At 42.4% G+C, this 57671-nt stretch carries 50 protein-coding genes and 1 pseudogene (2 of these 51 running past the window's edge); 24 read left to right on the top strand and 27 right to left on the bottom strand.

The window, feature by feature from the left end:
- Positions 1-373, top strand: the final stretch of a protein-coding gene (locus LZG71_RS12090; RefSeq protein WP_233820742.1) for a transglutaminase family protein. Its footprint begins 428 nt before the window's first position; the window shows 373 of its 801 coding nt (coding positions 429-801); its start codon lies beyond the left edge, outside the window; it ends in the stop codon at positions 371-373.
- A gap of 286 nt (positions 374-659) precedes the next feature.
- Here LZG71_RS12090 and kbl read toward each other — a convergent pair whose 3' ends face one another.
- Entirely contained in the window at positions 660-1847 is a 1188-nt protein-coding gene (gene kbl, locus LZG71_RS12085; RefSeq protein ID WP_233820740.1) for a glycine C-acetyltransferase, read from the bottom strand.
- Positions 1848-1894: 47 nt separating this feature from the next.
- Positions 1895-2848, bottom strand: a complete 954-nt coding sequence (locus LZG71_RS12080; protein ID WP_233821081.1) for an NAD-dependent epimerase/dehydratase family protein — start codon at positions 2846-2848, stop codon at positions 1895-1897.
- A 171-nt stretch (positions 2849-3019) separates the two neighbouring features.
- Here LZG71_RS12080 and LZG71_RS12075 point away from each other — a divergent pair, with 171 nt between their 5' ends.
- Entirely contained in the window at positions 3020-3481 is a 462-nt protein-coding gene (locus LZG71_RS12075) for an Lrp/AsnC family transcriptional regulator (protein WP_233820738.1), read from the top strand.
- 130 nt (positions 3482-3611) lie between these two features.
- Here the strand turns inward: LZG71_RS12075 and LZG71_RS12070 are convergent, their stop codons facing one another.
- From LZG71_RS12070 to LZG71_RS12055, 4 genes are read right to left on the bottom strand one after another with little or no spacing between them, the layout of a single operon-like run.
- On the bottom strand, positions 3612-6011 hold the full coding sequence (locus LZG71_RS12070; RefSeq protein WP_233820737.1) for a hypothetical protein: 2400 nt from the start codon (positions 6009-6011) through the stop codon (positions 3612-3614).
- A 10-nt stretch (positions 6012-6021) separates the two neighbouring features.
- Positions 6022-7140, bottom strand: a complete 1119-nt coding sequence (locus LZG71_RS12065) for a DUF4249 domain-containing protein (RefSeq protein WP_233820735.1) — start codon at positions 7138-7140, stop codon at positions 6022-6024.
- Between the two features lie 12 nt (positions 7141-7152).
- Positions 7153-9924 carry a carboxypeptidase-like regulatory domain-containing protein gene (locus tag LZG71_RS12060; protein WP_233820733.1) on the bottom strand — a complete coding sequence of 924 codons (2772 nt, stop codon included), beginning with the start codon at positions 9922-9924 and terminating at the stop codon, positions 7153-7155.
- Positions 9921-10670, bottom strand: a complete 750-nt coding sequence (locus LZG71_RS12055; protein WP_233820731.1) for a hypothetical protein — start codon at positions 10668-10670, stop codon at positions 9921-9923. Before LZG71_RS12055 ends, LZG71_RS12060 begins: the two co-directional genes overlap by 4 nt.
- A gap of 251 nt (positions 10671-10921) precedes the next feature.
- Here LZG71_RS12055 and LZG71_RS12050 point away from each other — a divergent pair, with 251 nt between their 5' ends.
- Both LZG71_RS12050 and LZG71_RS12045 read left to right on the top strand, forming a co-directional pair.
- Positions 10922-11983 carry an NAD-dependent epimerase/dehydratase family protein gene (locus LZG71_RS12050; protein ID WP_233820729.1) on the top strand — a complete coding sequence of 354 codons (1062 nt, stop codon included), beginning with the start codon at positions 10922-10924 and terminating at the stop codon, positions 11981-11983.
- 82 nt (positions 11984-12065) lie between these two features.
- Positions 12066-12911, top strand: coding sequence for a hydroxymethylglutaryl-CoA lyase (locus tag LZG71_RS12045; protein ID WP_233820727.1), 846 nt, complete (start codon positions 12066-12068; stop codon positions 12909-12911).
- Positions 12912-13052: 141 nt separating this feature from the next.
- On the opposite strand, the gene LZG71_RS12040 is transcribed toward LZG71_RS12045, so the two are convergent.
- Together LZG71_RS12040 and LZG71_RS12035 are read right to left on the bottom strand one after the other, a co-directional pair.
- The gene (locus LZG71_RS12040) at positions 13053-13940 is read right to left on the bottom strand and encodes a hypothetical protein (RefSeq protein WP_233820725.1); all 888 of its coding nucleotides are present in this window, start codon (positions 13938-13940) and stop codon (positions 13053-13055) included.
- A gap of 57 nt (positions 13941-13997) precedes the next feature.
- Positions 13998-15119 (bottom strand): hypothetical protein, encoded by a 1122-nt coding sequence (locus tag LZG71_RS12035; protein ID WP_233820723.1) that lies wholly within the window; start codon positions 15117-15119, stop codon positions 13998-14000.
- Positions 15120-15231: 112 nt separating this feature from the next.
- Here LZG71_RS12035 and LZG71_RS12030 point away from each other — a divergent pair, with 112 nt between their 5' ends.
- The gene (locus LZG71_RS12030; RefSeq protein ID WP_233820721.1) at positions 15232-15831 is read left to right on the top strand and encodes a thymidine kinase; all 600 of its coding nucleotides are present in this window, start codon (positions 15232-15234) and stop codon (positions 15829-15831) included.
- Between the two features lie 119 nt (positions 15832-15950).
- Here LZG71_RS12030 and uvrA read toward each other — a convergent pair whose 3' ends face one another.
- A complete protein-coding gene (gene uvrA, locus LZG71_RS12025; RefSeq protein WP_233820719.1) occupies positions 15951-18812 on the bottom strand; it encodes an excinuclease ABC subunit UvrA in 2862 nt (953 codons plus the stop codon).
- A gap of 306 nt (positions 18813-19118) precedes the next feature.
- Here uvrA and LZG71_RS12020 point away from each other — a divergent pair, with 306 nt between their 5' ends.
- Complete coding sequence (locus LZG71_RS12020) at positions 19119-22382, top strand: TonB-dependent receptor (RefSeq protein ID WP_233820717.1); 3264 nt, start codon at positions 19119-19121, stop codon at positions 22380-22382.
- A 33-nt stretch (positions 22383-22415) separates the two neighbouring features.
- The gene (locus LZG71_RS12015) at positions 22416-24179 is read left to right on the top strand and encodes a RagB/SusD family nutrient uptake outer membrane protein (protein ID WP_233820715.1); all 1764 of its coding nucleotides are present in this window, start codon (positions 22416-22418) and stop codon (positions 24177-24179) included.
- 84 nt (positions 24180-24263) lie between these two features.
- Here the strand turns inward: LZG71_RS12015 and LZG71_RS12010 are convergent, their stop codons facing one another.
- From LZG71_RS12010 to LZG71_RS11995, 4 genes are all read right to left on the bottom strand, one after another.
- Positions 24264-24899: a hypothetical protein gene (locus LZG71_RS12010; protein ID WP_233820714.1), complete on the bottom strand. Its 636-nt coding sequence runs from the start codon at positions 24897-24899 to the stop codon at positions 24264-24266.
- 281 nt (positions 24900-25180) lie between these two features.
- Positions 25181-26641: an amidohydrolase gene (locus tag LZG71_RS12005; protein WP_233820713.1), complete on the bottom strand. Its 1461-nt coding sequence runs from the start codon at positions 26639-26641 to the stop codon at positions 25181-25183.
- A 115-nt stretch (positions 26642-26756) separates the two neighbouring features.
- A complete protein-coding gene (locus tag LZG71_RS12000; protein WP_233820712.1) occupies positions 26757-28394 on the bottom strand; it encodes a RagB/SusD family nutrient uptake outer membrane protein in 1638 nt (545 codons plus the stop codon).
- Between the two features lie 26 nt (positions 28395-28420).
- Complete coding sequence (locus tag LZG71_RS11995; RefSeq protein ID WP_233820711.1) at positions 28421-31615, bottom strand: SusC/RagA family TonB-linked outer membrane protein; 3195 nt, start codon at positions 31613-31615, stop codon at positions 28421-28423.
- Between the two features lie 542 nt (positions 31616-32157).
- Here LZG71_RS11995 and LZG71_RS11990 point away from each other — a divergent pair.
- On the top strand, positions 32158-32322 hold the full coding sequence (locus LZG71_RS11990; protein WP_233820710.1) for a hypothetical protein: 165 nt from the start codon (positions 32158-32160) through the stop codon (positions 32320-32322).
- Positions 32323-32344: 22 nt separating this feature from the next.
- Here LZG71_RS11990 and LZG71_RS11985 read toward each other — a convergent pair whose 3' ends face one another.
- The 4 genes from LZG71_RS11985 to LZG71_RS11970 form a co-directional block, all read right to left on the bottom strand.
- Entirely contained in the window at positions 32345-32749 is a 405-nt protein-coding gene (locus tag LZG71_RS11985) for a PIN domain-containing protein (RefSeq protein ID WP_233820709.1), read from the bottom strand.
- Positions 32736-32963, bottom strand: a complete 228-nt coding sequence (locus LZG71_RS11980; RefSeq protein WP_233820708.1) for a hypothetical protein — start codon at positions 32961-32963, stop codon at positions 32736-32738. The genes LZG71_RS11985 and LZG71_RS11980 overlap by 14 nt, the downstream gene beginning before the upstream one ends.
- Before the next feature lie 121 nt (positions 32964-33084).
- Positions 33085-33690, bottom strand: coding sequence for a YigZ family protein (locus LZG71_RS11975; protein WP_233820706.1), 606 nt, complete (start codon positions 33688-33690; stop codon positions 33085-33087).
- Positions 33680-34867, bottom strand: coding sequence for an MFS transporter (locus LZG71_RS11970; RefSeq protein ID WP_233820704.1), 1188 nt, complete (start codon positions 34865-34867; stop codon positions 33680-33682). Before LZG71_RS11970 ends, LZG71_RS11975 begins: the two co-directional genes overlap by 11 nt.
- Before the next feature lie 190 nt (positions 34868-35057).
- Here LZG71_RS11970 and corA point away from each other — a divergent pair, with 190 nt between their 5' ends.
- Positions 35058-36002: a magnesium/cobalt transporter CorA gene (gene corA, locus LZG71_RS11965; protein WP_233820702.1), complete on the top strand. Its 945-nt coding sequence runs from the start codon at positions 35058-35060 to the stop codon at positions 36000-36002.
- 37 nt (positions 36003-36039) lie between these two features.
- Positions 36040-36594, top strand: a complete 555-nt coding sequence (locus LZG71_RS11960; RefSeq protein WP_233820700.1) for a GNAT family N-acetyltransferase — start codon at positions 36040-36042, stop codon at positions 36592-36594.
- A gap of 8 nt (positions 36595-36602) precedes the next feature.
- Here the strand turns inward: LZG71_RS11960 and LZG71_RS11955 are convergent, their stop codons facing one another.
- Together LZG71_RS11955 and LZG71_RS11950 are read right to left on the bottom strand one after the other, a co-directional pair.
- Positions 36603-37487 carry a glycosyltransferase family 2 protein gene (locus LZG71_RS11955; protein ID WP_233820698.1) on the bottom strand — a complete coding sequence of 295 codons (885 nt, stop codon included), beginning with the start codon at positions 37485-37487 and terminating at the stop codon, positions 36603-36605.
- A gap of 61 nt (positions 37488-37548) precedes the next feature.
- Positions 37549-38496, bottom strand: coding sequence for a glycosyltransferase family 2 protein (locus LZG71_RS11950; protein ID WP_233820696.1), 948 nt, complete (start codon positions 38494-38496; stop codon positions 37549-37551).
- Positions 38497-38762: 266 nt separating this feature from the next.
- On the opposite strand from LZG71_RS11950, the gene LZG71_RS11945 reads away from it, so the two are divergent.
- Together LZG71_RS11945 and LZG71_RS11940 are read left to right on the top strand one after the other, a co-directional pair.
- Entirely contained in the window at positions 38763-39773 is a 1011-nt protein-coding gene (locus LZG71_RS11945; RefSeq protein WP_233820694.1) for a ribonucleoside-diphosphate reductase small subunit, read from the top strand.
- 380 nt (positions 39774-40153) lie between these two features.
- Positions 40154-40468, top strand: a complete 315-nt coding sequence (locus LZG71_RS11940; RefSeq protein WP_233820693.1) for a GIY-YIG nuclease family protein — start codon at positions 40154-40156, stop codon at positions 40466-40468.
- Between the two features lie 267 nt (positions 40469-40735).
- On the opposite strand, the gene LZG71_RS11935 is transcribed toward LZG71_RS11940, so the two are convergent.
- Positions 40736-41197, bottom strand: coding sequence for a regulatory protein RecX (locus tag LZG71_RS11935; protein ID WP_233820692.1), 462 nt, complete (start codon positions 41195-41197; stop codon positions 40736-40738).
- A gap of 119 nt (positions 41198-41316) precedes the next feature.
- Here LZG71_RS11935 and LZG71_RS11930 point away from each other — a divergent pair, with 119 nt between their 5' ends.
- Positions 41317-42132 (top strand): metallophosphoesterase, encoded by an 816-nt coding sequence (locus LZG71_RS11930; RefSeq protein WP_233820691.1) that lies wholly within the window; start codon positions 41317-41319, stop codon positions 42130-42132.
- A 12-nt stretch (positions 42133-42144) separates the two neighbouring features.
- Here the strand turns inward: LZG71_RS11930 and LZG71_RS11925 are convergent, their stop codons facing one another.
- Together LZG71_RS11925 and tyrS are read right to left on the bottom strand one after the other, a co-directional pair.
- Positions 42145-42585: a DUF6036 family nucleotidyltransferase gene (locus LZG71_RS11925; RefSeq protein ID WP_233820690.1), complete on the bottom strand. Its 441-nt coding sequence runs from the start codon at positions 42583-42585 to the stop codon at positions 42145-42147.
- A 216-nt stretch (positions 42586-42801) separates the two neighbouring features.
- Entirely contained in the window at positions 42802-44103 is a 1302-nt protein-coding gene (gene tyrS / locus LZG71_RS11920) for a tyrosine--tRNA ligase (protein WP_233820689.1), read from the bottom strand.
- A 211-nt stretch (positions 44104-44314) separates the two neighbouring features.
- Between tyrS and LZG71_RS11915 the strand changes: the two genes are divergently transcribed.
- Entirely contained in the window at positions 44315-46054 is a 1740-nt protein-coding gene (locus tag LZG71_RS11915) for a discoidin domain-containing protein (RefSeq protein ID WP_233821080.1), read from the top strand.
- 176 nt (positions 46055-46230) lie between these two features.
- Positions 46231-46698: a Bro-N domain-containing protein gene (locus LZG71_RS11910; protein ID WP_233820688.1), complete on the top strand. Its 468-nt coding sequence runs from the start codon at positions 46231-46233 to the stop codon at positions 46696-46698.
- Between the two features lie 19 nt (positions 46699-46717).
- Here the strand turns inward: LZG71_RS11910 and LZG71_RS11905 are convergent, their stop codons facing one another.
- Entirely contained in the window at positions 46718-47398 is a 681-nt protein-coding gene (locus LZG71_RS11905; protein ID WP_233820687.1) for a hypothetical protein, read from the bottom strand.
- A gap of 139 nt (positions 47399-47537) precedes the next feature.
- Between LZG71_RS11905 and LZG71_RS11900 the strand changes: the two genes are divergently transcribed.
- Positions 47538-48131, top strand: coding sequence for a hypothetical protein (locus LZG71_RS11900; protein WP_233820686.1), 594 nt, complete (start codon positions 47538-47540; stop codon positions 48129-48131).
- Between the two features lie 30 nt (positions 48132-48161).
- On the opposite strand, the pseudogene LZG71_RS11895 reads toward LZG71_RS11900, so the two are convergent.
- The 3 genes and pseudogenes from LZG71_RS11895 to LZG71_RS11885 all read right to left on the bottom strand — a co-directional run bounded on the left by LZG71_RS11895 (position 48162) and on the right by LZG71_RS11885 (position 50624).
- Positions 48162-48746 (bottom strand): annotated as a pseudogene (locus tag LZG71_RS11895) (Uma2 family endonuclease).
- Positions 48747-48840: 94 nt separating this feature from the next.
- Positions 48841-50076, bottom strand: coding sequence for an S-adenosylmethionine:tRNA ribosyltransferase-isomerase (locus LZG71_RS11890; protein WP_233820684.1), 1236 nt, complete (start codon positions 50074-50076; stop codon positions 48841-48843).
- A 35-nt stretch (positions 50077-50111) separates the two neighbouring features.
- Positions 50112-50624 carry a hypothetical protein gene (locus tag LZG71_RS11885; RefSeq protein WP_233820683.1) on the bottom strand — a complete coding sequence of 171 codons (513 nt, stop codon included), beginning with the start codon at positions 50622-50624 and terminating at the stop codon, positions 50112-50114.
- Positions 50625-50822: 198 nt separating this feature from the next.
- Between LZG71_RS11885 and LZG71_RS11880 the strand changes: the two genes are divergently transcribed.
- The 8 genes from LZG71_RS11880 (at position 50823) to LZG71_RS11845 (ending at position 55671) form a co-directional block, all read left to right on the top strand.
- Positions 50823-51059 (top strand): hypothetical protein, encoded by a 237-nt coding sequence (locus tag LZG71_RS11880; RefSeq protein WP_233820681.1) that lies wholly within the window; start codon positions 50823-50825, stop codon positions 51057-51059.
- Positions 51052-51468, top strand: coding sequence for a putative toxin-antitoxin system toxin component, PIN family (locus LZG71_RS11875; RefSeq protein WP_233820680.1), 417 nt, complete (start codon positions 51052-51054; stop codon positions 51466-51468). The genes LZG71_RS11880 and LZG71_RS11875 overlap by 8 nt, the downstream gene beginning before the upstream one ends.
- Positions 51469-51537: 69 nt before the next feature.
- The gene (locus LZG71_RS11870; RefSeq protein ID WP_233820679.1) at positions 51538-52092 is read left to right on the top strand and encodes a cob(I)yrinic acid a,c-diamide adenosyltransferase; all 555 of its coding nucleotides are present in this window, start codon (positions 51538-51540) and stop codon (positions 52090-52092) included.
- Positions 52093-52200: 108 nt separating this feature from the next.
- Complete coding sequence (locus LZG71_RS11865) at positions 52201-53268, top strand: branched-chain amino acid aminotransferase (RefSeq protein ID WP_233820678.1); 1068 nt, start codon at positions 52201-52203, stop codon at positions 53266-53268.
- 127 nt (positions 53269-53395) lie between these two features.
- Positions 53396-53911, top strand: coding sequence for a phosphoheptose isomerase (locus LZG71_RS11860; protein WP_233820677.1), 516 nt, complete (start codon positions 53396-53398; stop codon positions 53909-53911).
- Positions 53912-54113: 202 nt separating this feature from the next.
- On the top strand, positions 54114-54302 hold the full coding sequence (locus tag LZG71_RS11855) for a hypothetical protein (protein ID WP_233820676.1): 189 nt from the start codon (positions 54114-54116) through the stop codon (positions 54300-54302).
- A complete protein-coding gene (locus LZG71_RS11850; protein ID WP_310587755.1) occupies positions 54283-54708 on the top strand; it encodes a PIN domain-containing protein in 426 nt (141 codons plus the stop codon). Before LZG71_RS11855 ends, LZG71_RS11850 begins: the two co-directional genes overlap by 20 nt.
- A gap of 63 nt (positions 54709-54771) precedes the next feature.
- A complete protein-coding gene (locus LZG71_RS11845) occupies positions 54772-55671 on the top strand; it encodes a DUF72 domain-containing protein (protein WP_233820674.1) in 900 nt (299 codons plus the stop codon).
- Between the two features lie 31 nt (positions 55672-55702).
- Here LZG71_RS11845 and LZG71_RS11840 read toward each other — a convergent pair whose 3' ends face one another.
- Positions 55703-57671: the 3' portion of a two-component regulator propeller domain-containing protein gene (locus LZG71_RS11840; RefSeq protein WP_233820673.1), read on the bottom strand. The gene runs 176 nt beyond the window's last position; 1969 of the gene's 2145 nt are visible here — the last part of the coding sequence; its start codon lies off the right edge, out of view; its stop codon occupies positions 55703-55705.

Genomic DNA, 57671 nt, shown 5'->3' with positions numbered 1-57671 from the left:
CCAGAATGTAAAATACCAATATGGCGTAACGGATTCGAGTACAACAGCGCTCGACCTTGCACGTAATCGTATAGGGGTGTGCCGTGACTTCACGCACCTTGCCATAGCACTTTGCCGGAACCTGTGCATACCAACCAGAATGACAGTAGGTTATCTTGACAAGCTAAAAGACATGGATCTCCATGCCTGGTTCGATGTATATTTGGGTGGAGAATGGTATACCTTCGATGCAGTTCAGGAAAAAACAGAAGGTTACAGAATTGAAATTGCACACGGGCGCGACGCAGCGGATGTGGCAATGGTTACACAATACGGGAATGCTACTTTGCAGTCACTACATGTAGAAGTGCAGTTGCTGGAACCCGAAGCATAAGAAGTACAAAGTACTCAGTTATAAAATCAAAGCCGGACGCAGCTAACGCATCCGGCTTTTGGTTAAGAGAGGAATAGGAGTCTTTCTAATTGTAAATGGTTAATTCGGTCCGCCGATGCGGTTAATGGTCAATTCCCGGGCTATGCAGTCAATTTCCACCATTACTAATTTGCACCCGCCTCCTCAGTTCTTCATTCTCAATTGTCGACGGCGCCCCCAGATTAATTCCTGCAAACACCGTTCAGTCCGCCAAAAAGCGTACAGACCGGAATCTCCTAACTCCTTCCTAAATCACTCCCAGTTCTTTCCCAACTTTTGTAAAGGCTGCAACGGCTTTTTCCAGATGGTCCTGATCGTGTCCTGCTGATATTTGAACCCGGATTCTCGCCTTACCTTGTGGTACAACCGGATAGAAAAACCCGATTACATAAATGCCTTCTTCCAATAACTTTGCAGCAAATTCCTGCGCCAGTTTAGCTTCATAAAGCATGATTGGTACAATCGGATGCTCGCTTGGCAAGATATCAAAACCTGCTTCGGTCATTTCTTTCCGGAAATATGCTGTATTGGCTTCCAGTTTGTCACGCAGTGCAGTGGATGACGACAAAATATCCAACACCTTTATAGATGCACCCACAATAGAAGGAGCGAGTGTATTAGAAAACAGATATGGGCGCGAGCGCTGACGAAGAATCTCTACGATCTCTTTTTTAGCAGCAGTGAAACCACCTGATGCGCCGCCAAGTGCTTTTCCGTATGTTCCGGTAATGATATCAATCCGTCCCATCACGTTTCTGAACTCGTGTGTTCCTCTGCCCGTTTTGCCAATAAAACCGGAAGCGTGACATTCATCAATCATGACCATAGAGCCGTATTGTTCCGCCAGATCGCAAATTTTATCAAGTTGTGCTATTGTGCCATCCATGGAGAAAACCCCATCAGTTACAACTAAAATTCTTCTGCTTCCCTGTGCTGCTTTAAGCTGCGTTTCCAGATCTGCGAGATCGTTATGTTTGTAACGAAAACGCTTCGCTTTACACAAACGGATACCGTCAATAAGTGAAGCGTGATTCAGCTCATCCGAAATAATGGCATCATTTTCGCCCAATAAAGGTTCAAAAACTCCTCCGTTCGCATCGAATGCTGCGGCGTATAAAATGCAATCTTCTGTACCTAAAAACTCAGCCGTTTTACGTTCCAGTTCTTTGTGAATATCCTGTGTTCCGCATATAAACCGAACAGATGACATGCCGAAACCATGTGTCCGGATCGCCTCAATTCCCGCTTCGATCACATCCGGATGAGAAGAAAGTCCGAGGTAATTGTTGGCGCAAAAATTCAGAACTTCCTTACCGTTGTCCGTCGCAATCTTGGCCGATTGCGGCGTGGTGATAACGCGTTCTTTTTTATACAATCCGGCTTCTTTGATCGCTTCAAGTTCTTCCTGAAGTTCCTGCTGAATATTTCCGTACATGATGTGTAAGTTTAAATGTGATTGAGATAAATACCTGATTTTATGGCTCAGGCTTTAACTGTTTTATACTTTTTCTGCAATTCCGAAATCATTTCTTCGGTCATCTTGTCCAGCGTGTAAGCTGGACGCCATCCCCAATCTTTACGGGCAACGGTGTCATCAATATGCTGTGGCCACGATTCGGCTATCGCCTGACGAAAATCCGGCTTGTAACTAATCTCAAAACCATGAATAATTTTGCTGATACTGGCAGCGATTTCTTTTGGCGAAAAACTCATTCCTGCCAAATTATATCCCGTTCGTATACTAATTGAATCAGCCGATGCCTCCATCAAACGAACTGTTGCATCCATTGCATCACTCATGTAGATCATCGGCAAGGTAGTATCTTCTTTCAAAAAACACTCAAAATGCTCGCCTTTCACAGCCTTGTGATAAATGTCAACTGCGTAATCGGTTGTGCCACCACCGGGCATGGACTGGTAACTGATAATCCCCGGATACCGCAACGAGCGAATATCCAGCCCGTATCTTTTAAAGTAATAATTTGACCAGTTTTCACCAGCTGCCTTGCTGATTCCATAAACAGTGGCAGGATCCAGATAGGAGTATTGATCAGCTGTTACATCTACGTGATCACCAAAAACAGCAATTGAACTTGGATAAAATATCTTGCGAACGCCATGCTCCCGGGCCACTTCGAGCACGTTGAAATAGGTCTGCATGTTGATTTGCCAGGTATTCAGAGGATCCTGTTCGCCTCTTGCCGACAGAATTGCAGCCAGGTGATATATCTGCGTGATGCCATGTTTTTTGACAATCGCTGCCAAACCATTTGCATCCGTCGCGTCCAGTTTTTCAAAATAATCCGGCTTATGATCCGGTTCGCGCAAGTCCGACGCTACAACCCCGTTCTCTCCATAAATCCCGCGCAAATATTCCACCAGCACAGAGCCAATCTGACCGTTAGAACCAATTACCAAAATACGTTCTGATTTCATCATATCATGTACTCGTTAAAAGCATAAATCACTTGCAATTTTACCTTTTCAGACATTATTTTCAAGAATCAAGCCAATCCGTAGCAAATGTTCCCGCACTATGTTCCATTTAAAGAAAATATTACTTTTACAGTAACAATTCCAATTCAACTGCAGTAAATATTATTCCACATGGAGCAACTGGATAAGATCGATACCAAAATCCTCAGAATATTACAGAAGGACGCAAAAAAAACGACGAAGGAAATTGCCAACATGCTTAACCTGACCATATCGCCTATTTACGAACGCGTGAGGCGGTTGGAAAGTCTTGGTTTTATTAAACAGTACGTGGCAATTCTGGATAAAAAACTGATCAATCGATCAGTAACCACCATTTGCCAGGTTTCGATGCGCTACCACAATGAAGCATTTATTGAGAAGTTTGAACAGGAAATTCAGAATCTGGAAGAGGTACAGGAATGTTACCACATGGCCGGTCAGGTCGACTTTTTACTAAAAATCAATGTAGGAAGCCTGGATGAATATCACGATTTCGTAAAGTACAAGTTATCGAAGATTGACAACATTGGGGTACTGAACAGCACCTTTGTGCTTAAAGAGATCAAACATACTTCGGAGTATTATATTTGAAGTGGCTCGGGGCAGCTAACCCAGATTTGCAATGGGAGTTTTTGTGGTTAAGCGTTTGCAACGCGACTAAGAAAAGCGTTAAAACGCTCAAACATTTGCGCCCGGATTGCAAATCGGGGCGGGCTATCAACTACAAGCTTCGCTTACCTACGTTGAAACTTGTAGTACTGCTTCCTGCAACGCCATTGTTTGAAATCCCCTGAACAACAACTTTATAATTGCCAATCTGATCCGAAGTAAAGAACTGGATTTGTGCTTTGCCATTTTCATCCGTGGTTACATTCGGAGACCAGTGCATCAGATTTCTAAAATCCGGCATTCTTCCACTCATTGCAGCCTGATTATCATACTTTGGGGCATAAAACTCCCTTTCAGCCTGCACACCATCATAAGGAATAACAAGCACTTTCGGGTCCAGCTCAAAGCCTGCAAGATCATTCTTGTAAGTTGAGAAGCTAACAATTCCTGTAAACTGCAACATTCCTAAATAATAACGTGAGCTCATCAATTCCACTTTTTTGATTTTCAACGGATCAATTTCCATAAACTTATCAATGTTAAAAATCGGAATTCCATCCAGCAGAACCAATGGATCGGTTCTGTAAAAGGTATTGGGGATAACTTTGTCTATCATTCTGAAATGGAAACTTTTGTTTCTTCTCCGCACCATTACGCCCCGCACATATTCACGCAATACCTCTTCCATCGTTGGAAACCGGGTATAGTCGTCCAAAAAATACTTTTCATCGGGTAAGCCAAAAAACGCAAGCGAATCTGTAAGTACAGCCTTTTTTTCTACGAATGCCCTTGGTACAAATGAATTGCCCGTCTGCATATTAATACTCCGGGTGAGCAATTCCTTTTCACGTGTTTTATCAAAAAAGAATGGAGAAACACTTGTTTGTGAGAACTGTTTCGAAAACGGACTGGTCAGTTCGAATTTATAAGTTGAATCAATGAGATGGTTGGTCTGAAGGGTAATTTCCTTCGGACCGATGTAATGCTTTAATTCAAAAAGGATATTGCCGTTGTTATCACTCGAACTGGTATATAACTTAGCCGGAAAATCCAGAGGTGCCAGATACGCCCCAATTCCGGAAGCAGATTTGTTGTCACTCGTGTTTAATACTTTGCCAAAAACCAGATGGCCATCATATTCAGGCAAAAATTCATATTTGGGCACCGAAGCTCCGAACACATTTTCCCACTTAAATCTTCGCCAGCCGTGCGAGATCATCACGTTATCCAGGTCTTGATCGGTTTGGCTGCTCACATTCCTGAAATAGTAGGAAGGATCTTCAACTTGTCCCTGAAGATCGGAGGTAAGTAAAAAATAACTTGCAATGTCCTCCTGTGGAAGTCCCTTTATGCTATCTGATAAAAACACAGAGACTGATAGGTTACTCGCCTGGCCCGCCGACAGATCGAGTGTAACTTTTTCACGGGTTGTAAAATCTGCTTTACCAACTTTGGCATCAAGCGTAAGCATTTTTTCAGGACGCTTGAAATACAGCCTTTCACAAACCGGCTTCAACTTCTCATTCAGGATCGTTAGGTGGGAAATCCCCTCCCCCAGGTCTGCACGATTGATGTTGAACTCAGCTTTGTTCCCTTCAAAAACCAACTTGTCAGATAACGGATTAAGCTGTTTTGTATGAGCCAGGATATATGCATCGCCCGGCTCTTCAAAGCCCGCACGATTCACAGTCACTTTTACCTGTCCGGTGCCTGCGTCCGATACATGCATCACATATCCGCGCTGCATAACCTTTGGAAGTGCATAATTAAATTGCCTGCCACGCGAATCAGTAATTACCACACGAAGAGAATCGGTGCTTTCTGGCTTCAACATGAAATTTCCAATACCAAATCTGGATGGTTGAAAACGCACCAGCGTATCATTGCGCTGATCAATAACCACACCTCTGAAACTGATCCCCTTTCCATCCGGCGCTGTCGCACGAAAAGCCACCTTACTTTCCATATTTTTGACCAGATAACCTCCTTCCGGAAAAAACTGAACGTCATAACTCAATTCCCGCTCGGCATCCGGTGCGGGATCAAACCTAACAAACGGATTTACGATGGATATATCTGTTTCAAAATAGTACTCCGGACCGAAATTTTTCATCCAGCTTGTGTAACCCCTTACCTTGTAATTTCCACTTGCGATAGCCGAAGGTATGGACACAGAACCATTTCCTTTCCCCGCCGACAATGAGAATTTAGTCTGGATCACTGCATTGTTATCCTTATCCAACACTTCGAGATAGGCCACTTTGCTCATATCCAGAAAACGATTATGGGCGCCGTCCAGATTGTAGGCTTTGAACCATATCGTTTCACCGATCAGGTAAAATGATCGGTCAAGATGCACATACATCTTTTCCTGAAGAGCGGTATTGCCATACATATTAAATCGCTCCTTAATAGACCGGGCCATAGGGTCAGCCTGCCCATAAGTCAATATGGAGTTCAGTATGAGGTAAAATCCAAAAAATACAATCGCTGCGTATCTCATTGTTTTCATTACTGATATCTTAAAATTCCCAGAATGATGGTTTCACAGTGGTTCCTCCCTGTGCCCGGCAATCCGCACAACCGTATGATGTCCGGATGAGCGTGTCCTGATTTTTTCCATGATAATGCATCAAATAACCGGCAGGGCTGTTCATGTAATCGCCCACAGATACAGTATCCGGAGGATCGCACCTTGGAAACTGTCCCAGATAAGGTGTCATAAAAATTCGCTTTTTTTCTTCTTTCGACACACTAAAATAGCCGAACACCAATTCTTTCACATCTGCCACATTTTTGATATTCCCTGTCACCTGCGAAGGCTGAGGGTCAAAAAGGCTTCCTGTTCCCTGTGTAGTTTTGGCCAGATTTGTCCAGTATTCAAACTCTTCCTGGCTCAGTCCGTACTGCTTCACAAGTATGCTGTATTTTATGTAAAGTTTATTGGTATTAACCGCCACCACATTTATCGGAAGATCTTTGATGATGTCGGATGTGAGCTTAATGGTCGATCCCAGAATGATGGTATTGGATTTTTTTGTAGCCCAGCACAAATTGATGTCTTCGTTCCTGTAATCGATTTGTTTTGTTTCAGGATTATAAACCAGTGAGGAAATGTAGGCAGAACGATACTGATAGGTCTCCTCAAATTTCCATCGATAAAATTGTGTTTTATTGGTTTGATCATGGGTATTTACCTGTATCACCATGGCATCCCGACCAGCGTCATAGCGGTAGTTGATACTGTCAATTGGCGGAGTAAGGCTTACTTTTACGTATTCTGACAAATATTCCTGACCATTAGTCCTTTTGATGCGAAGGCGGTATTTGTCCGCAGGCGAAATGTTAATGGGTAAAAGCCTGTACCGCCCACTACCGTACTCCGCAAAGGTATATATGGAGCCACCTTCCGATTCCACAGTCAACCGGGCACCGCTTTCAACCGAGTATGTTGCATTGTCGTTGGTATTCTGGCTATGCCTCAATTCTATCCAGCTTGTATCATTACTTGCATTCAGAAAACCGTCGACTACCAAATACCGATCAGGTGAATTTATTTCCGGTGGTGAGAACGGTTCAATACAACTGTTCAGAACGAGCACCAGAATTATAAAACTTAATTTCAATAAATGATCTCTCATAAAAACTGCTGCTTAAAATCTGAAATTATAGGTAATGGTTGGAATCGGCTGCCCAAAAATAGAAAGCTGATAACCATTCACCTGTCCGTCTTTTGTTTGGAAATAAACCGACGAAGGATTTTTTCTACCTAGTAAATTGTAAACTGACAAAGTCCAGGAGCTATGCGCCAGCTTTTTGACCTTATGATTTCCTTCTATATTCATTGCAAAATCGGCACGGTAATAATCCGGTATCCTGAATTGGTTCCTGTCTGCGTAGTAAACTCTTTGAGCACCATCAATGTAGTATTTTCCAATTGGCGGTGTATATGGTCGACCAGTGCTGTAAGTAAAGTTGAGCGACACGCTGAAACGGTGCGATAACCGGTAGTTGGTGATCATCGTAAAATCGTGCGGCTTGTCGTAGTTGCTCGGGTAGTAATTGCCGTCGTTGGGCGCATCCGCAGATTCCCGATCCACAGCTCTTAGCAACGTTCTTGCATAGGTATAGCTGATCCAGCCATTGAGTTTTCCAGTCATTTTCTTCATCATAAACTCAATCCCATAGGCCTTTGCATTGGTATTCAGCACGGCTGCTTCAATGTCATGATTCATAATCAGCGAATCGCCGCCTTTGTAATCCAGGAAGTTTTTGATGTTTTTGTAATAACCTTCCAGCGATACCTCTATTTTATTGCCTCTAAAATTGCGGTAGAGTCCCAGCGATACCTGATCACCAATTTGTGGTTTGACATACCGGTCGCTTAGCTTCCATATGTCTGTAGGCGACACCGACATGGTGTTCGTAAGCAGGTGAATGTACTGTCTGAGGGTATTGTAGCTAACTTTTAACGACAGGTTGTCAAGCACGCTGTATCGCATGGAGGCACGAAACTCAGGTCCTCCGTAGTTCTGTATCTTTTTATTTTTCCCAAAAGTTTCAGTCCCGTCCTGATATGGATAATCAATCGGGAAGCCGGGAACATATTTATTTATGGTTTTTGGCCCTAAATATTGAAAAAATGAGAAACGGATACCGCCTGTGAGGGAAAGCCTTGGGTTCACTTCAAATTTATCTTCTATATAAACCGCACTTTCTAAACCCTGCTCCTTTTCAAGCTCGTCGGGACGAATTAATGACTCAGAACCACGCGGCGTGAAAGTTCCGGGGCTCAACTTATAATAGATTGAACTTAGCCCGAAATCCAGCGTATGTCTCGGATCCAGTACATAACTAAAATCAGCTTTAAAGTTGCTTTGCTGGATATTGAATTTCAAATCAAATGAATTGAGCGGAAGTCCGGAAGCACCCATTGCATACTGGTATTTGCTGTGTGAAACCGTATACTCGCTATAAAATTTGGTATTAAAAGTGTGTTTCCATTTAAGTGCAGCAAGCTGGTTTTGATAGGTATATAGTGTGTCGCCGTATAATCTGAAACGGTCGTCGCTGGTGTACGCTGTCAGAAACAAACTATTTTTCTCGTTGATCTCGTGATTCACATGGAGATTCACATCATAAAACGAAGCAGAACTTTTATTGTATTCCGGATTGTCGAGTGCTCTGATCAGCCAGTTGGAGTATGTCGAACGTCCACCGAGCAGGAATGAGCTCTTGTCTTTCACAAGCGGACCTTCTACGGTCAACCTGCCCGTAAGCAAACCAATACCACCAGAAACCACATACTTTTTCTTGTTACCATCACGACTGTTGATGTCCAGAACCGACGCCAGCCTGCCTCCATACTTGGAAGGAATGGTACTTTTGTACAGCTCCACATCTCTGAGTACATCAGGATTAAATGCTGAGAAGAAACCAAAAAGGTGGGACGGATTGTAAATGACTGCATCGTTATACAGTATCAGGTTTTGATCTGTTGATCCACCCCGAACATTAAGACCGGTGCTGTTTTCACCCACTGACTTAATACCGGGAAGGGTCATGATCGTTCTCAATAGATCCGTTTCTCCAAAAACAGTTGGTACCTGTTTCAGGTTTTTAATATTAAGTTTAACCTGACCCATTTGCGTACTCACCACGTTTTTATCCATACCCGCTTTCACGGATACCTCTTTCAGGGCGATTACGCTTTCGCGCATTTCAATGTCCAGTTTTCCATTGGAATACAGGACGATCTGACGCTGGGTTTCACGCATTCCAAAACTTTTGATACGAACCACTTGCTTGCCTCTGGGTATTGTCAATGAATATAACCCCAGCGCATCCGTGGTAACACCAATTGAGGGAGAATCTATAAAAACAGCGGCTCCAATCACCGGTTCGCCTGTAATCGCATTCCTGACGTATCCCGTCATGGTTGAATTCCCTGGCGTAATCCTGTGTTTTTTTATACCAATGTCATGAACTTTGCTTTCTGCCGACGACAGCAGTTTTTCTTTCATGGCGTCATCCGGACCTTCGTAAGTAATGCCACTGCCATCGATTGCCGCATCGGGATTAAACAGTCCTGGTTGAAGCTGCGTAATAATCCGCTGACCCTGGGTAACAAAAATCCTTTTCTGATCATCAATGGCGTACTCAAACTCTGAGCCACGAAAAACCTGATCGAGCACTTCACGAACCGTAAGATCTGTTACGTTCAAATCGAGTGTGAGGGAATCAAACCTGGTGGCATCGTAGTAAAAATAATAACCGGTTTGCGATTCCACCTGCTTCACAAAGTCGTTGAAACGAGCGGAGTCGAGCCGCATCGTTATCTTTTTATCAGGTACCGTTTGTGCAACGGACTGATCAAAACTTAGTAAGCAACAAGAGAGAAAGGTGAATAGTAAAAGTCTTTTCATGGTTTGGCTAATGCGTCATAAGTTGCAACCATCCGGCCAATCGCTGTTGCCCGATCTGATCTATATAGAATTCCCGATTCCCGTAATGCTCTTCTCAACTCACCTTTTCGCTCGGGAAATAGCTTTAACACTGATTTTTTAGTCCTTACATTAAAATAATGATCGTTTTTCCTGATGTAATAAAAATCCTTCTGAGGAAACATCGTAATTACACTCTTATCTTTAATCTTTTCCTCCCGAAACTTCATCCTTCGTATCAACAGCTGCGAGGGACCGTCGTAAAAAACGTTATAGAAACCGGTACGCATCGAAGGCTCAATGCCTTTACCCGCCTCAAACCATCTGAATGGCTGACGGTTATTTGAAAAATACTGAACGCGTTCGGATGGAAGACTAATTGGCTCTCCGCCCATGTGACGTATCACAATTTCATCTTTCACAATGTCATAAAGCGTTTGCACACTATCGAACCGCTGGCCGTCGAATATGATTGATCCTTTATCCCATTTACGGCTTTCAAAAAACTGGTGTTCTTCCATCCTGCCATCGTATATGTAATAAACACGGCCGTTGAACAAATTCTGGGTATGCTGTGTGGCTTCCTTATACAACGACACAGGATATTGCGTCTCGGTTGGAATCGCAGAAAGCAGTTTATTTTGTGAAGGATACTCCGAACCTATTTGCCCGAAAGACAGGCAGGAATTCAGTATCAAAAAGAATGAAACAGAAGTAAAAATTCGCATGAACAGGCCGTTTGTATAATTGTTACGCTGCAACGTTGATTTTAGCGGCAAATAGTCATTAAAGCTAACAAAGATGTGAATCTAAGTTACTTACTATCAAAACTAAATATTTAATCAGAGATTATCGGTTACAACTTCCGAATCGCTAAATTAAAAAAATAGGTGATATCTGTCCATTCTTATTGAATGATGATAACTTTGACACTCCATTTATCACACATATACTTCCATTTTACCTTATAATTCTCTTTATGAAAATTCTTATTACAGGGGGAGCAGGGTTTGTCGGATCGGCACTGGCCATTTCTCTCAAACTAAATTACCCTGACTATCAGATATATGCGCTAGATAATTTAAAAAGACGGGGTTCAGAACTGAATTTATCCAGACTTAAAGAACATGGAGTAGAATTTGTGCATGGAGACATCCGTAACAAAGAAGATTTCGATAGCATTCCGGCTGTAGACGCGGTGATAGAAGCATCGGCAGAGCCTTCTGTTTTGGCAGGATTGGACGGCACTCCCGACTACCTGATCAATACCAACCTTGTTGGAACGGTAAACTGTCTCAACTATGCCTTGAAGCACAAAGCTGATTTTATCTTCCTGTCAACAAGCCGGGTGTATCCGATCAAAACTATTGAAAATCTGAACTTTGTAGAAGAAGAAACACGCTTTGCACTGTCGGACGACCAGCCGGTTCCGGGTGTATCTTCGAAAGGAATTGCGGAAGATTTCCCACTTACAGGAGCACGCTCGCTCTACGGAACAACCAAACTTGCTTCTGAACTCATCATTCAGGAATACAACGAATTTTACAATTTGCGCACGGTAATCAATCGTTGCGGCGTAATCACCGGGCCATGGCAAATGGGTAAGGTCGATCAGGGTGTGATGGTCCTTTGGATTGCAAAACACTATTTTGAACAGCAACTTGGCTACTTCGGCTACGGTGGCACCGGAAAACAAATACGTGATATGCTGCACGTTGCAGACCTTTACCGTTTGATCGACTGGCAGCTGCACAATCTGGATAAAGTAAATGGTGAAGTTCTTAATGCAGGCGGCGGACTGGAAAGCAGTGCTTCATTGCAGGAACTTACTAAAATTTGCCAGGAAGTGACCGGCAAGACAATTCCAATTAAAGTCGTTCCTGAAAACAGGACTGCCGATATCCGTCTATACGTTACCGATAATTCGAAAGTTACGGCTCTTACAGGCTGGAAACCTCAGATTGGTATCAAGCAGATCGTGGAAGAAATCACGGCCTGGCTTGCGGAAAATGAAAAGGACCTTGCTCCGATTTTGAAGTAGGAGAAATTACCGACTGGCACGAATCACAGCCAGTCGGTGTTTACTCCCTCTGCGGCAGTGCAAATCATCAAACTACCGGATCATGAAAATCATCGAATGTCCCCGCGATGCCTGGCAAGGCCATCATCCTTTTATACCAACAGAAACAAAAGCTGATTATATCAATCAGTTGCTTCGCGTTGGATTTGACACCATCGATTTCGGCAGTTTTGTTTCACCAAAGGCAATGCCGCAGGTGAGCGACACAGCTGCATTGATCAAACAGTTGAAAGTCTCTTCGGGTGGAACCAAACTACTGTCCATCGTCGCCAATGAACGTGGAGCAGAAGAAGCTGCAAACTTTGATGAAACAACCTATCTCGGTTTTCCTTTTTCAATTTCGGAAACATTTCAGTTAAGAAACACCAATGCGACTATTGCCGACTCATTGATAAAGGTGGAGCGAATGGCTGAACTGTGTTCTCAAAAAAGCAAAGAGCTGGTTATCTACATTTCAATGGGATTCGGCAATCCTTATGGCGACGTTTGGAACCCGGAGATTGTGATGCAATGGATTGAAAAACTGAGCCAGTTGGAAATAAAAATATTCTCGTTGTCTGATACAGTCGGCGTTGCCAAAACCGAAGACATCCAATCTCTGTTCTCAACCGTCATTCCACAATGGCCGGATCTTGAATTTGGTGCACACTTTCATACGCTACCACATCTTTGGCACGAAAAAATTGATGCTGCTTACCGCTCAGGCTGCCGCCGGTTTGACGGTGCTTTACTCGGATACGGAGGTTGCCCAATGGCACAGGATGATCTGGTTGGCAATATGCCAACCGAGCAACTGGTAGAATATGGAAAAGAGGTAAAAGAGCTTTCTAATCTGGATTTGCAGGCGTTAGCGGTTGCCAAAGCTATGTTCTCTGAACTTATCACATAAGAAGCTGTCGGCAATTAGCTGTTAGCGACTAGCAATTTAATATATTGTATTTCAGTTAATTACAAAGTGATATTATCCAAAACAATTTGCACAGTTACTTAATATCAAGTCAAAAGCCCCTGTAAACTTTGTACTGTTAACTCAATTTCCCTCACTCCTTCCTTCTTCTTTCCTTTCCCAAAACACATATCCCAACGAAAAATGGTGCGACCAGCCCAGCTGTGAATTGGAATGAACCGCATAGTCGATATAGAATTTCTTTGCTTTAAATCCTGCTCCAAAATGATTGGTTAATGGCCGCGATGCAACTCCGGTCCTTAGATACAGCTTCTTCCAAATTTGGTATTCCAAACCTGCTTTTATTGAAAAGGGTAAATATGTATTTTTCTCTATTTCGGCCGACAAATGAATATTGGTCTGTGGTTTGTACAGAAATCCTGCTCTCAACGCCGTCGGCACTCTGTTGCCATAATCTCCTGAATAAGACGATTGCGTCATGTTAAAAACATGTGCTCCGAAAAAGAGCCGGGAAGAAAACTGAACAATTCCGCCAAATTCGAAGACCAGCGCTTTGCGACTGAAAGCAAGTGATGGTGCATTCACGGCGTTTTGAAGGTAATTTACTTTAACTCCCAAACTTACCCTGCCTATCCGATGACCCGCTCCAATACCAATGGCCGATTCGTTGTAAAGTTTATCTCCAAACCTTTGTACCGTTACACCAGTACCGAGATCGGCAGAAAGAGGTAATATTGCACCAAAAGAATAGGTTCCTATACCGTCAAAACCGTAGTGAGAATCGAAAGAAGAGAAAATTCCACCTTCCCGAATTCCGCCCAACCCGGCAATGTTATTGAAACCTGAAGTTAAGTCGGCTCTGGCTACGGTAGCATTGCCTATGCCCCAGGATCGGGCTCCGACTGGAAATGGAAAAATTTGTGCACAGACTTTCACCGAAGGTGTACACAGGAACAGAAGTAAGAAGATGAAGTTTTTCTGTTGAGATAAATATCCAGATCGCTCTTTCATATTTACAGCAACAGTTAAAAAAACGGCCGTCGATCGACGGCCGCAAAATCATAATTTCTAATTAAACTTTCTTTTTACAATATTTAAAAGGGCGGTTACGGCCTCTCCGTTTACATCCCATGCATATTTGGAAGCATATCGGTGCCAGATCAAATTCTGGGCTTCCTCAAAGCTTTTAACGGTATCCAGTTCATAAATCGCCTTTTCAAAATGCTCGCTATTCTTGCTAAAAAGCTGATTTACAAACATAAAACGCTGCCCTAATGGTATAGAAGTGGCGATACTTTCTACTCTTACCGGAATAGTGCCGTATGATTTATCATCAGAAACCTTTGGGATATCGACCTTAAAACTACTGTTAAGCGACTCTTTCTCGGTGGAATTGGTTTTAGCTACAATTTCCGACAACACAGCTACCCCGGGTTCCAGCCTTGGTGCCACCGCAGCAGGCGTTTCGGGCTTCACAGTTTCAAGATCACCGAACGCAGAATCAAAAAAAGACTTTGCTTCACCAGGCTTTGGCGACACAGGTACACTTTTCTGTTCATCCTTAATGATCAATTCGGAAAGATTTATCGGAAATACTTCTGCAAACTGAGCCAGATAAGGCTCTTTATCGTCCAGCAATTCCTCATCATTTTTAATCTCATACACCCAGCTGATCGCCTGCGTCTGGTATGCTGAATCCGAGCCGCTATCCACCAGTTTCTGGAACAAAGCTTCGCCCATTTTTCTATGGATCTGCGTATATTTCACGAGCTGCTCCGCCTTTGCCTGTGTAAATTCAGAGTCAGGCGTTTCTCTTATTTTTGCTTCCAGATAAACCTCCGGAGAGAAAAGCAATTTCAATGCATCCTTCACAGAATCTAGCAGCATGGGTTCAAGATCCGCACGTTTCACGGCTATGTAGCGCGAAGCAGTGTTCATAAAACCTTCCAAAGCTTGCTTTACTTCCTCATTTTCAAAGTCGAAATAAGGGCTGCGGAAAGATTCAGCATTACTTTTCCATTGTTCAAAAAGACGGTTTAATATACCCAGATTAACCTGGCGTACCGGGGTGAGTTTCAGTATTTCAGAACCTGTAACTATATCTTGGGACCGGTAAACATCATTCAAAACAGTTGTTGAGAACCGGGCCGCATATTGGTTGAGTGCAATTGAATTCAAACTATTCGGCATACGAATAAGATCTTTTTTAACGAAAGTGTTTAATAAAAATGTGTTTGCTTTGTAAAGATATTAAAATTAGCTGTTACGGCAGACCACTGCCTATTCAATTATACCATATTAGATGTTCATCGAACCATTAAACAGGAAAGCAAACCAAACTCCGCGTATCGGCTGGCTGGAAGTGATCTGCGGATCTATGTTCTCCGGAAAAACAGAGGAACTGATCAGAAGACTCAACCGTGCCAAGATCGCGAAGCAGAAAACGCAAATTTTTAAACCTGCTTTGGATCAACGTTACCATCATGAGAACATTGTTTCTCACAACGATAATTATATCCTCTCCACACCGGTAGACCACTCCTCTAAAATCCTTGAACTGGCAGGAGATTGTGAAGTGGTGGGTATAGATGAAGCTCAGTTTTTCGATGAAAATATTGTAGAAGTGATCAATAGTCTGGCCAATTCCGGAAAACGCGTGATTGTTGCCGGACTGGATATGGACTATCTTGGAAAGCCTTTCGCCTGCATGCCAAACCTGATGGCTATGGCGGAATTCGTAACCAAAGTACATGCAATATGTATGGTTTGCGGTGAGGTCGCCTCGCATTCATACCGGCTTGCCGCTTCGAAAGAAAGGGTATTGGTGGGTGAAACCGATTCGTATGAAGCGCGTTGCAGAAGATGTTTTAACCTGGGAGATCAGGTTTCAGCAAGGGAATGAAACTTTATGATGATAAAAGCTACACAGAGTTAGGATCGGTATAAAGAAGAGAGCCGCAGAGGAATTCGTATAGAACATTCCTTTGCGGCTCTCTGATCTTGGTAGCGATGTGCTACCTGTTATCCCTTCAACTCTTCTTTCAGGAAATAACCTGTGAAACTTCCTTTCACTTTTGATACCTTTTCAGGAGTACCTTCAGCGATAATGCGACCGCCGAGCGCACCACCTTCCGGACCGACATCGATGACATGATCTGCCACTTTAATTACATCCAGATTGTGTTCTATAATTAAAACCGTATTCCCTTTTTCTACCAGTTTGTTCAATACATTCAGCAAATGTCTGATGTCCTGAAAGTGAAGTCCCGTTGTTGGTTCATCCAGAATATATAACGTCTTGCCGGTGTCTCTTTTGGAAAGTTCTTCCGAAAGTTTCACCCGTTGCGCCTCACCTCCCGACAATGTGGTTGCGTGCTGTCCAAGGGTAATGTAGCCCAAACCAACATCATTGAGTGTCTGTACTTTTCTTAAAATTCTTGGCAAATGTTCAAAGAATTCCAACGCCGTTTCCACCGTCATATCCAGGATATCAGCAACGGATTTACCCTTAAAACGCACTTCCAGCGTCTCACGGTTAAAGCGTTTCCCTTTGCAGGTTTCGCAGTTCACGTGTACGTCCGGCAAAAAGTCCATTTCAATTTTCTTCATGCCCGCACCTTCGCAATCCTCACATCTTCCGCCTTTGACGTTAAATGAAAAGCGGCCCGGTTTATAACCGCGGATTTTTGCTTCGGGCAACTCGGCAAACAAGGTCCGGATATCCGAAAACAAGTTGGTATATGTTGCTGGATTTGAACGTGGTGTACGCCCAATCGGCGACTGATCCACTTCAATTACTTTATCTATATGCTCCAAACCTTCAATGCTTTTATACGGCAACGGTTCGCGTCTGGATCTATAAAAATGATGATTCAACAGTGGAAAAAGCGTTTCGTGAATGAGCGATGACTTACCGCTTCCACTCACCCCCGTTACGCAAATCATGGTTCCCAACGGAAAAGTCATGTTTACGTTTTTGAGATTATGACCTGTACAGCCTTTCAAAGAAATAGAATTACCATTCCCTTTTCTGCGTTTTTTGGGAACAACAATAGCTTCACGACCGCTCAGATATTCGGCAGTGAGCGATCCGTTTTTGAGAAACTCCTCTGGTGTTCCGGCTCCGACAACGTTACCTCCATGACGCCCGGCACCCGGTCCAATGTCCAGAATATAATCCGAAGCGAGCATCATATCTTTATCATGCTCCACTACCAATACTGTATTTCCCAGATCACGTAAATTTTTAAGGGAATTGATCAGGCGGACGTTGTCTCTTTGGTGCAGCCCGATACTCGGCTCATCCATGATGTAGAGCACGCCTGTCAGCTGTGTTCCGATTTGTGTTGCAAGACGGATACGCTGCGCTTCTCCACCAGAAAGTGTCCTCAGAGCACGGTTGAGCGTCAAATAATCCAGCCCTACGTCAAGCAAGAAACCAACTCTTTTTCTGATCTCTTTCAGCACTTCGTGACCAATAACCTTTTGTCTGTCTTCCAGTCTGTCTTCCAATCCTACCAGCCAGTCGGCCAGTTCACGTATATCCACGTTGGATAATTCGGCAATGTCTTTTTTATCAATTCTAAAATGCAGCGATTCTTTTCTGAGACGCTTTCCTTCGCATTCCGGACAGGTCTGAATCACCATAAAATCCTTCAACCAATCCTGAATTTTGTCGTTGCCTGTTTCCTGCTGGCGTTTCAAAAAATTCACAATTCCGTCAAACTTGGTTTCCCATTCCGTTCCGGGGTATTTCTTGGAAGGAACCGGTATCGCATCTTCGCTTCCGTAGAGAACCATTTTCAGGGCTTCTTCCGGAAACTTTTCAATTGGCGTAGCAAGCGTGACCTTGAATGGTTTGAGCAATACTTCCAATTGTTTGAAAATCCAGGCTTCACGGTACTCTCCCATCGGAGCAATACCGCCCTTGCTGATGCTCAAAGATTTATCAGGAATAATCGATTCCAAAGTGATTTCTTCGACCACACCCAAACCTTGGCAGGTGGGGCACCAGCCATAAGGTGAGTTAAATGAAAAAGCATTCGGAGCAGGATCGTCGTAGCTTATTCCCGATTCAGGATCCATCAGGTTTTGAGAAAAATAATAGGTTTCCCCTTTTTCATCCAAAACCATCAGGGCACCTTTTCCTTGCTTGATAGCCGTTGCAACCGACTGGCTCAGGCGATATCGCGACTGCGGATCCTGGGCTTCCGTTTTAGGAACAACACGGTCAATTACAATTTCAATGTCATGAACTTTGTAACGGTCCAGCTGCATTTTGGGAACAATATCCTGTACCTCACCGTCGATTCGAACCTTCGTATATCCCATACGGGCAATTTGCACAAACAACTCCCGATAATGTCCCTTTCTACCTTTTACAGCAGGAGCCAGCAATATCGTTTTCTGTCCCAAAAACTGCGTCATCAACTGATTAACAATCTGATCCTGCGATTGCTTTACCATACGCCGACCAGTTACATAAGAATATGCTTCACCCGCTCGTGCGTACAACAGACGAAGAAAATCGTATATCTCAGTAACCGTTCCGACCGTTGAGCGGGGATTCCTTGAAGTTGTTTTTTGTTCAATACTGATCACCGGCGATAATCCGCTGATCTTATCCACATCCGGCCGTTCCATTTCGCCAATAAAGCCGCGTGCATAGGCAGAAAAGCTCTCCATATAACGCCGCTGGCCTTCTGCATAAATGGTATCAAAAGCCAGCGAAGACTTCCCGCTACCGCTGATTCCTGTTACCACCACCAGCTTGTTACGCGGAATATTGACATCTATGTTCTTCAAATTATGCTCACGGGCACCTTGTACTTCTATCAGATCCTGCCCTGCGAGTTTAATATCATTCGTTTGTTCCAAATCCATCCAATCGGTTGTTGAACCTCTTTCAATATGAGGTTAATAGAATAACCACAAATGTAATTCTTGAGTTGCAAAAATCTTTGAAGGAATTCTATATCCCAATTGAATTTTAAAACTGGTACAAAAACAAGATAAATGGTATTCATGCAAACGTTTGCTAAGTAGGACATTAACGAGAAATGGTTACTTATGTAACCATTTATATATTTATATTATTTCTTATTATTTTCATATAACATATTATATATCCGAAATTTTGCCATTATTTTGACTTTAAATAACTCAATTTTAACTCTCAACTCCCCTTGTATGAAAGAAAATTTACGAATCTTGTTCTATTCTGCCATGCTTTTACTACTGACAATTACCAGTAGTAACCTGGCTTTTGCACAAAGTAAAAAAGTCAGTGGAAAGGTATCCTCTGCCATTGATGGTGCAGGTATACCCGGCGTAAACGTGCAACTAAAAGGCACCAACACAGGAACTGTAACCGACGCGGATGGTCAGTATTCCATCGAAAGCAGCGGTGCCAATGCAACACTTGTTTATTCTTCAATCGGATATATCAAACAGGAAATTACTGTTGGCAATAAATCTGTGATTGACGTGAGCCTTGCGGATGACGTTAAAGCGCTGACCGAGGTGGTTGTTACCGGATATGCTTCTCAGCGCAAGCAGGACATCACCGGAGCTGTAACGGTAATCAGTGCAAAAGAACTTACCGCAGTTCCTGCGGCCAGTGTTACTCAAATGCTTCAGGGACGTGCCGCCGGTGTAACTGTGGGAAATGATAACTCTCCGGGAGGAGGTACCATGGTACGTGTGAGGGGATTTGGATCTATCAATAACAACAGTCCTTTGTACGTGGTTGACGGTGTGCCTACACAAGGAACACTGAACCAGATCAACCCCGCCGACATTGAATCCATGCAAGTACTAAAAGACGCATCTGCCGCTTCTATTTATGGTGCTCGGGCTGCGAATGGTGTTGTAATCATCACAACCAAAAAAGGGAAACCAGGCGCACCCAGCATTACTTTCGATTTTTACACAGGTACACAACGTCCCGGCAAAATGCTGGATTTACTAAACACAAAAGAGCTAGGAGAATATCTTTATCAATCTGATTTAGGAGCAGGCAAAAATCCATCAGTTACTTCGCCCTCTGCTCAATACAAATTTGATGACAAAGGGAATCAGACCATTGCAGATTACATTTATCCAAACGTGTTTGGAGAACTTCCAGCGAATTACACCTATACCAACGACATCGCAGATCCAAACCTTGGAAAAACAGCTTTTAACACAACAAAAGCAAACAAGGAAGGTACCGACTGGCAGGATGTAATTTTTGACCCGGCGCCCATTTCAAGCTACCAAATAGGTGCTTCCGGAGGATCTAATACCGCGAAATATGCCATTTCTGCCAACTATTTCAAGCAAGATGGTATTTTGAGATACACGAACTACAAGCGTTATTCCATCCGTGCCAACACTGAATTTACCAAAGGAAAAGTAACTGTTGGTGAGAACCTTACATTCTCGTACGATGAGAGACAAGGAATCACAAACAACGATGAGAGTAACCCGATCATGTTTGCTATCCGTGTGCATCCGATCATTCCGGTTTTTGATGTTACTGGTGGTCCTAAAGAACTAGGTGGTGAAAACCTATCTGACTTCAATGGATTTGCAGGAAGTCGAGGAAGTAACCTTGGTAACGCTCCCAATCCATTAGCCAGGCTGTATCGTGAAAAGGATAACATCACAAAAGGAACACACCTTTTTGGTAATGCCTATGTGAACATTGACATCTTACCCGGATTAACAGGACGGTCTAGCTTTGGCTTGGAATACAATCAGACGAACCGTTCAGAGTATTTCCACAGAGACATTGAAGCTGCTGAGGCAAGAAACGCAAACAGCTTGAACGTGATCAATAATCTGGATCGCTCTTTCACATGGTTCAACACTTTAAACTACGCTAAAATCTTTGGAGGAACTCACAATTTCAATTTCCTTATCGGAACAGAAGCTGTTAAAACTTACGAAGCGGCATTTCAGGCAAGCAGAAGTGGTTTTGCATTTGATGATATTGACTATCGTTATCTGGATGCAGGTTCGGCGGCTGGTTTGGCCAACGCTGGTGCAGGAGCAATCAGGACTGCTTTGTTCTCTCAATTTGGTAAAATTAACTACGGTTACAAGGATCTGCTCTTAGCTGACTTCACCCTTCGTCGCGATGGTTCATCTCGTTTCTCTGAAGCAAACCGTTACGGTATTTTCCCTGCATTTTCTGTGGGTATGCGTATCTCTGAACTAAATTTCATGAAACCAACCAAAAGAGTATTGGACGACCTGAAATTACGTTTTGGATGGGGTAAAACAGGAAATCAGCTGATTCCAAACGTATATAACGCCTATACACTTTATGCAGCTGATCCTTTAAATAACGGATACGACGCCAATGGTACCGGAACTTCGATTGTTGGCGGGTTTGACCTTGTTCAGTTTGGTAATGCCAATGGTAAATGGGAAACGAATACTTCCACAAACATCGGTATTGACGCTGTTTTGTTAAAGAGTAAGCTTGAAGTTGTACTTGATTTGTACAGCCGTAAAACTACTGATATGCTTACGCAAATTGCGATGCCTCGTACAGCAGGTACCGGTACAATTCCCTACACCAACATCGGAGAGGTTACAAACAAGGGTTTTGATATCGGTGTAAACTACCGTGACAGAAAAGGTGATTTCTACTATGCAGTGGGTGTAAATTTTGGTCATTATAAAAACAATGTTGAAAAGTTGAACAATGACCCGAACTCAACCATTTTTGGATTTGCTACCCGCCTTCCGGCAATGTCGGCAAGTAAAAAAGACTACCCTATTGCGAGTTACTATGGTTACTTTGTGGATGGTGTAATTAAAGATGCGGCGGAAGCAGCAGCGGCTCCAAAGTTTGGATCATATACCCGTGAAGGTGTATTCAAATTCAGAGACATGAACGGAGATGGAATTATCACCGCTGCTGACAGAACGATTATCGGAAGCCCGCATCCAGACTTTAACTATGGTGTGAATATCAATGTAGGATACAAGGCATTTGACCTGGCATTGTTCGGGCAAGGTGTATATGGAAATGAGATATTCAACTACACCAGATACTGGACAGATTTCAACGTGTTCCAGGGTAACAGGTCCAAAGACATGTTGTATAACTCCTGGAAACAACCGGGTGATGACGCAAAACTCCCAAGACTGAACTCCGGTGATGCTACCAGCCAGCAGGTATCTTCTTACTTCCTCGAAGATGGTTCTTATTTCCGTGTCAAAAATGTTCAGCTGACTTACACGATTCCGCCGACACTTTTGAAGAAGATCAAAATCGCTTCCGCGCAGGTGTACATTCAAGGCCAGAACATGTTCACGTTTACCAAATACACAGGTCTTGATCCGGATATCAACCTGAGAAGATCTGGTAACAACAACGAAGATAAACACCTAGGTGTTGATGAAGGTGCATATCCTGTTTCAAAATCCTACCTTGTTGGTGTACGTTTTGGTTTCTAATTTCTCTGACAATAACGAAATTTCATAAATACAATGAAAAAAATAGCTATCATCCTACTGCTGACCGGACTGAGTTTTTCCTGCTCCGACAGCTTTTTTGATCTGAAACCGCAAGGGCGGGCTTCGGTCGAACAATTAAGTAATAAAAATGGTGTAAATGCCCTGTTGATTGGTGCCTATTCTCTTGTGGATGGCGTTGGATCGGGCAATACAGGCCGCCAGTCAACGGTTTCCAACTACGTTTTCGGCGGAATTGCCAGCGATGATGCAGTGAAAGGAACCGATGCAGGTGACCAGCCAGAGCAATCGTTTATTGAGCAATACAACTGGCTATCGGACAACACTTATTTTCTTGGAAAATGGTGGCATCAATATGATGGTGTTGCAAGATGTAACGAAGTGATTCAGATTGCAAACAGCAATTTGATTAAGGATATGACCAAAGAGGAAATCCTTCAGGTTACAGCCGAGGCTCGTTTTCTGAGAGGTTTCTTCCATTTTGAAGCAAAGAAAATGTGGAATAAGATTCCTTACATTGACGAAGTTATTTACAAATCGTCTGATCCGAATTCTACCAAAATACCTAATACAGAAGACATCTGGGGCAAAATTGAAGCTGACTTCGATTTCGCAGCTAAAACTTTACCAGGTGTACAGTCTCAAAAGGGAAGAGCTACGCAATGGGCTGCAAAATCTTTTCTTGCCAAAACATATTTGTTCCAGAAAAAATGGCCACAAGCAAAAACGTTGCTTGACGATGTGTTGACAAACTCTGGTAAAAAACTGGTTGCTAACTATCATGACAACTACCGTACTACCGGAAATAACAATACTGAATCAATTTTTGAAGTACAGTTTTCGGTAAATGATGGTACAAACGGAAACAATGGTAATGCGGGAGATAACCTGAACTGGCCGTATTCTGCCGGAGCTCCGGGACGTGGTTGCTGCGGATTTTACCAGGCTTCACACAATCTTGTAAATGCTTTTAAAACTGAAAATGGTCTGCCGATGATTGGCAATGCCGCAGACGGTACGGCAGATACTTACAACAAAGTGGATCTTCCTAATGACCAGGGAATACCGGCAGCGACCGCATTTACTTTGGACAAAACCATTCCGGTAGATCCTCGCCTTGACTGGACTGTTGGTCGTCGTGGTGTTAACTTTTTGGATTGGGGTCCAATGCCAGGTGCTACCTGGATCCGTGATCAGGCTTATGCAGGACCATTCACAGGCAAAAAATGGATGTATTATGTTGGTGAAGAAAACAGTACAACCCACTCAACCAGCAGACGTAACGTGAACAACAACTTCCGTATGATCAAGCTTTCGCACGTTATATTGTGGTTGGCAGAATGCGAAACGGAACTTGGAAACCTTGCTGTTGCAGAAAGCCTTGTGAACCAGATTCGCAATCGTGCAAAAACAGGTTCGGTACAAGACGCATCAGTTAAGTACGTGGTAGAACCGTATCCCGCAGGAACCTTTGCAACCAAGGGTGCGGATTTTGCAAGAAATGCCGTTCGTATGGAGCAACGTCTTGAATTTGCGATGGAAGGTCACCGTTTCTTCGATCTTGTTCGTTGGGGAATTGCTGAAAAAGTTCTGAACAAATATGCGGCCGAAGAAGCGGTTGCCGGAAAAGAGCCATCAGGACGTACATTCAGTAAGAGAGGTTATATGGCAGGAAAGACATTCACTGCTAAAAATAGCTATTACCCAATACCTCAGGACGAAATCCTGAACAGCCAATTGGATGGAAAACCAACCTTAACACAGAATCCAGGATATTAACAACGCACCCCTATAATTAGTAAACAGAAAAACCGGTCATTGGGCCGGTTTTCTGTTTTACGAACTTTATAATTTTATCTCTGTTTATTTCTTCGAAGGATCATTCCTTGTAATGGCAATGCTTTCAATGGTGTATTTACTATCCTGTCCACTGCCTTCACCCAACTGAAAACTGATGGACGGGTTGGCCGGATTGTGAAAATCCAGCGGATTGGATGCCATCATTGGCTCATTTGTAACCTGAATAGCTTCCCTCCCGGGTGACATAATCAATAAATTATATTTGGATTGGGAAATATTAACTGTGAATATAACCGAATGAACTGCTCCGGGAGGAATATTGCCAATTACACGAGCCGTAATCCAGTCACCACTTATCAGGCTCACTGAACCCGATGCGGAAATTCTCATTCTGGCAATGGGAGTCCCGGCACCATCCGTTAGGTCTGTCAGTATATCTCCTCCATAAACTGTGCTGTATTTCGCACTATAAATGTACCAGATTGTCTGAGCAAAATTGGTCGAGATTCCTCTGAAAGATAACCAGGTACGATGTCCCGATAAACTTCCTGTATTCACATAAGAATACTCCAAACCTTTTGTTCCGGAAGTGTTCCACTCACGAATTTTCAGACCGGGAGCCAGTGCTTCATTAAAATCAACTCTGTCACCAGATGGATCACCCGGAAGATCATGTGCAGGTGTAGATCCAATTGACATTGTATTGAAGTTTGTTTTTAATATGCTTGTGGTTCTACAGGAAAATGCAAACAAACTCACCAGAATAATGATTGAAAATTGGCAGAAGGATTTCATAAAAATGTATGTTTTAGTGTAAAACAAAACTATTCTATGTCTGTCTGATTTTTTAGAGTACATCTACCTCATTTATGTGAGTACTACTACCTGAATTTCAATTGTTTGTCACCCTGAATACATAAAAAAGCCAAAGCTGTCATGAATCGATCAGCTTTGGCTTTTGGTATTTTTTACGGGATGGATTATTTTCTGTAGTCCAGGGCTGGTTTACGATCCCCTACCATGGCTTCGTATTTAAAATTTTCTCCTCTCGCTTTAAGAAAATCGGCTTGTGCGGTTTTGATAAGTGCGGGATCTTTGAACAAATCAATTGCGGTAAGTGCCAGTGTTTTGGCGGCAACCATCATACCCTTCGGACCGATTGTCATACCACCTGCTGCTACTGCCTGCCAGCTGTGTGCAGGTGTGCCCGGAACCCAGGTTGCGGCGGCAAGTCCTACGGTTGGCACTGCCCAGCTCACATCTCCCACGTCCGTAGATCCGCCCATACTTTCCAGTTTTGTAGAAAACTGTGCTACTTTTTCTGCTTCCGAATACAACGGACTTGTTTTGCCCGGTGCAGTGAGCGACGGGATCAGTTTTTCTGCAAATGCGATCTCTTCCGGAGAGTATTTCACCCCTCCTACCATTTCCAGATTTTTGTACATGGCTTTTGCAAGAGACTCAATAGGTAAAATATCATAAGCCCCGCCGGTAACTTCCAGTTCAACCTTTGTTCCCGTCCCCAATGCAGCACCTTCTGCCGCTTTGTTAATTCTGCTCCATACATCGCGTACGATTTCTCTGCTTGGATGTCTCGCATAATAATACACTTCCGCAAAAGCCGGAACGACATTTGGTGCTTCACCACCTCTGGTAATCACATAATGTATTCTTGTTTCCTGAGGTACGTGCTCGCGCATCATGTTCACCATGTTGTTCATTGCCTCCACACCATCCAAAGCAGAACGCCCGCGTTCGGGAGCACCAGCTGCATGTGCGGCAATACCTGTGAACCTGAATTTTCCCGAAACATTGGCTAGCGAACTCGATGGATTGGCTCCGTTGCGATCAGCAGGATGCCAGTGTAGCACAACGTCAGAATCTTTAAAAACACCTTCTCTTACCATGTACACTTTCCCCGAACCACCCTCTTCGGCAGGGCATCCCATGAGTTTGATCGTACCGGTTTTGCCACCTTTTTTAAGCCAGTCTTTCACCGCAATAGCTGCTGCTGACGAACCGGCACCAAACAAATGATGACCACAAGCATGGCCAGCCTTTTGTCCTTCTATCACTTTCCGTTCCGAAACCGTCTCTTGCGCCATACCGGGAAGTGCATCAAATTCGGCAAGGATACTGATCACAGGTTTACCGCTTCCATAGGTTGCCACAAATGCAGTCGGGATGCCCGCCACACCTTTTTCAACGGCAAATCCTTCCTTTTTCAATTCTTCCTGAAGAATCTCCGAGCTTTTATATTCCTGATAACCCACTTCCGCCAAATCCCATATCTTTTTGGAGATTTCGGCATAATGCTCCTTTTTCTTATCCAGTGTTTCGATCACTTCTTTTTGTTCAGCAACTGTTTTTTTGTCTTGTGCAAAAGTGGAAAAGACAACCAGGTGAAGTAATGCAAGAAAAGTTAGTTTGACTTTTTTCATAAATAGTGACAATAGGAAATGATAATTTGCAACAACTCAAACATGAAGATAAAAAGCAAAAAGACAGTAATTCCGTCCTTTTGCTTTTCCTTATTTCAATATAGATAAACTTTAACTATTTCGGGTTCTTTACCGGCGCACTTCCCTCTGCCGGAGCATTGTAAGTAATTTCATTATCAGGCACATCCCAATAATCCAGGAAGTTGTATTTAATGGTGGCATTGGTATTTACTACACCTTCTTTACTAAGAGCAACGGCACCGGTACGACCTGTTTCAATCACTCCCCAACGACGCGCATCATAGAAAGATAAGGCGCGGAATAATAAGCCAATACGTCGCTCTCTGCGCAATTCTTCCTTGGCAGCTGCAAGAGAAAGCCCTTTACCTGCAACAGCCTCAATACCAGCCCCCTGAGCGGCACGAACCGCGTCAACCAAAGCAAGTCCGCCTTCGATATCACCGGTGTATATCAATGCTTCTGCTTTCATCAGCGCATTTTCTTCATAAGAACTTGCCAGATACAGTTCATAACCTCCCGGATTCTGATTGGCAAACTGGATGACTTTGGAATCTCCGGGATTGGTTCCTCTGTCTATTAACTCCCAGCGTGTAAAGAAAGAATTGCCACGGGCCAGTTCTCCAATGTAAGGATCCTTTCTTTGTTTAAAATTATTGGTAAAGCGAAGGTCGCCTGTTTTGAAATCCTGAATAAGTCGCTCTGTAATTTTGTAAGTAGATGTACCCGCTGTTTTAGCAGAAACGCTACCTGTGGTAGGTGCAAGAAAATCACCATCAGTATTGGTACGTCCCGTAAATACATAATCATTTGGTAAAATACCGTTCGTTGTCAGCGTCGCAATTTCAGCCCATTTGGCTGCCGGCATTTCACTCGCTTTTGTATTTACCAGGATGTTTCTCGCTTTCAGGGTATTGATATTTCTCTGCCACATGGCGGGAGTAAGCACGCCCCCTTTGCCTACACGGTTGAAAGACGGGATCAGTCCCTGAAGCGTGGCTGTGTAGTCAGCACCTTCAGTAATTGTTGCCAAAATTTTAGAAGCTTCGTCCAGATTACGGTTCGCTTCGGTGATCATGGCTTCCTTGGTCACATATTTATTGCTGGTTCCGTTCAGGTTTTCACCATTGGCTGCATCCACAATCAGTCCGGCGTAATAGATCGACCCAATGCGTGAATAAGCATAACCTTTCCACCAGTGCGCCCACGCTTTCAAAATTCCCTTTTTCACCTCTGCATTTCCGCTAAAAGACACTGCATCTACATTGGCAAGAATGGTATTGCAGGCGTTGTTGAGATTATACATATATCCCCATTCGTAAAATGTAGAATTCTGATAACCTGTCGAATTCACATTGGCGGTGATACGGATAAAATCCAACTGTTTGTTGGGAGAATTCGGATTGAGCAGTACGGTTCCGTCATCAAGAGTAATCTGATCGGGACAACCAATCTGGTTGATAAAAATATTGGCAATATCCGTTCCGATTACATCACCCATCAGTTCATGATTTCCTATCGCACCCGACCAGAAATAACCAGGAACACCATCATAAAACTTGATATTCTTAAAACCGGAAACATAAATTCCCAATCCGAAAGAAATGATACCAGATTCTGTCTTCATCGCAGCCGAAGAAGGCTGATTCGGATTTTCTACATCCAGAGATTCTTTACAGGAAAAGCTGAGCCCTGTCAGAATTAAAACCGAAAGAAATATTTTTAGCTTATTCATAATGATCAGTTTGATAAGGATTTAAACTAAAACCCGAAATTTAAAGTAGCCTGATACGATCTAAAGTTAGGCATCGTGCTGTGATCCGTTCCTCTGTCCCAGGCCGAATTGGAAGTACCTGAACTGATCTCAGGATCGAAACCAGTGTATTTCGTGAATGTGATCAGGTTACGACCTGAAAGTACCAGCTGAAGTCTTTTGAAAGCAGGGATCTTCATCACTTTGGCCAGATCGATACCCAAAGCAATATTTCTCAAACGGAAGAATGTGGCATCCTCGTAGAAATAATCCTTGGTTCCGTTGGCAGTTCGCTGCGCATACACGCCACGGTAAAAGGCCGTCCAGGCGCCCGTTTCTCCTTCAATCGTGAAAGGCTCCGCATAGTCGGCGTGGATACCGTCGCGATACATCCATTCCTTGGTTTGGTTGTACAAGTGATTTTTATAAACCCAATCCCACTGCATCGACAAAGTCAGGAAGTTTTTATAGGTAAAATCGTTCATGAACGACATATTGAACTTAGGATTCGGATCTCCGAAGCTGTATTTCCCTGCAGTGAAATAAGGCTGCTTGGTTGCTTTGTTTACCACATAACCATTGCTTGCCACGGTGTAATTGGCCTGCTCAGCTTCTGAGAGGAACAGATTTCCGTTAGGGTCTCTGTCGGTAAGGCTGTGCAATGATTTGAAGCCATAAAGCTGACCGATTTTATCACCTGCTTTTAACACGTAGTTGGTGCTGCCGGCACTGGATAAAATAACCACCTCCTGGTTGCCACGTATGGAAAGGATCTCAGAAGTTTGTTTACCAAAATTCACAGTGGTATTCCATTTAAAATTGCTGCCATTATAAACGGTGGTTCCCAGAGAAAGCTGAATACCATGTGAACCAAGCGAGAACGCATTATCAATCAATGTTCCCAGACCAATAGACGGTGCAACATCCACAGGATAAATGGCGTCATCCGTTTTTCTATCCCAATAAGTAGCGGAAACAGCAACATCGTTCAACCAAGGTGTGCTTTTGAATAGCGTAAACAACAGATCCGTACCAATTTCGAATTCCTTAGATACCTCCACACCCAGATCCGGGTTACTTTGGCGGTAGTCGTAATAGAAAGCAGTGTTTGCTCCCAGTGTCGTTGGCGTGATCGTCACATAGCGGTCAAATGGTTTTGGCTGAATACCTGCCTGCCCGTAAGCCGCCCTGATCTTCATTTCAGGAATGATGCCGCTTATAGGACTTCCCTCCCAGAAATTCAGTGCAGATAAACGTAAGTAAGCATCTCCTCTGGGAAAAGTGAAAGGCTTGGAACCTCTTCCGAATGCCGAAGAATAATCACTGCGGAAACCTCCGGAAATCCCTGCGAATTCACCGTACTCAAAACGCTGATTGACCAGATAACCATAAGTAATAAATGGTTCTTCGTAATCACGGTAAACTCTCCATGAACTAGTATTTGCTGCCGTGTAAGGTTCGTATGCAGATGGCAAACCAAGTGCCGCACTGGTGTATTCTTTAATCACATTTTTACGCCAGTCGAAAGCACCTTGTGTCGTGGACCTGATCGGAAGGCTCCATCCAAAATCTTCCTTAAAATCCAATGACATGGTTGCGTTAGCCAGGAAATTCTGGAAAATTTTGCTGTTGGCGTATTTCGTCAGATCTCCGGTATTGTTCGAGTTATAGTTCGAAATATACCTGGCCGTGCTTTGCGTTAACCAATATTTGATGTTGGCATTGTTAGCCTGGTTGCCATATTCAAGCTCTCTGTCCTGGGTTTGGTAATTAAGCCCGTATTTGGCATCAATTTCGACAAACTTTGGAAACTTGTATTTAAGATTAAAACTCTGAATAATGTCGATCTTGTTGTCGTTGTTGTCGGTATATTCCTGCCAGTACAATGGATTAGAAGCATTAATCCCGATCGTTTGATTCAGGTTGTAGGGAACGGTTCCGTCATTGGTTTTTAATGAAAAATCAGCAAACGGATAGGCATTAAGAAGTCCGTACACGATTGTTCTGTCACTGGTTTTCAGGGTGCTTTTGGTATAAGCCAGCTGGGAAGTTGAGCGAAAGGTTAGTCCTTTGGCAAGTTCAGCTCCAAAGTTGGCTGTCAGGTTGCTTCGGTCCCAGTATCCATTGTTGATCACGTTACTTTCCTGATGGCTGTTGGAAGCGGAGATACTGAAATCTGATTTGGCAGACCCTCCCGAGATCGAAACACTGTTATTAATCGTATTGGCAGGTTTGAAAAAGAAATCGAAATGATCGATGTACTTAAAATTCTGATCGTATGCTTTGCTGTTTGTAATCGTAGGGTTTGTGGAGTTATACTGTACATTTTCAGTGTAAACACCATTTGCAAGATCGAATGTGATTGGTCTTCCTGATGACCCGATTACATTGTTACTGGCATCCGTTGCAAAGGCGTGATATTTAGCCTTGCTCAATCCACCTACGTTCAGGTAAGTATTTTGGGCAATACTTGAAGAAAAATCAATTGCTAATTTGCCCGCTTTCCCTTTTTTTGTGAATAATTGAATTACCCCATTTGCACCTTGTGCACCGTAAATAGTACCTGCTGCTGCTCCCTGAATAACCTCAACCCTGTCAATAGAATTTAGATCAATTGTTTGTAAACCAGAAGCCCCAACCTGAATACCGTCGATCAGAATCATGGGCGAGGTTCCCCGGTTAAGCGTGTTGATACCACGAAGAACGATGTTGACATCTGCACCAGGCGTACCGCTGGTACTGGATATCTGCGCGCCGGCAATTTTTCCAACCAATGCCTGATCAATGGATGCCGAAGGAGCCTGTGGTAAATCCTTGGAACCAATTGATTCCACCGAAATAGCGAGTTTTCTTTTATCCGTTGCAACGCCCACCCCAGTTACTACAAGCTCTGTCAGTAGCCGTGAATCCGTTTTTAGTTGCGCATCCAATACTGATTCTGTGCTAACAGGCAGCTCCTTTGTCTGCATACCAATAAATGAAAACACAACAATTCCACCACTGGAAGGAATCGAAAGCGAGTATACGCCGTCGGCATTGGTGGTGGTACCGTTCTGGCTTCCCTTTAAAACTACGTTCACACCTGGTAATGCCGATCCGTCGTCGGTGGCTGTAACCTTACCGGTCAGTTGCCTGTCCTGAGCCCACGCCAGAGACATGGCCGTGCATAGAAAAACGATGCACAATGGTAAAATTTTCTTCATTTGATTTACAGTTAGGTTATGGATAACACAAAGACTATAAATCGAAAGTATACAATCAAAAACACAATACAAAAATTTGCATTTTTGTTATTTATCAAAATTTTAATTTTTAATTATTAATAAAATCAATATTTAATTTTGTTTTTATTGTACTTTTTTAATCCATTTCATTCATTATCCTGAAAATTCTATTATCAGTCCTAATTATGTTTTACAAGTAACCAATTGTCACTTTTTAACAATCCGATATTTTCAGGAAAATATCCTACAAATACATTCTTTTACGACAAAAAAATATTTAAAGACAACGTGAAACAAGAACCACAATGTAAAGATTCTGAGAGCGTTACAAGAGGCATAAATTGAAAATTTGAATTTAAATCAGCTGCAATTAATCGTGAGTAGTTCATTTGATGGGGGCAAAAAATCATGACAGAGCGGACTAAGGTCATCAAAGGCCGAAGAAGCGGGAAGAGATATTCTATAAAACTGGCACTTATCAACCTCATTTATTAGGTTTGTGTCAGCAAACGAGAACAACAATGAAAATCCAAAACGAAACAGAATACGAGAGGGGGTCAGAACGTGCAGATGAAATTTTTGCAGCAAAGAAAGGCAGTGCTGAGCATACTGAATTACAGGAGCTTCTCAAAGCCCTTAAAGATTACGAAGATGACTTTGTGAGGATGTTGAAGGATAATGATTGAGGTTGAATATCTGCGATTGATACTAGATAAAAGGATTCACAATAGTGAGTACCTCATCAATCACCATTCCATCCTGCATATCTTCGGAAAACAGTGTGACACATTTCATTTCCAATGCAGACGCTACAATTATAGAATCGAAGAGCTGAAAATCATATCGCTTTATTAATTCAATGGCATATTTCATTGTAGCGTCACCAATATCCACACAAATACAGTCCATCAACAGGTCAGACCAAATATTTGTAATATCCGACTTTGAGTAGCCAAATTTACGCTTGCAGATGTTACCTACCTCAACAAGAACCTGAGAGTTTATATAGGGAACAGATGAAACCAAACTCTCTGCTTTTTCCCTTTTTCTTCCTTCTTCATCAAATAAATACAGAATAACATTTGAGTCAAGAAAGCAGTTAGCTGAAATCATTGGCTTCATCACGATCAAAAGAGAAATTATTTAGATTCACTCGCGGATACACGGAATACCTTTTTTTTATTACTCCTGCTTTGCTACCCACAGTGTCTGTTTTTTTCTCCTTTTTCTCAACCATAGCGATAAGCATCACTTCTTCACCAACAAAGCTTTCTGGCAGTTGTATCGTTACTGAGGAAGAGTTCGGAATAATTATTTTCGTAAACATGCTGCTAATCAGTTTATTTGATACCACATTATTACTGCGTAAAGTAAAACGAAGTTACGAAACTATAAGAAAAATTCCCATCGCTCTTAAATACCATTTTATCAGCAACAATGTGTTGCACTTACAAAATCTGCAAACTCAACCCTTCAATTTTCTCACATCGAGTCACAAAGCGCTCCGTCAGCGTAGTCCTCACTTCCACCACCATCCGACATTCCATTTCAAATGTTTGTTCGCTCACAGGCAGTTCCATTTCTTTCACGATTCGCATAACATCATTCATTTGAATGTAAGAAAAGCGTATTTCATAACGATCAAAGAGGTGGCTGGTAACAACCGTGGCCTCATCCAGCACACTTTCGGTAGCCGTTTTATAAGCGTTGATAAGTCCGGGAACGCCGAGTAGAGTTCCGCCAAAGTAGCGAACAACGACAACCAGTATATTGGTAATTTCTCTGGAATAAAGTGTGTTCAGAATTGGTCTGCCGGCAGTCCCCGATGGTTCGCCATCATCGCTCATCCGGTATGTCATGCGGTCGAGGCCGAAGCGATAGGCATAACAATGATGCACCGCTTTGGGATGTAATTCCCGCAGACTGGCAAGATGAACCTTGACTTCGTTTTCTGTGCGAACCGGGTATGCGTAGGAGATGAATTTACTTCCTTTATCTTTAAAAAAACCTTCTGCCGGATCAGCAATGGTTTTGTAACTATCGTCAAATAACACGGCCAGGACGTTTTTTATATTGTTTCAAATAAAGGGAATAGATCAGTGCAGCCGCAGCAAAGCCTGCCATACACAAGAATACCAGCGGAAGATTCTGACGTTGATTTGCAAAAAGAGCGGCAGATAAAAATGCGCCAAGCCCAATTCCCGCTTCCAGAGAAATGTACATGGTTGCCAATGCACGTCCACGGTTGTGATCGGCGCTGAGATCGACCGTCCAGGCAGATAGAACCGGCGAAAGTATTCCCATAGCGACACCAAAAAACGCACCTCCCGCTAAAAACATAGTCGCTGTTTCGGCATAGCCCGTCACCAGCATGGATATGATCAACACAGAACAACCGGCGATGGTGACCGGAATTCGTCCGTGTTTATCTGATATTTTACCTGCTGCCAGCCGGATCAGAATGGAAAAAAGTGTAAATACCATGAAATAGATACCACGGTTTTCCAGACCAAGATATCCGCTAAAATCGGGAGCAAGCGTTGCAATAGCTCCAAAACTGAAATAGGCAAGGAAAGTGATAAGTGCAGGATTGAGTACATCAGGTTCAAATATATCCCGCCACCCAAGTTTAAATGCACTCCACGAAAGTGGTTCTTTTTCTTTTAGAGTCTCTTTCATATTGAAAAGAATGAGAATAGATAAAAGTGCAAAGAGTGAAGATGTGTAAAATAGCACGTTCAGTGAAAAAGCGCCGCTGATCATACTGCCCACAGCAGGACCAAACGCTGACCCAACGCCCATACACATACCATGTATACCCATGGCTTCTCCCCGCCTGTCGGCTGGAATAATGTCCGCCACGTACGCCGCTGTTCCGGTTGGTTTAAATCCTGTTGAAAAGCCGTGCACCAATCTTAAAAGTAAAAAGGGCAGCACCGTTACAAATACCGGATATAAAAAGCCGCAAACGAAACAAACAATGGATCCAACGGCCATCACAGGCACCCGTCCGATTCTATCCGTAAGTCGGCCGCTAAATGGTCGGGAAAGCCCGGCAGTAAGTGTGAACAAACCAATGATGTAACCCTTATAATCTTCCCCACCCATGTCCGACAAATAACCGGGGAGCTCGGGAATAAGCATATTGAAACTGGAAGAAAACAGAAACGAACTGAGACCGAGTAGCCAGAATTGTGTGGTGAAGATACCCTTAGAATTGGTGCTTTGCATTGAGCAAAATTAAGGTGTTTCACGCAAAGTAGGAAAGATAAAAAAGGAGAACGCAAAGATTAGTAACGTATTTGAAACAATTCTCTGCGCTCTTTGCATGAAATCTTCAAAACTTTGCGCGGCGGGCGCCCCGTGAAACTTTTTCCTTACTCCTTTACGTGAAACCCTTCTTTTCTCCTAATTTTAAAACATGGTACGTATTTTTTACAAAGAGGGGCGTTTAATCAAACGTGAAAATGACATCAGGGAACTAGGCAAGGTTAAAAACCTGGTCTGGGTTGATCTCCAATCTCCGACAGCGGAAGAAGAAGAATGGGTTGAAAACAAATGTGACATCAGTTTTCAGACTCCTCAGGAAATCGTTGAAATTGAGAGCAGCTCCCGTTTCTTTGAACAGGATAATACCATCAACGCCAACTCCAACTTTCTGAAAGTAGATCAGAACGGATATGAAACGTACCCTGTTTCATTTATACTGAACAAAAATATTCTGTTTACCTACCGGCGGGGAGATTCCAAAACATTTGCCGATGCTGTAAAAAAAATGAAGGTAAGCCCCGATACTTTTCAAACCGGAGTCGACTTCATGCTATTGCTACTCGAAACCAGAATTGAAGCCGATGCAGATTCACTGGAAGCAATTTCGAGGGATATATCGGCTATAAGTAAGGATCTCAGCCACGAACAAAAAGCGAGACAGGAAGTACTGATCCGGATCAGTGGCTTGCAGGAAATTACCATGATGCTGAGGGAAACCAGTATTGACAAACAACGCGTACTTTCGGGCATCTTACGAAGCCAGTATTTTCCTGAGGACAGAAAAGAACATTTGAGAATAATCCTGAAAGACATCAGCTCACTGCTTGAATATACCACCTTCAATTTTGAGAGGCTGGAATACCTCCAAAACACATTTATGGGTCTTATCAACCTGGAACAGAGTCAGGTAATTAAGATTTTTACCGTGGTAACCATCATCTTCATGCCGCCTACACTGATCGCCGGAATTTTTGGTATGAATTACGCTCACATTCCCTCCACCGGAGAGCCATGGGGTTTCTGGGGATCTTTGTTACTGATGGTATTTTCTTCGTTGGTGGTGCTTTGGTTTTTCCGTAGAAAGAGGTGGATTTAATCACATTTCGCTCATAATTATGCCTGTTAAAAATCATATGGTTAAGTTTGGAATTGCAGAGACAATCAACGATTTGCAGGAGATCCTGGCATTACAAAAATTGAATCTGAAAAGTCAGATTTCAGATCAGGCAAAAAAAGACCAGGGATTTTTGACCGTTAATCATTCGTTAGACGAGCTCCTGCTGATGAAGCAGAATACCCCGCAGATTGTAGCACGGTACGAGGGTGAAATAGTTGCTTTTGCGTTGGCCATGCTACCGGGTCTTGGAAAACTCATCTCCGATCTGCAACCTATGTTTGACGTGATAGAAGGAATAACTTTAAACGGTGAGAAGTTGTCCAACCAACGTTACTATGTAATGGGGCAGATTTGCGTTGGAGAAAAGTTTCGCGGACAGGGCATTTTTGACGGATTATATCAAACACATAAGGAGATATACAGCCCAAATTTTGATTTATGTATTACCGAAATATCAACGTCCAACGCCCGATCACAGCGTGCCCATGAGCGCGTGGGATTTCAGACAATCTATAACCACCTCGATCATGTGGACGACTGGAATGTGGTGGCCTGGAATTTCCGGGAGTAAAGCTTTGATCAGAAAGTCCCGCGAATTCGCTTCACAAGATTTTTGATTTTGATAGGAAATGGAATATCAAGTTCAATCAGTGGCCCGTCGTATAACTTTCCTCTTTTAAGATAATATCGCGAAAAAGTCCCTGAGGTAAGTCCCCACTTATTTATAAAAGTATAATAACCATTATTCTTTTTTACCCGCTTTACCGACGTAGACCCAAAGTGATAAACCCGGCTTTTGCTTACACCCTTAAAGAGCCGGATTCCCATTTTCCACAGTTTCATGGAAAAATCAGGGTCGGAATACATACCGGGAGAAAACTCTATGCTATAACCTCCTACTGTATCCCAAACATCTTTATGCACAACATTGGGCGGCCAGGTCGCTCCCTGCCAGTCCTTCATTGGAAGTTTGTCGTATTCGGCCAGCAGTTTATCTTCCTGAAAAGACTGGATATCCTTTCCAAAATCACCTTTTATAGAACAGGCACTTTGCGGATAGGCTTCAATGGATGTGCCTGAGATAAAGAAATGATTGTGTCCAATGGTTTTGATTTCCTCATAAAGATCCTTGTCCCAGTTGGGGCAGACATACATATCGTCGTTGAGATAAAGAATATAATCTGTTACAGCCAATGTTGCCGCCGTGTTGAGTGCGTAACACACACCAACATTGCTTTTACTGAACGAATAATCCACATCTTCCTGCGACTTTACCCAATCCAGTGACCCGTCAATCCCCTCATTCACATGAACGATGAGCTGATGCCGGTAACAGGAATTTTTCCTGATACTTTCAACGCACAACTTCAGATACGGAAGGTTGTTCCACGATGGTATCAATATCGAAAACAGAAAGGCCGTATTTTCACATGACTTAGGTACTGTTACTTTTTCTTGGATCATCTTTCTGGCTATCTCAATTATCGATATTGAACTTACGCTTTTGCCTCGTGTAAAGTTGAGATTAAGCTATCTTAAAAAACATTTTTAAACAAAATACCCATCTGCGCCACTCCGTGCGCTTTTTATAGGCAGTAATTTCTTTTCTATACTTAAAGAAAAGCATCATTCGTGTAAAGTTATTAAGCAGAGAAAAATTCTGGTAGCTTTTAACCAATGAATGGAAAACTTTTTTTGCCTCCTTCAAATCTTCGGGACATTTTTCATACATCATCCGGATCCTCTTTCTGGCGATTTCACTGCGTTCTTCTTTCGATTTTCTGTGTTTGGTTGCTTTGGCAGCTCCTGCCGTAACACCCACCACATTTCCTCCATGCTGGCGGTACAAAACCAGTACCTCATCCACAAATTTCAGCTTGCCCGAAAAGGTAGCTACGAATCCAATCCAATAATCGTGCGTCACCAACAGAGGTAAAGGAAGGCTCTGATGAATCACAGACTTTTTAACCAACATTGCGTGACCGGAAGCTGTGCCGCCAATAACGTAATTAACAGGACTCCAAAAATCAACCAGATTTTTAATATCTGTGAGTTTTATTCCAAGACTTTGCCCTTCGGCATTAATCAGTTCAGAATTACAATAAATCAATGGATAATCTTGACGGGTAGCCATTAGCTTACTGATTTTCTCGGGAAGCCAGATATCGTCCTGATCGCTAAGAGCGATGTATTCGCCTTCACAAAGCAATATCCCTTTTTCAAAGTTTTTGATATATCCCAGGTTTTTTTCTGATTTATGCAGTCTTATACTTTTATAGCTAAGAACGTATTCTTCCAGTATCGCAATTGTACCGTCAGTTGATGCATCATCAACAATCACAATTTCCGTATTAGGATACGTTTGATTTATCAGACTGTCCAGCTGTTCCCTCAAAAATCGCTCGCCGTTGTATGTCGCCATCACAATGGAAACCAGCGGAAAAGGATCGGATAAACCTTGGGATGAAATCATTTATTACTCAGAAATGGTTATCGTTTGGAGAGCTAAACTCCCCTGTTTATCAATGGAAACGCCTGTAAAATCCACTCGCATTAATGGCGGAAATCTTGTTGGTCAAAGTTAATGCATTATGTAAACAACATTTCAATTATGATTCATTTCCATTTGAGATTGTAAAGCAAAGCATGTAGATTTGTTTTCCCTCAAAACTGCCCGAACGAACCGGGTTGACCATCATTTTGCAAAATCAGATCTTTAAGTAAATAATAAAACTAATTATGTCACAAGAACTTACGAAACAGCAGGGATCGTTACCCGAACCTTTGCTGATAGAAGACCCGTTGCGTTTTGTATTGTTTCCTATCAAACATTCGGATATATGGGAAATGTACAAACGACATGAAGCGTCGTTCTGGACCGCCGAGGAAATTGATCTTTCCCAGGACCAGAAAGACTGGGAAAATCTTAATGATGGTGAGCGTCATTTTATCTCTCACGTACTGGCTTTCTTTGCCGCTTCCGATGGTATTGTGAACGAAAACCTGGCAGTTAACTTCCTAAGCGAAGTGCAGTATGCCGAAGCCAAATGTTTTTACGGATTCCAGATCGCTATGGAAAATATCCATTCGGAAACTTATTCGCTGCTGATAGACACCTACATCAAAGATCCTGCCGAAAAAGATCATTTGCTACGCGCGATTGATACTATTCCATGTGTACAGAAAAAAGCAGACTGGGCACTCAAATGGATCAATAGTCCAGTTTTTGCAGAAAGGATTATTGCATTTGCAGCCGTGGAAGGCATCTTCTTCTCAGGATCATTCTGCTCTATTTTCTGGTTGAAAAAACGCGGGTTAATGCCAGGACTTTCCTTCTCAAACGAACTTATATCCCGTGATGAAGGTCTGCACTGCGAATTTGCCTGTTTGTTGTACACTCAGCACATTGTGAATCAACTGCCACAGGAACGTGTGATTGAGATCATGCTGGACGCTGTAAGAATAGAGCAGGAATTTGTTACAGATGCATTGCCCGTTTCTCTAATCGGAATGAATGCTGAATTGATGAATCAATACATCGAATACATTGCCGATTTCTGGTTGGAAAGACTTGGCTGCCCTAAACAGTTCAATTCTGCCAATCCTTTTGACTTTATGGAGTTGATCTCTCTGCCGGGAAAAACAAATTTCTTCGAAAAACGGGTAGGAGAATATCAGAAAGCAGGTGTAATGAGCGGCGTAAAAGACAAAGATTCAGGACACAAAATATCGTTTGATTCTGATTTTTGATCTTTTGCACCGAGGGAAATCCATTTGTAGATAAAGATCCAATTTACGCTATAAGTGTTGTGTCACACTAAGGGTGAATTTTATTTCATAAAAAAACAATATAAGTGACGCCCAAAATGCTTGTCACACTGAGCTTATCGAAGTGCGAGCGACCAATTACAATATACTATAAATCAATAACTTACAAAAAGCGTCAATGGTAGCGGAGTCGAAGTGCTCTTAGAGCGTTTAGGCTCCGCTCAACATAATAGAGCAAACTCATCAATCAATGCGTACCTGCACTAATCCTACCTACTTTATAATTTGTCACCCTGAGCTTGTCGAAGGGCTGTTCGCACAACACAGAATGTAATTCAACTGCTAAAAATAGGAGGTCTGCTATGAACAAATATTATGTTTACATTCTAAAATGTTCTGATAACTCTTATTATACAGGTGTAACTAATAACCTTGAAAAGCGTATTGTTGAACATAATTCTGGGTACAATCCACAAAGTTATACCTTTAAACGCCGGCCAGTTGAACTAGTATATTATGAGATTTTTCAAAACATTAACGATGCCATAGCATTGGAAAAACAGATTAAAGGATGGAGCAGAAAAAAGAAAGAGGCTGTAATTTCAAATGAATGGCATAAACTTCCTGATCTTTCCAGAAATAGATCATCGACTCAATCATCAGATGAAGTAGGTTGAAGATGGATGGGATTTGCAGCTAGAAGCCACAATTAACGGTATTCTTAAAAATTATTGCATAATAAATTACTTGACTGCTCGCACTTCGACCGCGCGGCGGACCGTAGGCTACCATTGACACCATTGTAAAATGCTGATTATTAATTATTTATATTTGATCGCTCGGACTTCGACAAGCTCAGTCTGACAACCATTTTTGCTTATTCAAAGAAACAAAAATGCCATTTTCAACTGCGCGGCGGTCCCCTCAGGATAACATACTGCATTTTAAAAACCTTCCATCCCCCCCACCACCTTCCAAACCAGCTCACTTTCGTAGCCCTTTCCAAGAGCAAACCTCGCCAGTTTTTGTTTCAGTTTAAATTTGTCTGTCTCAGCATTTTCCAGCAATATTTTCTTTTTTGCAAGAAGGTCTTTTAAGGTGGAAAGATAAGCCTCGTCGTTGATTTCCTTCATTCCACTTGTAATACTGTAATCGCTCAGTCCCCGGCGATTGAGCTCCTGTTTTATTTTCATCCGCCCCCAGCTTTTCATCCTGAATTTCCCTCCGGCATACGTTTTGGCAAACCGCTCCTCGCTGAGGTAATTCATTGAGATTAGCTCGGCAATGATCTCGTCCGCCTCTTCTCCCCACACATTCCACTTTTTAAGGCGTTGTTTGACTTCGTCTTGTGTCCTTTCCTGATAAGCGCAGTACGAAGCAGCCTTTTGAAGTATGAGACGATCCATTCTGGCAACTGATTATTAAATATTGACAATATCATGCAAGATTAAGGAAAATTTCAATGATGAATAGCTATTTTTGAGAGAAGATATTATTCCAAATTGAGACCCCACCCAGTTAAAAAATGAGTTTAGAAAGACGTTCATTCCTGAAATTATTACCTGCCTTACCTGGGCTTTCCTATATCTCGTCACCGAAAGAAAACGAACCAGCGGCGAGGATTAGCATGCGTTTCATCGTTGCATCCGACGGCCATTACGGGCAGCCGGGTACGGAATTCACAACCATGCATTCGGATCTGATTGGTTGGATAAACCGTGAAAAAATACAGAAAGGAGTGGATTTTTTATTCCTGAACGGAGACCTGATCCACGACGATCCAACCCTGCTGTACGACCTGAAAACCATGCTGGGAAACTTGCGCGTTCCTTACTTTGTAGGAAGGGGCAACCACGACAGAGTTGGAATTGACGTGTGGGAAAGCACCTGGGGATATAAGCCGAACCACAGTTTTGGCAAAGGAGAATACGCTTTCATTGCAGCGGATACTTCAAACGAAAAGGGAGAATACGTTTGTCCGGATGTGAAATGGCTGCGCGAGGAGATAGAAAAGTACAGCAATAAAAAAAGCATTTTTATTTTCCTGCATATCACTCCTGAAAAATGGACAGACAACGGTATTGATTGCAAAGAAGTGGTTGAACTACTCGAAAACACGCCAAACCTTAAAGCCATATTTAACGGCCACGATCACGATCAGGACGGCAAAAAACAAAAAGGCAAGAAGCCTTACTTCTTCGACGGACATTTTGGGGGAAACTGGGGAACCGCTTACAAAGGGTATCGGGTGGTAGAGATTTACGAAGATAATACCTGGCAAACCTACCAATATAACCCGACGGCTGCGCCGGTTATCAATACTTTTAATGGGAAAGACTAGAGGGAAAACTTATTATTTGTCCCGAAGATTTTCAAGATCCCGTAAATCCTGCGGTCTGCCAATAGCTCTTTTGTTTTCCACAAGCTGTCGCAAACCTATAAAGTTTACGGGCACTCCTTGAATCTCTAATATCAATCGATTATCGTAACATTCATCAAATGACACACCGAGTGTAAAAGTCATGATATCAACCCAGCCATCATACCTGCCGAAAGACAGATAACTGGGGACTTTGATGAAATCTTCAAGATCAAATTCTCCGTCAGTGTAGCCATATCGTTCCATCGCTTTCAAAATTTTGATGGCATTAGAATGGCTAGGTCTTACGAAAATATCTACATCACCAGTTGTACGTAAATAGCCATGCGCAATAACCGCATGGCCACCTAGTACCACATATTCAACGCCCTCTTCGTTTAACAGGCGAATCAGATTTATATATTCTGGTTCCATTGACTAGGGGCGAATTAAGGGGGTTAGCGTTGTAAATTTCCCTTGCATGAAGAATCAATTTTAAGGCCGCATCTAACCTTTCCTGTGGACTTTTGGCCCACCAGTATTCCTTGTCATATGAAGGAATATCTTCGAAAGAAGATGATTTAATAACGCGGTTCATAAAACAAAAATACAATTATTATATTTCTAACGAATCTAACCAGCTAGTTTGATCTATACTACCTTAATCAAGTGATTCTTTTTCCCTTTTGAAATCAATAAAAAACTATCCTGCAACAAATTGAAATCAGAAGTCGCTTGCTCTGCTGATGCTACTTTCTCTTTATTGACACTTACCGCATTCTGCTGAATGGCGCGGCGAGCTTCTCCTTTTGAAGGATAAATCTCCGATTTGGTTACTGTTGAGATCAGGTCCAGAACATTTGTGCATTCATTCCATTCTTCTCTGCTGATCTGTGTCTGCGGTACGCCATCAAAAATGGTATCGAATTCATCCAAAGCAATGCTTTGCAATGTTTCCAATGTCGCTTTTCCAAAGAGAACTTCAGAAGCTTTCAAAACCAGATCATACGCTTTTTGAGAATGGACACGCACCGTGATTTCCTCTGCCAACGCTTTCTGCAAAATTCTCAGATGAGGTGCTTCGGCATGCTGTGCTTCAAGCGCTTCTATTTCTTCCTTTGTCTTGAAAGAATAAACCCGGATATACCGCGGTGTGTCTTCATCGCTTTGCCCCAACCAAAACTGGTAGAATGCGTATGGAGACGTTTTTTCCGGATCAAGCCAGATGTTGCCACCTTCGCTCTTACCAAATTTAGATCCGTCAGACTTCGTCAAAAGCGGTGTTGTTAAAGCATAAGCCTTAAAGTATCCTTCTTCATCACCTTCCTTGCGGCGAATAATTTCAGTTCCGGTCGTGATGTTGCCCCACTGATCCGAACCGCCCATTTGCAGGCGGATATTTTTATTTTTGTATAAATGGTAAAAATCGTATCCCTGTAAAAGCTGGTATGAAAATTCCGTAAAGGAGATACCGGTTTCAAGGCGTTTTTTTACCGAATCTTTGGACATCATATAATTGACACTCAAAAACTTGCCTGCTTCACGAAGGAATTGCAGAAAGCCCATTTCCTTAAACCAGTCATAATTATTGACCATTTCAGCCGAATTTTCGCCGCAATCGAAATCAAGAAACTGTTCCAATTGTTTACGAATTCCTGCCTGGTTAAAAAGCAGAGTTTCTTCATCCAGAAACGAACGTTCGGAAGCTTTGAAAGAAGGATCACCGATCATACCCGTTGCACCACCAATCAACGCAAAAGGCTTATGACCAGCACGTTGAAAATGAACCAGAAGCATGATTGTAGCCAAATTGCCGATGTGGAGTGAAGATGCGGTAGGATCAAAACCTATATAACCTGCCGTCATTTCTTTTTTCAGCTGCTCATCCGTTCCCGGCATCATGTCGTGTAACATGCCCCGCCAGCGCAATTCTTCTATAAAATCAGTCTTCATTGGTATGCTTGATTGTCGTTATTATTTCCAATTCGCAGTCGGTGCCGCAAATCGACCGCAAAGGTAAAGCTTATCATTTCAAGTTTGGCAGGAAGAATAAAATTTGGTGTTGAAGTTATTACGTGCAAAGTCCATATTTTAGCATCTTTAAAAGAGTAAAATGTACAAATACATGAATCAGCACATGCTTAAAAAACTGAACACCCTTTCTATGATTGTAATCGTGTCGATTTTGGGACAGCTAAATTGCTGGTCGCAGACACCAACTACCTATTGCAACCCAATGGACATTGATTACAAATACAACTTCGAACAGCTCAATGAAAACGTATCGTACCGCTCAGGAGCTGATCCGGTGATCATCAATCACAAAGGCGAGTATTTTATGTTTGTAACCATTCAGGGCGGTTACTGGCATTCCAAAGACATGCTCAACTGGAAGTATCTGACGGCCAATCGGTGGCCATTTGAAGATATGTGTGCACCGGCTGCCGTTTCGGTTCGTGACACGCTATTCCTTTTCCAATCCACTTTCGAATCGCGCCCTATACTTTATTCCGTTGCACCAGAAAAAGGAATCTGGGAGTTTTACAACAGATGGACTCCCCGACTTCCGAAAGATATTGGCCCATGGGATCCGGCCCTTTTTCATGATGCAGATACAGACAAATGGTATATGTACTGGGGTTCGTCCAATGTCTATCCGATTTTCGGCGCAGAACTGGATCATTCCAAAAAACTTGCCTTCAAAGGTCAATACAAGGCTATGTTCTGGCTCAATCAGTACGAACATGGATGGGAACGTTTCGGACCCAATCATTCCGATCCGTTCAAACCATTTACAGAAGGTGCCTGGATGACCAAACACAATGGTAAATATTACCTGCAATATGGCGCTCCGGGAACGGAATACAATGTCTATGCCAATGGGACTTATGTTGGCGACGATCCGCTTGGACCATTCACGTATGCACCTTATAATCCCGTTTCATATAAGCCCGGCGGATTTGCAACAGGAGCCGGTCATGGTAATACTTTTCAGGATAATTATGGCAATTACTGGAATACCGGAACCTCCTGGATCGGGCTAAACTGGGCGATGGAACGCAGGATGGTACGCTATACGGCAGGTTTCGATAAAGATGGACATATGTTTGCCAATACTCGTTTCGGAGATTTTCCGCATAAAATGACGACCAAAAAATGGGATGGAAAAGGTGACGAACTCTTTACAGGCTGGATGCTTTTGTCATACAAAAAACCGGTTACCGCATCATCCGTTTTGGACACCATGGCAGCAGCCAAAATAACCGATGAAAATCCGAGAACATTCTGGGCTGCAAAACAAAACAAACCAGGCGAAACGTTAACAATTGATCTGCAAACGGAACAGGACATCAAAGCCATTCAGGTGAATTACACGGATTACAAATCAGATATTTTCTTCAGTGATCCGGAGAAGGTTTATACACAATTTAAAATTTCAACCTCGAAAGATGGCAAGAAGTGGGAAGTAGCAAGTGACCTTACCAAAGAACCAAAAAGAGACCGCCCATGCGCTTACATTGAGTTGCCAAAACCCGTTCGTGCACGATACGTGCGTTACGAACACGTGTATGTCGCCTCTCCAATACTGGCAATCAGCGAATTCAGGATATTCGGAAACGGACTTGGCAAAGCACCCGAAACACCAAAAACTTTCACCGCAGTACGCCAAAAAGACACCCGTAACGCCGACCTAAAATGGCAAAAAGTAACCGGCGCGGTGGGTTACAATGTACTCTGGGGAATCGCTCCTGACAAGCTGTACCAAACCTACCAGTTCTGGAACGATGAGCCAAACACATTTGAACTAAGAGCACTGAATGTTGGTGTGCCCTATTATTTTGCTATTGAGACTTTTAACGAAAATGGAGTTTCGAAGATGAGTGAGGTTGTTGGGGTGAAGTGAAGATAGAGAGTTCCGGTCTGAACGCTCCTTAGCGGGCTGAACGGGAGGAAAGCAAAATTGTCAGGGACATGGATAACTCTGTAAAACTCCGGCCCCCCTCCTCTTAACTCCGTGTTAAAATTCAGTATATTTAAAGTGTTTTACACAGGAATTTACACTTCAATCAACAGTCGAAAATGAGCAAGATCAAATTATTTGAAGAAAAGAAAGTAAGAACACATTGGGATGAAAAAGAACAACAATGGTATTTCTCAGTGATAGATGTAGTCGAAGTTTTAACCGACAGTTCAAATGCAAGGGATTATTGGTTCAAGATGAAACTGCGTGTAAAAACCGAAGACGGTTTCGAACTGTCGACAATTTGTCGACGGTTGAAATTGAAGGCAACTGACGGAAAAATGCGCGATACAGATGTTGCCGATACCAAAACCCTGCTTCGCATAATCCAGTCCATACCCTCTCCCAAAGCAGAGCCTTTCAAACAATGGCTTGCGAAAGTGGCTTATGAACGCATGCAGGAAATCGCTGATCCGGAGCAAAGTTTGGATCGGGCAAGGGAAAACTGGCAAAAGTTGGGACGTAGCGAAAAATGGATACAGCAACGAATGACTGGCCAGGAAACGCGCAATAATGTGGCTCCATAATTTCAAATGTTAACAGCATTTAGTCAGTTACAACCAAGTGCTGCGGGAATTTTATATTGTTAAATGCAATTTTGTAAGTACCCGCTTTCAGATATTTTTCAATTGGGCTGGATAACGAAAATATCATCCTATTATGATCAAGGCTATTGCAGTGATTCAGGCAAGCGGCATCTGCACTGATCATCTCTTCTTTACCAGTCTCTAAATTTGTAAAAAAGAGCATATCCACATGGGGGTTCGTATACAGGTTTTCGACAGGCAGGCTTAATTCCGTCCGATCGCCATTTCGTAAAAAGGTAAACTGTTCGTTGGTGTTTTGTGCCCCTAATAGCCCTTCCGGAATTACAACGATTTCATAAACTGACTGTGCTTCTTTATTATCCAAACGTAAGGTTATTCTCTCGTTATCATAGTTACAAACACACAAGGACGTTAGATCAATGGTATTTTCCTGTGTCAACCCATGTACTACCTGGGCACCTTTACTCAGTTCCATAACCGGTTTTAATCCACCTTTCAGTATGGCAGGCAATTGAATAGTTATCCGCGATTTTGCTTTATCCAAAATGACATTTTCATTTGGAATACCTGCGAAGGAAATTGTCTTGATAAACGGTCTGTTTGTTTCTTCCTCTGGTTCGGTGCAAGCAGAGAGCATACACGCCAGCAACACTATAAGACCAATCTGTGCAATTTTCATGATAGCCAGGGTTAGTAAAAATATTATTCTCAATAATACATCAAAGGAAAATACCTGCAAAACCATAAATATAATTTAATTAATTATATTTAATGACACAAAACAATCCCTATTCTAATCTCAACTAAACTTCCAGCTTATGAGACATCTGGCTATCTTGCTAATATCATTCATTACCTTCAATTCCATTGGGCAGATTACGCCAAAATGGCTTGATAACTCCAAGCCCCAGGCAACCCTTCACGATTCCATTCCAAAGGTTATATATACAAATGAGCACAAGCATGGCGGAGACGCTGCTTTTTTTATAAATGGTGAATTTATATCCGGAGGTATCGTGCCATTGTTTAATCCGGAAATTATAAAAGATGTAAATGTTTATCGGGACAGTATTACAGTTGGAGAAACCTTATATGACTCACAGATAAGAATCACGACCAAGAACAATTACCTTCCAAAATTTATTTCCCTCAACCAATTGAAAGCCAAGTACACGAGTCTCGCTCAGCAACATGCAGTTTTTTCAATTAACAACGACAGGATTATTAACAAGGATTACGACAAATATTTGGTTGATGAAAGTTACATCCTGAGTATTACTATTGAGAAGACTGATAAAGCGAAAGGGAGTAGCGACCTAAATTTCATAAGATTGCTCACCAGAACCCCTGAGAATATTGCCAAATCCAAGCAAATCCGGATCAGGGGGGCGAATTTGGCAAGTAGCTTTTGACAAGTCAACCAATAAACAACTGTCTTTTACTCAAACCTCCTCCACAAATACAATCCCCTCATAAACCTTCGAAACTGGCATACTGAAACCAAGTATGGCAAATGAAATGAGGGCATCAGGAGAATCGAAAGACTGGTAAGTCCATATACCTTCCTGATCAGTTCTGGTGTAAATCTCTATGTAGCAATCATATTGAGAGACCAGCGCGTAGTATTGCAATGAAGCAATTTCTTTATAACGCCTTAGTTTAAAATCCCGATCGTAATTGGCAGAAGATTTGGATAAAACCTCTACGAGTATACTGGGATGACGAACAATATATATCCCGGAAATATCTTAGGGAGTACAGGTAACTATGACATCAGGATATGGATAATAAAAATTTTGGATGACTTCAACCTTTACATTTTCTGCAAAAACGTCACAGCCTTTTGGCAAAAAAATACTTTCTGAAAATCCCCGAAGTCTACCCACAATCCGGTTATAATTCATCGTAGTCCCGGGCATGGCAAAGATCTCCCCGTCAAAGTATTCGTGACGAATTTCACTTTCCTCATCCATTTTCAGGTATTCCTCAACCGTGTATTTTTTTTCTGGCGTCGGTGATTGTCCCATAAGCGAATAAAACAATTTACTGACAAATTACATGGAAAACATATAATTACAAAAGTGAAGCGAGAGAGAGAAATACCGAAGCTTGACTTCTGACTTACTTTTCTTTTCCCCACAAAAGCGAAGAATCTCCGTAACTCAGAAAACGATACCCTGTCTTCATCGCCTCCTGATAAATCCTTGTCCAATCCTCTCCAACCAATGCGGCCACAAGCAAGATTAAAGTGGAACCAGGCTGGTGATAATTTGTTACCAATCCTTTACACAAACGGAACTTGTATCCGGGGAAAATAAAAATTTCGGTCTCGCCTACAATCTGATCAAGGTTTTCCTGATCCATAAACGCGGCAATGGCGTTCAATGATTCAGTGGCTGAAGGTAGTTCTAATTCTTCAAACGGATATGGATAGAGCTTTTCAATCTGAAACTCGGTTGTTTCTTCACGAAACATTTTCACTCCGTACCAGTATAGGCTTTCCAGTGACCGCAAAGAAGTTGTCCCAACAGGCACAATCGTGTCTATCTTAGCTAATAATTCATTTATGAGTTCCCGGGTAAAAACCACTTGCTCAGAGTGCATTTTGTGCTCCGTAACCGTGCTGGCTTTAATAGGCTGGAAAGTACCAGCTCCAACATGTAATGTCAAAAACGACGTTTTTATCCCTTTACCAGAAAGCCGCCCAAATACGTTTTCAGTAAAATGTAATCCGGCTGTTGGAGCTGCAACTGCACCGTCCTGATCTGCATATACAGTTTGATAAGTTTGTTTATCAGTTTCTTCGGTCTCCCGATTCAGATAAGGCGGCAGAGGTATTTCACCAAGTGCTTTTACGATGTCGAGAAAAACGGCATCAGTATTCCATGATAACCGGATGTGATTTTTGTCGTAGTCAACATACTCGACCTGTAATTGAACAGCATCACCATTCACATCGATTGAAGTAGCCAGTATATCTGCTTTTTTCCAGCGTTTCTTATTCCCGATCATACATTCCCAGACACACGACTGCTTCACCAGCATCGCGTCGTTAATTACCTGTGTTGGCTGTTCGGGATGTAAGAGAAGTATCTCAATGGTTGCACCGGTTTCTTTCTGAAAATAGGCGCGTGCCGGTATTACTTTGGTGTTGTTAAAAACAAGGAGTGTATCAGCAGGCAGTTTGTCTGGCAAAGCAGTGAAATGATTGTGTTCTATTTCACCGTTTTTATATACCAGAAGCTTAGAACTATCACGCGGATCAAGCGGATAGCGGGCAATACGCTCGTCTGGCAAATCGTAATGGAAGTTTTCCAGACGAATAGATTCCGCCTGTTCCAGCCAGTTATTTTTCATCTTCAAAAATCTTAATTACTAAAATGCAGCTACTCTTACAACCTGTCTTTTGGTACAGGAGCCCACAGAAGTCTTAATGGCAGTAAAAATACCATGATCATCAAAGCCATTCCTGCATAATATACCCAGGCAAAATCGAAGACGTCCATCTTGTATTGCGTACTGTTGATCGTGGCCAGAGCAAAAAGACTAAACCCGATGATGGTATTGATAACGGCTACAAGGCAATAGAGCCAATTGGTTAAATGCTCGTCAAGCTCTTCCCGATGTTTTGCCCAAATATCTCTTTTTAGTATTGGTAACTGCGTTGCATCAATTTTGGGAATTTGTTTCACCAAACCTGCAATGATCACGTTATTAACCAAAAATAATCCCATCACGATATAGAATACATGTTCCTTGCTGATGTAACGCTCAGCCAGTCCAGTGTCAGAAAAATCGACAGCAACCATTTCGGGGAACAAAGAGTAGGTCCAAACCAGTGCACCTATTACCAGTATAATCGACGCCCAGCGCCATATCTTAAAAAAAAATGTTCCGATTTTCATGAATAAATAACCCTTTTCAGGTCTTTCTTTTGCGCCATAGTAAATTTGGGTGCAAAATTAGGTCGGGGAGTTCCTAAAACCTAATTGGGAAAGTATCAATAAAATAAAAAGTCAGATTATCCGGTTTTCAGGTATCTGATTTGGTATTAAAGCTTATCTCTTAAAACTTTGATATATTTGTTTATCAATACTTACAATATGAAAACAACGACAGAGGCAACTGGTTTAAACGATATTCAGATTGGTCTTTTAAGGATGTTTGACAGAAAAATACCTGATGATGAGGTACTTGAAATCAAAAAAGTACTTGTTAATCACCTAAGCGGCAGATTGTTTGAAGAAGTGGACCAGGTAGTTAAAAGCAAGCATATTTCAGAGAAAGACTATCTTGCATTAGAAACAGACGACTTTAGAACTAAGGCGAAGGATGAATAGAATCAGAGCAGTAATTGATACAAATGTTCTGATCAAAAGTATCAACAGGACCAACTTCGAATTTTTCATTTATGAATATTTTCAAAAAGAACAGTTTGAATGGCTCGTAAGTACCAGTATTCTTGACGAATATGAAGAGAAGCTCACAGACTTCTACTCCCAAAAAACTGCCTATTTGGTTCTGGAGATCCTCTGCACGGCTCACAATGTATCCTTCAAAGAGCCCCATTATCGATGGAACCTTATTAACATTGACCCTGACGATAATAAATTTGCTGACCTTGCCATTTCTTCAAACGCAGATGCACTAGTTACATTTGACCGTCACTTCGATATTTTCAAAGAAATGGAGTTCCCAAGATTATCAGTGTTAAAACCGTTAGAATTTCAAAAAATATTCACCCCATAACTGCCTTTGTATACTCAAAACTCCACACAGGAATGGTGATTAAGAAGTTCACATCAGGCACATTCAATAATGAAAATATACACCAAAACCGGTGACAAAGGAACCACGTCCCTCATAGGCGGGACACGCCTTAGCAAAGCACATGTTCGTATAGAAGCGTATGGTACGGTAGATGAACTGAATAGTTACATTGGCTTGCTTGGCGACCAGGAGGTTAACGAAAAACGGAGAAATCTGCTTAAAGAAATTCAGGACCGCCTTTTTACAATTGGCTCCCATCTCGCTTCTGAACCAGAAAAATCGAAACGTATATTACCTGATTTGATTGAAGACGACATATTTCTGCTGGAAAACGAAATGGATGTGATTGACAGTCAGGTCTCCCCATTAAGAGCCTTTATACTTCCCGGCGGGCATCAGTCTATCTCATTTGGCCACCTAGCCCGTACCGTTTGCCGGCGTGCGGAAAGAGCGGTAATTCATTTGCAGGAAAGTGAAGAAGTCGAAGATATTGTGGTTCAATACTTAAACAGGTTGTCAGATTATCTTTTCATGCTGTGCCGTATTATGGCTCACGAACTCGCAATAGCCGAAATTACATGGAAACCGAGGGTGGATAAATAATTAATTGTTATGCTAAATACCTTCCATTTGTTGATATAATTTCTTTAAATTGCAAGACTTTTTTAAGAAGTAGAGAGTCTATAACATTCAGCAAAAATTTGAGGCAATATGACAGCCGATACATTGCAAATCGAGATACAGCAAACACAGAATTCACGTTTGCAGGAGGTTGATTTCAACAACCTTGTTTTTGGGCGGAACATCTCCGACCATATGTTCATTTCTGAATATCGTGATGGCCAATGGCAGGATTCACGTATTGTCCCTTACGGCGACCTTTCTCTCAGCCCGGCAACCGCTGCACTCCACTACGGACAAGCTATTTTCGAAGGTATGAAAGCATATAAGAATGCAGAAGGCGAAGTACTTACCTTTCGTGCGATAGACAACTGGAAAAGGCTGAATAAATCGGCTGAACGCCTTTGTATGCCTACCATTCCGGAAGAAATTTTCATGAGCGGATTAACAGAACTGCTTCGTCTGGATTCGGGCTGGGTACCATCTCAGGACGGCTGCTCGTTGTATATTCGTCCATACATGTTTGCGACAGATCCTTATATTGGTGTAAAACCATCTGATTCATATTATTTCATCATTTTCACAAGTCCGGTTGGCACCTATTACGCAAAACCTCCCCGTGTGAAAGTGGAAACACAATATATTCGTGCGGCAGAAGGCGGTGTTGGTGGTACCAAATGCGCCGGTAATTACGCTGGCTCGCTTTACCCGGCAAAACTGGCTCAGCAGGAAGGTTACGACCAGCTAATCTGGACGGATGCACGCGAGCATGCTTACATTGAAGAATCAGGTACGATGAACATCATGTTCATGCTGAATGGAAAACTTGTAACTCCATACGTATCCGAAACTACACTCGATGGTATTACACGCAAAAGCATTGTAGCCATTGCCGAGCACTGGGGTATACCTGTTGAGGAGCGCAGGATAAGCGTTAAGGAAATTATCGATGCCTTGAAAGAAGGCACTCTGGAAGCTGCGTTTGGTGCAGGAACAGCTGTGGTAATTTCTCCATTTGCAACCATTGCCTATGAAGGTGTGGATTATCCGTTGCCGGAAATTCAAGATGATTCATTTGTGGCTAAGGTTAAAAACTATCTTACTGATATCCGTACAGGTAAAACAGAAGATTTGTTTGGCTGGACGCTTAAAATTTAAATATCGGTTTTCTGATTATCAGAATACATCGAACTTAATTATTACGAAGATGCTCTGAAAATTCAGGGCATCTTTTTGTATTTTATTCTAATTTTGAAACTCAACCTGCTTTTAACTTTTTACCAACATGGTACAATCATTTAGCGCAACAGCCGACAAGGATGTTGTTTTTGAAAAAATAGGACAGTTTATCCAGGAACAAGGCTTTACAGTAGTTAGTAAGGATCACTCCCGTCCTTGGGGAGGTTTTTTTGTTTTGGAAGAAAAAGAGGCTCCTAAGTTTATCTCTACTTTTTTCCCTCATTTGTCTCTGGAAGACTTTGCAGGATATGAAAAACTGAGCCCAAAAATTTTGGTAGTAGCACCTAACAAGCGCCTTTCGTGGCAATATCACCACCGCCGTGCCGAAATATGGAAAGTAATTGGTGGTAATGCGGGAATCGTGATCAGCGATACGGACGAAGAAACAGAATTACAGCAGCTTCCTATCGGAACAGTGATTGACCTGAAAAAAGGAGAACGTCACCGTCTTGTTGGAGTGGACGAATGGGGAATTGTAGCAGAAATCTGGCAGCACACCGATCCATCCAACCCTTCTGATGAAGATGATATTGTACGTGTTCAGGATGATTTTGGTCGGTAATTTTCACCACGGAGTAAACGAAGTTAGTCACGGAGTTTACGGAGGATAAATTTTTTACTCTGTGCAACTCCGTGTTAAACTCTTACACCTCTGTGTTAAAATTGTTACCAAAAAGACATCAACCATAAAATCCGGAAAAGTCCTGGTAACGTTTAAGACTACAAATTTTCTTAACTTTGGTTACAACTAAATTACTTGTATCATGACAGTTACAGTTGATATCAAAAAAGATTACGCACTTTCAGTGCTGGAAGATTTGGAAAAAATTGGAGCCATCGATATCATGAAATCCAAAAAAGAATCCGTAATGGGCAGTAACAAGCAATACAAAGCTGTTCGCATCAATTTAAACGGATATAAGTTTGATAGGAATGAAGCCAATGAAAGATAGAAAATGCTTCCTTGACACCAATATTCTGCTATACTGTTACGCTCAGGACGAACCTTTGAAACAATCTCTTGCATTAGAAGCCGCCTCAAATAATTATACCTTTATTTCCACTCAGGTTGTCAAAGAGACTTGTAATATTCTTCGCAAAAAAGCTAAGCTATCCTGGGAGAACATCAATTTGGTGGTTGATGAAATAGAATCCAACAATGAAATTGTCCAGGTTAAAATCTCAACTATCAGAAGTGCCTTACACCTTGTGAACAGATTTAAATTGCAGTGGTTTGATTCTATTATTATTGCTTCTGCGCTGGAAGCCAACTGCTCTGTTTTATATTCTGAAGATTTACAGGATGGATTCAAAATTGACAATTTGGTAATTGAAAATCCATTCAAGGCCTTGGTGTAATAAAATTCAGAAGGTTAACCTACACCATTTATTCACTAACGAAACTTCCCAAACATCACTACCATGAAATTCGGAAAAGTCGACAACCCTGACGATATAGATTTCTCATTACCCAAAGACCACCCGGACACGGCAAAAGTGTTGGGCAAAAAAGGCAAACCGAATATTTACATCGGCTGTGCAAAATGGAATAAGGCAGACCTGAAAAGCTTTTATCCAAAAGGTACCAAAGACGAGCTGGCTTATTACGCCACGCAGTTTAACAGTATTGAGCTCAACGCAACTTTTTACAATAATTTTCCTGTGGAGACCATTGAAGGCTGGTATTCCAAAACGCCGGCTGAATTTCGCTTCTTTCCAAAACTTCATCAGGGAATAAGCCACTGGAAACGGTTGAAAGATGCTAAACAGCCAACTGACGTTTACCTGGATGGGATCGCACATTTGCAAGAGAAACTGGGTATGCTGTTTCTCCAAATGCCCGACAATTTTGGTCCAAAAAACTGGGAAATACTCAAAGCATATCTGGAAGAATGGCCATCCGGCTTTCCGCTTGCACTTGAACTACGCCACACAGGCTGGTATGATGGCAGCTGGAACAGCGATGATTTGTATCAGCTTCTTGAAAGTAAAAATATATCTCACATCATAACCGATTCGGCCGGAAGACGTGATCTGCTACACATGCGGCTGACTACGCCGACAGCATTTGTAAGATACAATGGTGCCAATGTGGATTCTGATTATACCCGGTTGGACGACTGGTTCGAGAGGTTAAAATTGTGGATTGAAGAAGGGATTGAGAATATTTACTTTTTCGTACACCAAAACCACGAAGAAGCCTCGCCCCTCTTGTCCGCTTATCTGATCAAAAAATTGAACGATGAGTTAGGAACAGATTTAAAAATCCCCGTCAATCCAAAAGAAGGAGGAAGTCAGACAGATTTGTTTGGCAAAAAATAATAGCCGGCGCGGGTATCAGTTCCGCGCCTTTTTATTTTCCTAATACCTCTTTCCCCTGCCCCAACAGTCCGTGATATTGAGCCATGTAATACGGCAGGAGAAAAAATGTTCCTTCATGTTCATCGTGCCCGTCTCCTTCGGAAGCTAGTAAAGCAAAACCATCTCTATCCTGGCGAACGTGACCGCGTTCGTCAATCGGCAAAGCGTATCCATCTGTTCGCCATCCCATATTTTCATTTTGTAACGGCGAATTGTCGAATACGACATCCAGGCGATGCCTATTGTCCATGGTATAACCGATCAGATCAAGCGGCACCTTTTGCAGGTTTTCCAAAATGTACTCAGGATTGTTAACTGGTTTGTACAAGTGTTGCACCACATTAGGAGCGTACAGATGGTTTTCTTTAAATAGATTTTTATCCTCAAAGGTTTTTTTATCGACCAGCTCCGAAAAACGGTTTCCCAGAGAAGCATAAATGATATCCCAAAATGCATTTTTCTGTTTACTGATATGCTGCCATGCACTTTCCAAAGACTGTCGGTACATGAGTAACAATGCCGGATCCGTTTCATAACGAAGCAGACCGTACATGCTCATCAGGCAAATGTTATTGTCCCATGGCACCACATTCTCCGGTGGAAAGAATTCTTTTGGATGAAGCGCATAAATGTGATAATTGTATTTATCACGAAGAATTTTAGCAGCGTCTTCATACTTCGAATCACCGGTTACATGTTTGGCCACATTCAAAAATGACAACATGACCATGGAATTCAGCCCACGCTGGTCATAGCCATATACCGAACTGAAATATTCAGGAGAAAAATCACCCCAGCGTGTCACTTTTCCGTCATGATCCACAAGCTTGTATCCATGTCGGATCAGGTGATCCATTATATCTCCCACCACTTCACGGACTGCCTTTTTCTCCTCCTCCGTTTTGGCAACCAGATCATAATAAATCCCATAAAAGAAAAAGTGCCCGGCGAGTTCATCAGAACTGGTGTCAATCTTGTACATATATTTCCCGTCCTTACTTTTTGGGAAACGCGGATAAATGTTTTTCCACATCGGATCCGACTTCTGGTGTCTCAGGTTGGACTCCACACTATAAATTTCATTCACCGGCTCGTGCCAGTCTGCTGGTATAATTACTCTTGCCGGGAATCCCTTCTCATGAGTAATATCCACCAGCCATTTGCAGGCTTTGAAACTTCTGTCAGCCAATGCCTTCGCTTCCGGATCGCCGGTTGCAGCATACCTGAAAGCCTGAGCCGCACCATACATGGAGGTGTACATTCCGTCATTATCAGAAATAGCCACCTCGGATGAATTGACGTTAAATTGTTCCTTCAAATGACTGTGTGCAATAAATCCCATTCTGTTGTGCCTCTCTTCCACTTGTTTTGTGAAGTATTTGGCTTTGTCGTCAAACGTCATTGTAACGGGTATGATGCTGCCCACTCCTTTATCAGTCGCAATCCACACGGTACCGTTTTTGGTTACCGTTATATCATTCACTTTATCGGAAGGTAACCAGCGGCGACTAGCGCGATATTTAAAATAATCGTCTTTAACTTCAATTACCCCTTTTTCTGTACCAAACCATACGGCACCATCCGGAGCTGCTGCCGCGCAGGTAAACCGATTAAACGGCAAACCTTCCTTTCCTGCAAACAACTTCCATTCTGTACCGTCCAGATACCCTACTCCTTCATCAGCCCCAAACCATAGTCTTCCTTTCGAATCTGTAACCAATGCATTTACATTTCTTAGAGCCCAGTTATATTTTTCATTTTCCGGAAAAACCCTTGCAAGTTTTTTGGCATTATTGTAGAGGTAAAGCCCTTTTTCACACCCTATCGCATAACCGCCCTTGTACTGTATGCTACTAAGAATTTTGGAATCGGGACGTATTGCAAACTTTGGAGCTGTCTTGGATTTTGATGTCGACGAAACCACCTTCCACTTGTCAGCCTTCAATTCAAAGTACTGATTG

Origin of the sequence: Dyadobacter sp. CY312 (genome assembly GCF_021390535.1) — a bacterium.
In the GTDB taxonomy this organism is placed as follows: Bacteria; Bacteroidota; Bacteroidia; order Cytophagales; family Spirosomataceae; genus Dyadobacter.
Note: the sequence above shows the minus strand (reverse complement) of the source record. Positions and strands in the feature narration are given on the sequence as shown.

Bases quoted from the DNA above. Each gene is read 5' to 3' on its own strand.
- LZG71_RS11905 (WP_233820687.1), bottom strand. From the start codon at position 47,398: ATGAAAATTGCACAGATTGGTCTTATAGTGTTGCTGGCGTGTATGCTC.
- LZG71_RS11930 (WP_233820691.1), top strand. From the start codon at position 41,317: ATGAGTTTAGAAAGACGTTCATTCCTGAAATTATTACCTGCCTTACCT.
- LZG71_RS11860 (WP_233820677.1), top strand. From the start codon at position 53,396: ATGGTACAATCATTTAGCGCAACAGCCGACAAGGATGTTGTTTTTGAA.
- LZG71_RS11890 (WP_233820684.1), bottom strand. From the start codon at position 50,076: ATGAAAAATAACTGGCTGGAACAGGCGGAATCTATTCGTCTGGAAAAC.
- LZG71_RS12010 (WP_233820714.1), bottom strand. From the start codon at position 24,899: ATGTCAATTGGATCTACACCTGCACATGATCTTCCGGGTGATCCATCT.
- corA (WP_233820702.1), top strand. From the start codon at position 35,058: ATGGTACGTATTTTTTACAAAGAGGGGCGTTTAATCAAACGTGAAAAT.
- LZG71_RS11960 (WP_233820700.1), top strand. From the start codon at position 36,040: ATGGTTAAGTTTGGAATTGCAGAGACAATCAACGATTTGCAGGAGATC.
- kbl (WP_233820740.1), bottom strand. From the start codon at position 1,847: ATGTACGGAAATATTCAGCAGGAACTTCAGGAAGAACTTGAAGCGATC.
- LZG71_RS11955 (WP_233820698.1), bottom strand. From the start codon at position 37,487: ATGATCCAAGAAAAAGTAACAGTACCTAAGTCATGTGAAAATACGGCC.
- LZG71_RS11845 (WP_233820674.1), top strand. From the start codon at position 54,772: ATGAAATTCGGAAAAGTCGACAACCCTGACGATATAGATTTCTCATTA.
- LZG71_RS11940 (WP_233820693.1), top strand. From the start codon at position 40,154: ATGAACAAATATTATGTTTACATTCTAAAATGTTCTGATAACTCTTAT.
- LZG71_RS11910 (WP_233820688.1), top strand. From the start codon at position 46,231: ATGAGCAAGATCAAATTATTTGAAGAAAAGAAAGTAAGAACACATTGG.
- LZG71_RS11995 (WP_233820711.1), bottom strand. From the start codon at position 31,615: ATGAAGAAAATTTTACCATTGTGCATCGTTTTTCTATGCACGGCCATG.
- LZG71_RS12000 (WP_233820712.1), bottom strand. From the start codon at position 28,394: ATGAATAAGCTAAAAATATTTCTTTCGGTTTTAATTCTGACAGGGCTC.
- LZG71_RS12040 (WP_233820725.1), bottom strand. From the start codon at position 13,940: ATGAAAGAGCGATCTGGATATTTATCTCAACAGAAAAACTTCATCTTC.
- LZG71_RS11855 (WP_233820676.1), top strand. From the start codon at position 54,114: ATGACAGTTACAGTTGATATCAAAAAAGATTACGCACTTTCAGTGCTG.
- LZG71_RS12050 (WP_233820729.1), top strand. From the start codon at position 10,922: ATGAAAATTCTTATTACAGGGGGAGCAGGGTTTGTCGGATCGGCACTG.
- LZG71_RS11885 (WP_233820683.1), bottom strand. From the start codon at position 50,624: ATGAAAATCGGAACATTTTTTTTTAAGATATGGCGCTGGGCGTCGATT.
- LZG71_RS11935 (WP_233820692.1), bottom strand. From the start codon at position 41,197: ATGGATCGTCTCATACTTCAAAAGGCTGCTTCGTACTGCGCTTATCAG.
- LZG71_RS12080 (WP_233821081.1), bottom strand. From the start codon at position 2,848: ATGAAATCAGAACGTATTTTGGTAATTGGTTCTAACGGTCAGATTGGC.
- LZG71_RS12015 (WP_233820715.1), top strand. From the start codon at position 22,416: ATGAAAAAAATAGCTATCATCCTACTGCTGACCGGACTGAGTTTTTCC.
- LZG71_RS11865 (WP_233820678.1), top strand. From the start codon at position 52,201: ATGACAGCCGATACATTGCAAATCGAGATACAGCAAACACAGAATTCA.
- LZG71_RS11970 (WP_233820704.1), bottom strand. From the start codon at position 34,867: ATGCAAAGCACCAATTCTAAGGGTATCTTCACCACACAATTCTGGCTA.
- LZG71_RS11900 (WP_233820686.1), top strand. From the start codon at position 47,538: ATGAGACATCTGGCTATCTTGCTAATATCATTCATTACCTTCAATTCC.
- LZG71_RS11985 (WP_233820709.1), bottom strand. From the start codon at position 32,749: ATGATTTCAGCTAACTGCTTTCTTGACTCAAATGTTATTCTGTATTTA.
- LZG71_RS12030 (WP_233820721.1), top strand. From the start codon at position 15,232: ATGTTCATCGAACCATTAAACAGGAAAGCAAACCAAACTCCGCGTATC.
- LZG71_RS12020 (WP_233820717.1), top strand. From the start codon at position 19,119: ATGAAAGAAAATTTACGAATCTTGTTCTATTCTGCCATGCTTTTACTA.
- LZG71_RS11850 (WP_310587755.1), top strand. From the start codon at position 54,283: ATGAAGCCAATGAAAGATAGAAAATGCTTCCTTGACACCAATATTCTG.
- LZG71_RS12055 (WP_233820731.1), bottom strand. From the start codon at position 10,670: ATGCGAATTTTTACTTCTGTTTCATTCTTTTTGATACTGAATTCCTGC.
- LZG71_RS11980 (WP_233820708.1), bottom strand. From the start codon at position 32,963: ATGTTTACGAAAATAATTATTCCGAACTCTTCCTCAGTAACGATACAA.
- uvrA (WP_233820719.1), bottom strand. From the start codon at position 18,812: ATGGATTTGGAACAAACGAATGATATTAAACTCGCAGGGCAGGATCTG.
- LZG71_RS11870 (WP_233820679.1), top strand. From the start codon at position 51,538: ATGAAAATATACACCAAAACCGGTGACAAAGGAACCACGTCCCTCATA.
- LZG71_RS11925 (WP_233820690.1), bottom strand. From the start codon at position 42,585: ATGGAACCAGAATATATAAATCTGATTCGCCTGTTAAACGAAGAGGGC.
- LZG71_RS11875 (WP_233820680.1), top strand. From the start codon at position 51,052: ATGAATAGAATCAGAGCAGTAATTGATACAAATGTTCTGATCAAAAGT.
- LZG71_RS11915 (WP_233821080.1), top strand. From the start codon at position 44,315: ATGATTGTAATCGTGTCGATTTTGGGACAGCTAAATTGCTGGTCGCAG.
- LZG71_RS12070 (WP_233820737.1), bottom strand. From the start codon at position 6,011: ATGAAAACAATGAGATACGCAGCGATTGTATTTTTTGGATTTTACCTC.
- LZG71_RS12075 (WP_233820738.1), top strand. From the start codon at position 3,020: ATGGAGCAACTGGATAAGATCGATACCAAAATCCTCAGAATATTACAG.
- LZG71_RS11950 (WP_233820696.1), bottom strand. From the start codon at position 38,496: ATGATTTCATCCCAAGGTTTATCCGATCCTTTTCCGCTGGTTTCCATT.
- LZG71_RS12035 (WP_233820723.1), bottom strand. From the start codon at position 15,119: ATGCCGAATAGTTTGAATTCAATTGCACTCAACCAATATGCGGCCCGG.
- LZG71_RS12065 (WP_233820735.1), bottom strand. From the start codon at position 7,140: ATGAGAGATCATTTATTGAAATTAAGTTTTATAATTCTGGTGCTCGTT.
- LZG71_RS12005 (WP_233820713.1), bottom strand. From the start codon at position 26,641: ATGAAAAAAGTCAAACTAACTTTTCTTGCATTACTTCACCTGGTTGTC.
- LZG71_RS11990 (WP_233820710.1), top strand. From the start codon at position 32,158: ATGAAAATCCAAAACGAAACAGAATACGAGAGGGGGTCAGAACGTGCA.
- LZG71_RS12045 (WP_233820727.1), top strand. From the start codon at position 12,066: ATGAAAATCATCGAATGTCCCCGCGATGCCTGGCAAGGCCATCATCCT.
- LZG71_RS12060 (WP_233820733.1), bottom strand. From the start codon at position 9,924: ATGAAAAGACTTTTACTATTCACCTTTCTCTCTTGTTGCTTACTAAGT.
- tyrS (WP_233820689.1), bottom strand. From the start codon at position 44,103: ATGAAGACTGATTTTATAGAAGAATTGCGCTGGCGGGGCATGTTACAC.
- LZG71_RS11880 (WP_233820681.1), top strand. From the start codon at position 50,823: ATGAAAACAACGACAGAGGCAACTGGTTTAAACGATATTCAGATTGGT.
- LZG71_RS11945 (WP_233820694.1), top strand. From the start codon at position 38,763: ATGTCACAAGAACTTACGAAACAGCAGGGATCGTTACCCGAACCTTTG.